Raw genomic sequence first — 55,705 nt, 5'->3', positions numbered from 1 at the left:
GTGCGGCCCGCCGTGCAGGGAACGTTGCGGGTCCTGCGCGCGGCGGCGGCCGATCCCGGCGTGCGCCGCGTGGTCCTGACCTCCTCGGTCGCCGCCGTCGCCTACGGCCACGACGTCGACGAGCCCAGGACCGAGGCGGATTGGTCGGTGGTCGACCGGGTTCCGGCCTACCAGAAGAGCAAGACCCTGGCCGAACGGGCCGCGTGGGAGTTCATCGAGAACCAACCCGCCGGGCGCGAACTGGAACTGGCGGTGGTGAATCCGGGTATGGTCCTCGGCCCGGTGCAGAGCGCGACGGTCACCAGCACCTCGCACGAACCGGTGCGCAGGCTGCTGGTCAGGGACGCGCCGGGTTCGCCACGCGTCGCGTGGGCTCCGGTGGACGTGCGTGATCTCGCGGTCGCGCACCGGCTCGCCATGGAGACCCCCGAGGCGGCGGGCAATCGCTACATCTGCGCGGGCGAACCGATGTGGATGGCCGATATGGCCCGGATACTGGCCGACGAATACAACCCGCGCGGATTCCGGGTGACCACCAGAGTGCTGCCGGACTGGCTGATCCGCACGGTCGCGTTGGCCGACAAAGGTATTCGCCTGGTCGTGCCGACCCTCGGCCGCGCCGAACACGTGCGTGCCGACAAGGCGCGAGCCGAACTCGGGTGGACGATGCGGCCGGTGCGGGATTCCCTGCTCGACACCGCCGAAAGCCTGATCGAATCGGGCGTGGTGCCGGTGCCCCGGGGCGCGGTCGTCGCGCGCGAGGTGAAACCGGCGAGCGTGTAGGGGGCGAGATGCTGATCGCGACACTGATCGTCACCGTCGTCGGGATCGTGCGCCGGGTCCGCGGGCGGGCCGCCGCGCCGGGAGACTCCGCGCGGACGCGGACATTGCGTTCCCGTCTGGTCCGCGTGACCGGGCGGGCTCGAAACGCCACGACGAAGGCCCTGCGCCGACCCGTTCCCGCGATGGCGACGGTGGCGGCATTGTTCTCGGTCGCTCTGGCCGCCGGAGCGTTGGCTCCGTGCTGAACCTCTCGGCGGGCGGACCGCGTGGCCGATGGCGGGATGGAGGCGGGCCCGGTAGACAGGAACCGTGACTGCGCAGCGTGGATTCCGATTCGGCGTCAATATGGTGGTCCCGAAATCCCGGGCCGCCTGGGTCGAGAAATGCAGGCGGGCGGAGGAACTCGGCTACGACGTGATCGGGATCGCCGATCATCTCGGCGTGCCTGCTCCCTTTCCGGCGATGATCCTGGCGGCCGAGGCCACCCAGCGGGTGCGGCTGAACACCTTCGTCCTGAACACGCCGTTCTACAACCCGACCCTGCTGGCCCGTGACGTCGCGACCGCGGACCTGTTCACCGACGGCCGGATCGAATTGGGCCTCGGGGCGGGCTATGTGAAGGCGGAATTCGAGGCGGCGGGCATCCCGTTCGAGAGTGGCGGCGCGCGGGTCGACCATCTGGAGCGGACGGTCACCACGTTGCGGAAACTGTTCGCCGACCCCGAGTACGTGCCCCGTCCCGTGCAGCGGCCCGGTCCGCCGCTGCTCGTGGCGGGCTGGGGTGATCGACTGCTGTCGGTGGCCGCCGAACACGCCGATATCGTGGCGTTCACCGGGGCGGCGACCACGGCCGCCGGAGCCCTGCGGGTCGCCGGTCCCGCCGAGATGGCCGATCGAGTGGCCTTCGCGCGCAACCGACTCGGGGCGCGCGTGGACGAGGTGGAATTCAATCTGCTGATCCAGTGGGTCCTGCCGAGCAGTGAGGTGCCCGCCTCGGTCGCCGAATTCGGTGCGATCCTGCCCGCCGACGTCGACGGACGGCCCGAGCGGCTACCCATCGTCCTCGTCGGTTCCCCGGAAGAGATCGCCGACCGTGTGGTCGACCTGCGGAAAACCTACGGATTCGGCTACTTCACCGTGCTCGAGCCCAGCATGGAAACCTTCGCTCCCGCCATGGAGATCCTGCGCTCACTCGACTGACATCTGTTCCTACTCCGAGCAGACCGTCGCCGCAGCCGATATCGAGTGCGGTTCGCGCGGTCGACGGAATCCGGTCGAGCAGCCAGCGGTGGTAGTGGGTGTTGTGGTTCCAGTACGGGTCGGCGCTCACGTCTCGATATTACGGAGCCGTGGCTGGTTCGAAATCGAAACCACTTGCTGAGCAACATGATTAGCGTGCGCCGCGCAGCATGCACATAGAGCATTATTGTGATTTACATCACATCACACGGGGCATTTTGTCGGTGTCGCCTGGCATGTTGTACGCATGCCTTCTTCCGCTTCCGTCGCTTCCGCCTATCCCGCACTTCTCGAGCGCGGTGACGAGACCATCCGGGTGATCGGTGCTCGCGAGCACAATCTGCGCAATGTGTCGCTGGAGATTCCGAAGAACAAGATCACGGTCTTCACCGGGGTTTCGGGGTCCGGGAAATCCTCGATCGTCTTCGACACCATCGCGGTGGAATCCCAGCGTCAGCTCTACGCCACGTTCCCCGCATTCATCCTGAACTTCCTGCCGCGCTACGAGCGCCCGCACGCCGAGGCGATCGAGGGCCTCAACGCGCCGGTCATCATCGATCAGCAGCCGGTCGGCGGCGGACCTCGCTCCACGGTGGGCACCATGACCGACATCTACTCGATGGTGCGCGCCATGTTCGCGCGTTTCGGCAGTCCCTCGGCCGGATTCGTCTACCACTACTCCTTCAATGTGCCCCAGGGCATGTGTCCCGATTGCGACGGACTCGGCTACACCGTGCGCGCCGATCCGGGCCGCATGCTCGACCGGAGTCGATCACTGAACGAGGGCGCGATCCTGTTGCCCGGCTACGCGGTCGGCAGCGGAGACTGGCAGCTCTACGGCAAATCGGGGCGTTTCGACCCGGACAAGAAATTGTCGGATTACAGCGAGGAGGAATTCCACGATTTCCTCTACGGCACGGGCGGCAAGGTCGAGGTGTCCTTCGCCAAGGGCACCTGGGAAGCGAATTACGAAGGGCTCGCGGCCAAATTCACCCGCACCCGGCTCCAGCGCGACACCTCGACGCTGAGCGAGCGGACCCGCGAACAGATGCAGAAATACCTCACAGACGGCGTCTGCCCGACCTGCCGCGGCGCCCGGCTCAACGCCGCCGCGCTGGCGACCGAGATCGACCGACGCAACATCGCCGACTGGTCGGCGATGCAGATCACCGACCTGATGACGGTGCTCGACGAGATCAGCGACCCCGCCGCGCTCGGCTTGGCCGACGCCATCCGCACCGCCCTACGCCGGGTCGCCGATATCGGACTCGGCTACCTCAGCCTCGATCGTGCGACCTCGACCCTGTCCGGCGGTGAGGGGCAGCGACTGAAGATGATCAAACACCTGTCGAGCACCCTGGTCGGCCTGACCTACATCTTCGACGAACCCAGTGTGGGCCTGCACCCGCGCGATGTCGGGCGACTGAACTCGCTGCTGTGCGCACTACGCGACAAGGGCAATACCGTGCTCGTCGTCGAACACGATCCCGATGTCATCCGGATCGCCGACCATATCGTCGACGTCGGTCCGCGCGCGGGCGTGCACGGCGGCAATGTGGTCTTCGAGGGCAGTTTCGAGCAGTTGCGCGTCGCCGACACCCCCACCGGCGCCGGTCTGCGACGGCAGTTCCGGGTCAAGCGGAGTTTCCGGAAGGCCGACGGCGCGTTGCGCATCGAACACGCCGACGTGCACAACCTCAAGGATGTCTCGGTCGATATCCCGACCGGGATCCTCACCGCGATCACCGGCGTGGCGGGCTCGGGCAAGAGCAGTCTCATCCGCGATGTCTTCGTGCGCACCCATCCCGACGCCATATTCGTCGACCAGTCGGCCATCGCGGCCTCCTCGCGATCCACCCCGGCGACCTATCTCGGCCTCATGGACCCGATTCGCAAACTGTTCGCCAAGGCGACGGGGGAGTCGCCGGGGCTGTTCAGTTTCAACTCCGACGGTGCCTGCGGGCAGTGCGAGGGGCGCGGGGTGATCATCACCGAGATCGCCTACATGGATCCGGTGACCACCCACTGCGACGCCTGCGACGGGCGTCGATTCTCCGACGCGGTACTCGTGCACACCCTTCGCGGCAAATCCATCGCCGACGTGTTGGCGATGTCGGCCGAGGAAGCGCTGGAATTCTTCACCGAGAAGGCATTGCACGCGAAGTTGCGCACGATGAACGAAGTGGGCCTGGACTATCTGAGTCTCGGGCAGGCCATGAGCACGCTGTCCGGCGGTGAGCGTCAGCGCATCAAACTCGCCACCCAATTGCAGAACACCGGAACCGTCTACGTTCTCGACGAGCCGACCACCGGCCTGCACATGTCCGACGTCGACACGCTGCTCGCGCTGATGGACGGCCTCGTCGACCGGGGCAACACGGTCATCGTCATCGAACACAATCTCGACGTGGTCGCCCACTGCGACTGGGTGATCGATCTGGGCCCCGACGGCGGCAAGGACGGCGGCGAGATCGTGTTCACCGGAACCCCGGCCGCGTTGCTCGACCATCCGCGCTCACTCACCGGGGAGTACCTGCGCCGGTATAAGGCGAGCTGACCGGATCGTGGCCGTGCGCCGACGCAGCGGTCGACGCACATCACGACCCGGCGCGCGAACTCAGCGGGCGCCGCCGTTGACATAGAGGGTCTGACCGCTGACGTAGGAGGCGTCGTCGCTGGTGAGGAAGGCGATCACCGCGGCGACCTCCTCGGGCCGCCCGACGCGCCCGAGCGGGGTTCGCGCGGCGGCGCTCTCGCGGTGCTCGTCGGCCGACATGCCGACCCGCTCCGCGGTGGCGGCGGTCATGGCGGTGGCGATATAGCCGGGGGCGACCGCGTTCACCGTGATGTCGTACGCGCCGAGTTCGAGCGCCAGGGTCGCGGTGAGTCCCTGTATTCCGGCCTTGGCCGCGGCGTAGTTCGCCTGGCCCCGATTGCCCAGTGCCGAGCGGCTGGACAGGGAGACGATCCTGCCGTAGCGCTGGGCGACCATGTATCTCTGCGCGGCCTGGGTGCAGTGGAAGACGCCGGTGAGGTTCACCGTGAGCACCGACTCCCAATCGTCCTCGGACAGCCGGAAGAACAGGTCGTCGCGGGTGATCCCGGCATTGTTGACCAGGATGTGCGGACCGCCCAGTTCCTGCGCGATCGTCGCGAACACCTCGCGCACCGTGGCACGGTCGGTGACATCGCAGACGTAGGCCGTCGCCTGCCCGCCCGCCGCGACGATCCGCTCGACCGTGTCCTCGGGCGGTTCACGATCCAGGACGGCGACCCGAGCGCCCTCGGCGGCCAGACGTACCGCGGTGGCCGCGCCGATGCCCTGGGCCGCGCCGGTGACCACGGCGGTGCGGGCGGTGAATCCGTTCATTCTCTTCACTCCTCGAGGGATTTCGGTGTGCACCGGTGTCAGAACGCGTTCACGCCGGTCAGCGCACGTCCGATCAACAGTTTCTGGATCTGGCTCGTGCCTTCGTAGAGGGTCGTCACCTTGGCGTCGCGCAGGTATTTGCCGACGGGGAATTCGTCGATGAATCCGTATCCGCCGAATACCTGGAGCGCCCGGTCGGCGGAACGGACGGCGGCTTCGCTGGCGAACAGTTTGGCCTTGGACGATTCGACGGCGAATTCCCGGCCGCGATCGATCAGGTCGGCCACGCGCCACACCAGCAGTCGGGCCGCGTCCACGTCGAGCGCGATATCGGCCAGCAATTCCTGCACGAGTTGGTGACCGGCGATGGGTTTGCCGAATTGTTCACGCTGCGTCGAGTATTCGACCGCCGCTTCGAGGCAGGCCCTGGCCAGTCCGACGCAGCCCGCTGCCACCGACATCCGGCCTTTGGCCAGCGCCGCCATCGCGACACCGAAACCCTTGCCGACACTGTGCAAGCGGGCGCTGTCGGGTACGCGCACGCCGTCGATGACCAGTTCGGCGGTGGCTTGGCCGCGCAGCCCGAGTTTGCCGTGGATCGGGCGGGCGGTGAAGCCGGGGGAGTCGGTGGGCACGAGGAACGCGGTGATTCCCCGGTGCCCTTCGCCGCCGGTGCGCGCGAAGACCAGGGCGACATCGGCCCAGGTGCCGTTGGTGATGAAGATCTTGGTGCCCGACAGCACCCAGTCGTCGCCGTCGCGGACGGCGGTGGTGCGCAACTGCGCGGCGTCGGAGCCGGTGCCCGGTTCGGTGAGCGCAAAACAGCCGAGAGCGGTTCCCGCGGTCAGTCGGGGGAGCCAGTCGTGTTTCTGCTCGTCGGTGCCGAAGGAGTGGATCGACTTGGCGACCAAACCGAGCGACACCGAGACGATGCCGCGTACCGCCGAGTCACCGCGTCCGAGTTCTTCCAGGACCAGACAGTAGGTCAGGTGATCACCGCCGCTGCCGCCGAATTCCTCGGGGATGGTCAAACCGAGGAATCCGACGTCGCCGAGTGCGCGCACGATCGCGGTGTCGACCGACTCCGCTCGATCCCACGCCGCGGCGTGCGGGACGATCTCCCGATCGACGAAATCGGACGCCAGCGCGCGGGCGGCGGACTGCTCGTCGGAGAGTTCGAGATTCATGCGACTCCCAAAACTAACGGTGCAAGTTAGCGTCGAGGCTAGCCGCCGTAAACTTACGGTGCAAGTTTCGATTAGATTGGGTATCCCGACGTCGTCGAGAGGTGAGAATGGGCCGTCCGCGCACCCCGCTGCTCAGTCGTGACCGCATTGTCGCGGCCGCGCTCGAGCTCGCGGATACCGAAGGGCTCGACGCGGTATCGATCCGCCGCCTCGCCACCGCGCTCGGCGTGCGCGGGCCCTCGCTGTACAACCACGTCGCCACCAAGGACGAACTGCTCGACGCCATGGTCGACACCGTCCTGGGCACCGTCGACCTGTCGATGTTCGACGGCGGGCCCGATTGGTACGGGGCGCTGCGCACCTGGGCCAGGTCCTATCGGACGGCACTGTCGCACCATCCGAATCTCGTTCCGGCTCTGAACCAGGGCATGGGCCGCCGCCCGAACGCGCTACGTCAGGCCGATGCTGTCTTCGGCGGACTGGTCGCGGCGGGATGGCCACGCCGCGAGGCCACCCAGGTCGGCGCGCTCATGCGGTTCTTCGTCACCGGATCGACCCTCGGATCGTTCGCGGGCGGCTTCCCCGACGACGCCTCGGTCTACCGGGGTTCGTATCCGCACCTGGGCGAGGCGCATCTGCTCGCCGGAAAACAGCGCGACATCGATGACGCCGCCTTCGAAACCGGACTGGCGGCGCTGCTCGACGGACTCACGCTGAGATTCGAAGTGCTGCGCGCCTCGACGCAGTGAACGCTCGGGCGCGAACAACGCGGCGGATGGTGGTTCAGGACGCGCGCGCGGTCAGCCAGTCCGGGAATTCGGTGAGGTCGCCCAGGATCACGTCGGCGCCCGCCTCGCGCAGTTCCTCGGCGTCACACGGGCCGGTGGTCACGCCGACCGCGAAAACCTCGGCGGTGCGCGCGCCGACCATATCGCCCGCGTGGTCGCCGACGAAAATGCTCGCACCGTAGGTGCGCAGCACCTCGGCCTTGCCCGCCGACCAGAGATCGCCCGCCAGATGATGGACGTCCCAGCCGAGTTCGTCCAGGTGCAGTTGCGCCAGCGGCTGATGCTTGCCGGTGACCACGAGAACACGCCCGCCACGCTCGCGCACCGCGGCCATCGCAGCCTCCGCGCCCGGCAGTGCCGGAACATGCGGCACGATCGAGGGATACAGCTCGCGATATCGGGTGACCAGCGCCGGAATCAGCGCTTCCGGCGCGCCCGCCTCTGCGAGCAACAGTGCCAACGGCGGACCGAGCCGGTTCGAGAATTCCTCCCCGTCCAAGGCCAGCTCGAATTCCGCGCCGACCCGGTCGATGGCCTTCGCGACGCCGGGGCGCGAATCGATCAACGTCATATCCAGGTCGAAGCCCACCGTGAACGTCACCGCACGACTCTATCGCCGATACGCGCCCGGTCCGGGTGAGCTTCGCTACTCATCGCGGCGGCGGCTCGGCCAGTGCCGCGTTGTCCTCGGGTGCGTCGACCGGATCGTCGGGTCGCCATGCCTGACGCACGCCGGGCACGCCCGCCTCGACCACGAATCCGGCGCGGGTGCTGATCGGCGCACCGGGCGTGCGAATGTAGGGAACGACCCGGAAATCGTTGCGCCACAATCGATGATCCAGTTCGACGCGGACGTAGCCGCGTTGCGCGTTGAAGAATTTTACGTCCGGGTTAGCGGCGAGCAACAGGCGCCCGGTGTCGTTCATATCGGCTCCGTCGCGGCCGGTGCTGATCGAAGTCCCGATGAATTCCGAGGCGACGACCGGTGATCGCGGATCGGAGTAGTCGTCGCGCAGATCGACCGCGCAGTTCTGATGGCGGTCACCGGTGATGACGACCATATTGTCCACCTCGCGCCGGGCGGCGGCGCCCAGGACGGCGTCGCGGTCGGCCACGTAGCCGTCCCATCCGTCGGTGCCGACGGCGATATCGGGTCCGGGGTCGTAATCGGACTGTCCCATCGCGACCTGATTCCCGATGATCTGCCATCGCGCGGTCGAACGGGTGAAACCGTCGAGCAGCCAATCCCGTTGCGCCGCACCGAGAATTGTGCGGTCGGTGGCGAAGCGGTCCTCGCAGTCCTCGACCAGGCCGCCGTCGCCGCATGCCTGCGCCGTGCGGTACTGGCGGGTGTCGAGCATGGTCAGGTCGGCGAGATCGCCGAAGGTGTAGCGGCGGTGCAGGCGCAGCGACGGGCCGGACGGCATCTGCGCGAGCCGTAGCGGTTGGTGTTCGTACATCGCCTGGAAGGCGGCGGCGCGGCGGCGACGGTACAGCCACCGCAACCGATGGATGTCGAGTCCGGTTCCCGGGGAATCGCCCGCCCAGTTGTTGTCGACCTCGTGATCGTCCATGGTGACGACCCAGGGGAACGCCGCGTGCGCGGCCCGCAGCGCGGGCTCGGACTTGCCCTGGGCGTAGAGCAGCCGGTATCCGGCAAGGTCGACCGCTTCTTCGCGGGGAAACGGTGCGAGCGGCGCGTCCGCGCGTCCCCTGGTGAAGGTCTTCTCGTAGATGTAGTCGCCGAGATGGACGACGAGATCGAGATCCTCGGCCGCCATGTGCTGGTAGGCGGTGAAATGCCCGGAACTCCAGGACTGACAGGACGCGAAGGCGAATCGCATCCGTTCGACGGCCTGTCCCGGCGCGGGCGCGGTGCGGGTCCGCCCGACCGGTGAGATCGCGGAACCCGCGCGGAATCGATAGAAGTACCAGCGGTCGGGCATGAGTCCGTGCACCTCCGGGTGCACGCTGTGGCCGAGTTCGCGAGTGGCCACGGCACTGCCGCGCGCGGCGATCAGACGGAAGTGCGCGTCGTGGGCGATCTCGTAATCGACGGTGACGGGCGCGTGCGCCATCCCGCCGAGCCCGTCGGGAGCCAACGGGTCGGGGGCGAGTCGCGTCCACAGCACCACCCCGTCCGGGGTGGGATCGCCCGAGGCGACACCGAGCGAGAAGGGGTCACCGAGCAGGCGCGGTGCGGCGAATCGCGCACTGGAGGCATTCGCCGCACCGGCCAGTAGCGCTGCCGAGCCGGCAGCGCCCATCTGTATCAATCGCCTGCGGGACAGGGCCATATCTCAGGGTAGATCAACTGGAGACGGCCCCTCCGATTCCGGAGCTGCCCCGTCGACGATGCGGTTGTGGTTCGGCGAGCGGGTCAGAAGCAGACTTCGACACTTCCCAGCGGGAAGCAGAAGACGACCGATCCGGCCTGGGTGACGCCGGGGGAGGTGGACGAGGGGGTCGCGGCCGATGCGATCGGAGCCGCGATGACGCCCAGAGACAATGTGATGGCGGTGGCAGCAAACACCCGTCTGGCTTTCGAAGACATATCGTGACTTCCTTTGCTCGTACCGGTTGAATTCCTCTAGCGGATCGCCTCTCAGTGTTCGCCGGGAACGCAAGAGTTACCAGACACGAAAACATCAAGATGAGCGCGGGAAAATACCGAGGCGAACACGGGTGAGCTATCGAGCAGTTACCCCGTAACAGTTCGCGAAATAAACCGACGGGCGGTCATTTCGCGCGTAAACCTGCCGTGACCATCATTTTCCCCCGCTTCGGTAACCGTGACGCTTCGGTGACCGGAGAACAATGCCCAGACGTGCCGGTTGTCGTGTCGCTGCGTGTAGGCGATCACGGCGAAGCGGATATCGCCGTGTGTCGTCTCGCGAGGCCGGTTCCCGGCCGGTCGCCGGTCGCCGATCGCCGACGAACACGCCGACGTCGACGCGGTGGTCGCCGGCTTCGGTGGCAGCCCCGCCGTGCGTGCCCGCCTCGAAGCGCTGGCCGTCGCGTCGTGCAGCCTCGTGCTGTTCTGCGAATACATCGCGCACCCGATCCTGGACCGGCTGCGCGAGGACCCGGTCGACGCGGCCCCCGTAATCGAGCGGGAGTTGTCGGAAATCGTCACTTTCCTCGACGATCGGGGACTGCTGCACATGGACGGCCACTTCGGCAATATGCGCAGCGACGGGCAGCGGATATATCTCACCGATTTCGGTCTGGCTACCTCCCCGCATTTCGACCTCTCGGCCGCCGAACGCGATTTCGCCGAACGTCACGTCACCCATGACGCCGATTACGCCGCCATGCGGTTGGTCAATTGGTTGGTGACCGATGTGTGCTGGATACCGATGCCGACCAGCGGCGTCCCGGTCGACCGCAACGAGTACGTGCTTCGATGCGCTTCCGGAGACATACCGGACGAGGTGCCGCCGGTCGTGGCCGCGATTCTGCTCCGGCACGCACCGGCCGCCGCCAGAACGAACGCCTTCTACCGGAAGGTGTTCGGCGGCGATATCCACGCGGAATACCCGCCGCGACATTAGTTGTCGCCGTGTTCCACCGAAAGGTTGGTCATGATGACTCGGTGGACAAACTCCTGGTGCTGGTCAACGGTCTTCCCGGTTCGGGCAAGTCGACGTTGGGCCGAGCGTTGGCTCGGACGTTGAACGCGCGGTTCCTGTCGAAGGATGTCGTCAAGGAAGCCCTCGCGGCCTGTCTCGATGATTCCGACGATCTGCACGCGCTCGGCGGAATCGCGATGGACACGGTCTGGGCTATGGCTCAGGCGATCCCGGGCACCGTGGTCATCGATTCGTGGTGGTTCACACCGCGCGACCTCCATTTCGCCGACTCCGGAATCCAGAGAACCGGCGCATCACACGCCGTCGAGATCTGGTGTGACGTGCCCGCCGATCTGGCCAAGGCCCGCTACGCGAACCGGAACCGCGCGGCCCTCCATCGAGACGAGCAGCGGCTGGCCGACGATTGGGACGCCTGGGCGGCACAGGCCGCACCCCTCGAACTGACACCGACGCTCGTCGTCGATACCACCGGCCCGGTCGATTGCGCGCGCCTGGCCGACCGTATCGGGATCGAGGCGGTGAAGGCCCGGAGGGCAGCGACGTTCGGGTAGCGATGGTCAGTGCTGGGTCGCGATCAGGCGTCGCAATGCGGCGTGGGCGGGTGGACCCCAGGTCGGCTTGCCACCCGCTCGGCCGTGGACTCCGGCGTCTCCGATGAAGATGCCGGCGAAGGCGCGCAGCACCGCGTAGCCGCGGGCACGGCGCAGGGTCGCGGCGTCCGGGGTCGGGCGGTAGGCGTCATGGAAGCGGTCGGTGGCACCGTCGGGCAGCAGAATCCACGCGGCGGCGAGATCGAACGCGGGGTCGCCCGCGAAGAGATCGCCGAAGTCGATCACGCCGCAGATCGTGCCGTTCGCCGTCAGGACATTGGCCGGATGCAGGTCGCCGTGCAGCCACATCGCCGGGCCGGTCCAGGCGGGCGCGGCGACCGCGTCGTCCCAGACCGCGCGGACGGCGTCCGGGTCGGGGATCAGTCCCAGTGCGGTAGCCGAGGCGAGTTGCTCGGCGAACAGTCCGGAACGGTCGCCCAGCGGCGCGCCACGGTCGCGTCCGGTGGGCGCGTGTTCGGGCGCGGGTCGGTGAAGGGCCGTCAAGAAGGCGGCCAAGGTGGTCGCGGCTTCCGTAGCGCGCGTGACGGGGGCGCGGTCGGCGGGCTCGCCCGGCACCCAGGTGGTGACGATCCACGGTCGTGGAAACCGTTCGGAGGGTTCACCGAAGCGCTGCGGCACCGGAACCGGCAGCGGAAGTCGCGGAGCGAGGGTAGGCAGCCAGCTGTACTCCTTGTGCAGTAACGCATCCGCCGATTCCGTTGCCCAGGGCAATCGAACGGCGAGGTCGTCGCCGAGGCGCCACAGCTGGTTGTCCCAGCCGCGCGCACCGAGCCGCACGGGATGATCGGCCAGGTCGGGATGCTGGTCACGCAGCAGTTCCCGCACCAACTCCGCTGTCATCTCGATCTCGTTGTGCGTCATGCGGATCGACGGTAGTCGGCGACCGAAACGGTGAGCGCGTCCGATACGCCAGGGCCGCCATCGGGGTTGCGGATAAACCCGTGGCGGTCCACGGCCCGCCACTGCTAACCTCCCGGAGACCGTGCGAGAGAACGAGGAGGTGGTACCCGTGAACGCTGTATCGACGTGGGTGCTCCTCTCCGGGGTCACGGTCGGGCGATAGGTCGTCCGGGAGCGCCGTTTCCAGTGCACTCCCGAAAGGCACGACCATGCAATTCATTTCTGAACAGCGCCTCGACGACGGCGTCCGCGAGCGCGAATTCACCCTCGGTGAGATCCCCGGCTTCCTGTGGACGCCCGGATCCGTCTCCGCACCGGCGCCGCTGATTCTGATGGGCCATCCCGGCGGACTCCGGATGATGCACCCCCGGCTGGTGGCCCGTGCACGGCACGCCGCGGCGGAGGGTTTCGCCGCCGCCACCATCGAACTCCCGGGAAGCGGTGACCGACCTCGTTCTGCCGCCGCCGAGCAGGCCCGCGTGGACCTGCGCCGGGCGATCGGCGCAGGTGAGCCGGTCGCCGACGAGATCGTCGACCGGCTGGTCCTGCCGTTGGTCGACCAAGCCGTCCCGGAATGGCGATCCGCGCTGGACGCCCTGCTGTCGCTGCCCGAGATCGGTGGTCCGGTCGGGTATTCGGGAGGGGTGATCTCCGTCGGCGTCCGGCTGGCGGTGGTCGAGCCGCGTATTTCGGCCGCGGTCCTGTTCGCCGGGAGTTTCGTGCCGCGCATCATGTTCGAGGAGGCCCGCCAGGTCACCATTCCGCTGCATGTCCTGTTGCAATGGGACGACGAAGGAAACGACCGGCGAATGGCACTGGACCTGTTCGACGCTTTGGGTTCCGAGGAGAAGACGCTGCACGCCAATATGGGCGGGCACACCGGTGTTCCGCAGTTCGCGGGCGAGGAGGCGAACCGGTTCTTCGCGCGGCACCTGAAGTGAGTCGGTCCGGCAGTACGCGATAGGAATCCTCGGTCCGACGCCGCCATCGAGGCCGGGACTTCCCTCGATGGCGGCGTCCGGCAGATGCGGCCCATTGACTTTCCGGCTCGGAAAGTGGACTCTTACTTTCCAAGTAGGAAAGTGAGTTCACCATGGAAAATGTCGCTCCGGATCAGGCACGCGCCGCGCTGGATGCTGTCGAGCACGCGCGCCGCCGAGTGGCCGAGGAGGTCGGGCTGCCGCGCGGATACTGGTGGGCGATGGCCGCGGGCTGGGTCGTGCTCGGCCTGATCGGGGATATCGGGCCGCTGTGGCTGATCATCGCCGCGACGGTGATCTTCGGCGCCGGGCACGCTTTCGTCGCCTCACGGCTGCTCGACGGGCGTCGCCGCACCGATCAGGTGCGGGTCAGCGCGGCCGTGGCCGGACGTCGCACCCCGATCGTGGTGGTGGGCATGCTGCTCGCGCTCGTCGCCGTCACCATCGGTGTGGGGATGGCCCTGGATGCGGATGGCGACCGCAACCCCGGAATCTGGGCGGGAGTGCTCGTCGCGGCGATCGTCGGTTTCGGTGGCCCGGAAATCCTTCGCGTCCTACGACGTTGGTTGCGCGCGTGACGCGGGCCCGCTTCGACGAACTCATCCATCCCAGCACCCGGCTCTCGCTGGTCGCGACGCTGGCAGCCGCCGACTGGGCGGAGTTCGCCTTCCTCAAAGACCGCCTGGGACTGTCGGATTCGGCCCTGTCCAAGCAACTCGCGACCCTGGAGAACGCCGACTACATCACCACCGAACGTCGCCTGGACGGCAACCGCCACAAGGTCCGCGCCCGCCTGACCGAGCGCGGGCGAGACGCCTTCACCGGCCATATCGCCGCCCTACAGGAAATCGTCGCCGCCGCGACCCCCACGGACCCGGCCACGTCACCGTCGTCACCCCGCGGCGCGGGATCTGCCGACGATCGCCTCGATCCGCCCGACCGAACAGGAGCTCGACATGGCAATCTTCCGTAAGACCACACGAGACCCCGAACATCGGCACCGATGACTTTCGGGCGGGTCCGCCGTCGATGCCTCTGGATGACCGAACGACAGGAGAGCAGACATGACGAGACCGTTTCGGTTCGGGGTCGTCGCCCCGCTCATGACAGACGTGGTGACGTGGCGCGATCGCACGCGCCGCATCGCCGACAGCGGCTACTCGACGCTGCTGGTGCCCGACTTCCCGCTGACGCAACCGGCGCCCGGTCCCATGCTGGCCACCGTCGCCGCTTCGACCGACCTGCGCGTGGGCACCTGGGTGTATGCCTCTCCGCTGCGCCCGGCCTGGATGACGGCGTGGGAAGCGCACTCGCTGTCGCTACTCACCGACGGCCGCTTCGAAATGGGCATCGGCACCGGCAGACCGGGAATCGAGGACGAACTCCGGGACAAGAAACTGCCCGTCGTTCCGCCCGGCGAGCGGCTGACACAGGTGCGCGAGACCGTCGAGGCGCTGCGCGACCTCGACGGCCCCCACCTTCGCACGCCGGTGGCGATGGCCGTGCTCGGTCCGAAGGCCCGCGCGCTGGCGGCCGAAGTCGCGGACACGGTCACCTTCGCGCTGGGGGATCAGCCCCGAGCCGAAGTCGAGCGGCTGGCACGTGATTTCCGTACCGTCGGGAACGTCGAGCTCGCGCTGGCCGTGCCGGTCATCGGTGACGCCGTCGCGCCGCATATGGCGCCTCCCGACACCGACCCCGCCGCGCTTCGCGCGGCGGACGCACTGACCGTGCTGCCGGACGACCCGGCGGCCGCCATCGAAGAGATCCAGCGGCGACGCGAGGAGATCGGCTTCTCCTACTTCGTCTTCGGCGCGGACTTCGCCGAGACGTTCGCTCCGGTCGTCGCCGAGCTCGCCGGACGCTAGTTCCGCCGTGCGGGACCGGGTTCGAAAAGATCCGGAATTCGTTGTACGGCGGATGTCGAGAACTCTCGACCGGCTCCGTCCCAGGGGTACGAAGAGCACGACGGGCTCGACGACACACCGAACGTCAGCGCGCCCGAACCGAATCCGGCCGGAATCGGCCGCAACGAACCGAAGGAGAAATTCCATGACGATCCGCCGGATGGATCATGTCGGCATCGTGGTCGAGGATCTCGCGGCCGCTGTCGCGTTCTTCCTCGAACTGGGTATGGAACCGGAGGGTGAAGCGACAGTCGGGGGACCGTGGGCCGACGACCTCCTCGGATTGGACGGGGTCCGAGCCGATATCGTCGTCGTGCGGACTCCGGACGGTCATACCCGGGTCGAGCTCTCGACCTTCCACTCGCCGGTCACCACCGACGCCGCGCCGAACGCGCCGGTGAACACCCCGGGCGTCCTCCGCCTGACCTTCGTCGTCGACGACGTCGAGGACGTCCTCGGCCGCCTCCGTGCCCACGGCGCCGAACTCGTGGGCACGGTCGCCCGATACGAGGACATCTACCGGTACTGCTACCTCCGCGGCCCCGACGGCATCCTGATCGGACTGGTCGAGGAACTCCGCTGAACGACACTCCTCCCGGGCGGAATGCGCTCACGCCGAGCTCCAGGTGTGCGCACGCGCGCGGAGACGATCTCGAACCGCACCGATGAATTCGGCGCGGACACGCCGTCGATACCGCTGGATACACCGACAGCGGTGCACCCGCGCCGGGACCGCTCCAGCGCGGGAGGAAACAGATGGAGGCAACGATGAGCGTCGACGACCCCGCGCACGAGCAAACGATCCGAGCAGGTAGCGCACCCAGGGTGTTGGTGGCGGGTGCGAGCATCGCCGGCCCCGCGCTGGCTCACTGGCTGCACCGGCGCGGGGCCGAGGTGACCGTGGTGGAGCGGGCCACCGAGTTGCGTCCCGGTGGGCAGGCGGTGGACGCGCGCGGGGTGACCAAGGAGGTCATCCGGCAGATGGGGCTGGACGCAGCGGTACGCGCGGCCTGTACCGACACAGCCGGCGCACACACCGTGGACGTGGACGGGAACGTGCTCGAGACTTTCCGCGCGGAAGACGACGGCGGCGACGGGTACATCTCCGACATCGAGATCCTGCGCGGAGACCTGTCCCGGGTGCTCTACGACGACACCCGCGACGGTGTCGAATACATCTTCGGCGACCGGATCGCCGAGCTCACCCAGGACGCGGACGGGGTGGACGTGGTCTTCGCCGGTGGTGACCGGCGGCGCTTCGACCTGGTGATCGGCGCGGACGGGCTGCACTCGGCGCTGCGCGCGATGGTCTTCGGCCCGCGCGAGCGGTTCATCCGCCATCTCGGGCTCGTGCTGGCTTTCTACAGTGTCCCCAACGAGTTCGGGATGGACCGTTGGCTGCTCGACTACCAGGAGTCCGGTCGCTCGGCCGGGCTGCGGCCCATCGGTGACGCCAACCGGGCGATGGCGATGTTCTCCTTCGCCTCGGAGGACTTCGACGTCGACTACCGCGACGTCGCGGCCCAGAAGCGCCTGCTGCGCGAGCGGATGGCCGGGATGGGGTGGTCGACCCCGCGCATCCTCGCGCACCTCGACGACACGCCGGACTTCTACCTCGACCAGGTCGCGCAGGTGGTGATGGATCGCTGGTCGAGCGGACGGGTGGGACTGCTGGGGGACGCGGCGTTCAGTTCGTCGCCGATGTCCGGGCAGGGCACCGGCCTCGCCCTGGTCGGCGCCTACCTGCTGGCCGGAGAACTGGCGGCCGCCGGATGGGACCCGGAGGTGGGATTCGCCGCCTACGAGGCGCGGATGCGCCCGTTCGTCGAGGCCAACCAGGAGATCGGCCGGTTGCACGCTCACAGCCTCACCGTTCCCGCGCCGGAGGTCGAGCCGAATACGCAGCCCGACATCGAATGGGACCTGGACCTGATCGACCGAGCGATCAACGGCATCGAGTTGCCCGACTACGCGGGGGTGCCGGACTCCGGGGCCGAATCGCTGACCAGCTCGTCAGTCGAGTCCTAGGCGGCGAGTCGGGCGCGGGACGCGAGGTATGATTCGAATGTATGTTCGAATCATACGGGGGTTTGTATGCGTCCACTACGCCCGGCGGAGATCGCGGAACTCTTGGCCGATGAGGTATCGGCGCACTTGGCGACCATCGACGAGTCCGGATACCCCCATGTGACACCCGTTCGCTTCGTGTGGGACGGCGACTGCTTCCGGTTGACCGATGTCGCCGATCGTCCACATCTGCGTCGTATGCGATCCGACCCGCGCGTGGGCTTCGTCGTTCATCGGGAGGCCGGAGCGCGCAACGGGGGCGGGCATGTCTCGCGTGAGATCCGGGTGACCGGGCAAGCGCGGCTGACCGACGATATCGGTGGTTCGTGGACCTCTCGGATTCGGGAGAAGTACGCCAGGGCGTCGGGTGGTGACGGGCGTTGCGAGGAAACGGCCGATCGGGTACTTGTCACCATCACGCCCTCGCGATTCTGCGCGGTGGCGGTCGGCTGAAAGACGTGTGCGCACGGCATCCGATCCGCACCCCCGTCTGCTGGCATTGTTCCGGCAGACCGCCGCCACCGTGCCCGCCTACCGGGACTTCCTGGACGAGCACGGCATCGCCGCGGCGAGTATCGCCGCCGCCGCCGAGCGCCGAACCCTGGCCGCGGTGTGCTTCCCGCTGGGAACCTGGGTGGGAGGTCTCTACATCGCGAACTGCTTGCAGGTGCTGGGCGCGCAATCGCCGCTGACCACGATCGCGCCCGGGAACAACAAAGCCGAGATCCTGCGCGTCGTCCCCGAACTCGGCGAATATTTCGACCAGGTGGTGCTTTTCGGATATCCGCCGTGTCTCGAGGACCTCGCCGACGACGGCGGCGTGCTCACCCGCGAGCGGCTGGAGCGGTTCTGCCTCGCGCGGGGATTCGACCCCGGCGAGATGCCCGATCTTCCTTTCGTGTACGTGGTCGGACGCGCGTTGCACGCGGTTGTGTGCGAGAAATTGGCTCGGCGCAACAGCGAATACGCGAATTATGTTCCGGCCGACCGTCGATCACCTCGGGTCGAATTGCGGGACGCGGGTGATCCGGAGTATTTCCCCGTCGAGGTGAAACATCGCTGTACGAGGTGAAATCCGGGCCGTGGAAACCCATTTCATCTCATGGGCGGGAACACCGGATAGTCGGAAATCACCGCCACCGCTCGTGGGCGGCGGTGATTCACGTGGAACCCCGGATGCATCGTGTGCCGACTCCGGGACACTTCTCAAAATACCGCGTGAACTGGCGTTTCGCGAGGCGTTGCAGTCGGTGCCGATGCGCGCTCGACGCGGTTCGTCAGTTCGTCTCGATCTCGAGGGGGAACGAGTGATGTTCGTGGGAGACCACCCAGCGCCCCTGTTGACGGCGCAGGCCGAGTGTCAGGCGTAGCCGTTTGGCCGGGTCTCGCGCGAAATCCTCCGCGGTGCCGCACAACAGCAACGCGTATGCGAAGGCGATATCGCCGCCGACTTCGATATCGAGTGAGACGATTTCGAAATTCGCCCCCTGCGCCTGCCAATCGAAAAAGGCGGGCCAGGACTCGCGATAGGCATCGATACCCCGCACACCCTCCTGGGGCGGCGGCACGTCGAACATCACGATGTCTTCGGCGTGGTCGGCGAGGGTTCCCGCGAGATCGCCCGCGTGCACCGCCGCCGCCCATCGCTCGATCAGGATTCGGATCTGCTTCTCGTCATCGGACATATCGATTCGTCGTCCCTTCCGCCCGGCCGCTGAGGATGCGCGCGCCGACGCCTTCCGCAAAGCGTGCCGAAAACCGCACGGCGGCGCAATGAATCACGCGTGACGAAACATGTTCGGAATACGGCAGGGGTAGACGGGTCGATCAGCTGGTGGCGGAAGCGGCGAACGGGGTCGACGCCGCGACGGTGGCACGCCCGTTCGGATGGCGCCACAAACCCTTGCGCTCGAGGATCGGCAGCACGCCTTCCCCGAACCAGTACGCCTCCTCGAGATGCGGATAACCGGACAGAATGAAATGGCTGATGCCGACCTCGGAGTATTCGATGAGCCGCTCGGCGACCTCCCCGTGGGAGCCGACGAGGGCGGTGCCCGCGCCGCCGCGGACCAGCCCGACACCCGCCCACAGGTTCGGGGCGATCTCCAGGCTGTCGGTCCTGCCGCCGTGCAGGTCGAGCATCCGGCGCTGACCTTCGGATTCGCTGCGTGCCAGACCTGCTTGGACGCGTTCGATATCGGCGGGATCGATACCGGCCAGCAGGCGGTCCGCCTCGGCCCACGCCTGTTCGGAGGTGTCGCGACTGATGACGTGGACGCGCAGTCCGTAGTCCAGGACCCGACCTTCCAGGTCCGCCTGATGGCGCACGGCCTCCAGTTTGCCGCCGACGGCGGCCAGCGGCTCGCCCCAGGTGAGATAGGTGTCGGCGTACCGCGCCGCGACCGGCAGCGCGGCCGCCGAGGAACCACCGAAGAAGACCGGCGGCAGCGGATCGGGACGGTTGCTCAGCAGCGCGTCGACGACCCGGATGTGTTCACCCTCGAAACTGATCGGCTCGTGGGATTGCCAGAGTTCGCGCACCACCCGGAGGAATTCGCCGGTGCGGGCGTAGCGCTGTCCCTTGTCGAGGAAATCGCCGTATGCCTGCTGTTCGTGCGGCTCGCCCCCGGTGACCACGTTCAGCAGCAGTCTGCCGCGCGAATGCCGCTGGAAGGTCGCCGACATCTGCGCGGCCAGGGTGGGGCTGACCAGGCCGGGCCGGAAGGCCACCAGGAATTTCAACGTCTCGGTGGAGTCGACCATCATGGCGGTGGTGAGCCAGGCGTCCTCGCACCACGCGCCGGTCGGGGTCAACACCGCCTCGAAACCGTTGTCCTCGGCGGCGGCGCCGATCTGGTTGAGGTAGCGCAGCGACGCGGGCCGGTCACCGGACATGAAGGTGCCGTGCCCGCCCGCGATCAGACCGCGGGAATCGCCGTAGGTGGGCAGGAACCAGTGGAACGACAGCATCGAAGCCACTCCCTTCGCGAAGCCGGAGGACAGGGTCGTTGCGATCGGCGGCACGCGGCACCGCGGCGGCGGTATCGCGGGTCGCTTCCGGATGGACCGCAATTGTCCATGGTGGGGGTGAGGTCGGAGGTTGTCACGGGTTCGAACCAGCGTGATCGGAATGCCGTGACGGGAGCGCCCGGTGTGGCGGGAGCGTCCCGGTCCGGGACGCTCAGCGATGGCGGCAACGGGACTGAGCTGCGAGATCAGGACCGCAGACCGAGCAGCGACTCGGCCACGGTCCCGATCTGTTCGCGATATTCGGAGCGGGCCGCCGCGGAGGCGTTCCCGCGATCGAGCGTGCCCCGGGTGAGGGTGTAACCGATGGTCTCGGCGATCACCCGCGGCGGCACGACCGGGGTCACCGTGCCCGCGTCGAATTGGCGCTCCAGGTAGCGGGTGAACCGCCGGATCGGGCGTTCGGCGATCTCCTCGGCCAGCGGCGCGAGCATCGGGTCCACCGCGCCGCGCTCGTCGATCAGGCGCAGCAGCGGTCCGGCGGCCTCGACGGCGGCGGCGAAGGTGTCGATGGTGGCGCGCAACATGACTCGCGGATCGTCGGATTCGAGATCGGGTTCCTGCGCGGCGAGGAAGCCGTCGCGGACCCGGATCGCCAGCGCGTGGAAGATCTCTTCCTTCGAGGCGAAATAGACGTACATGGTCGCGCGGGCGACACCCGCCTCGGCGGTGATGGCGGCGACGGTGGTGTGCGCGTATCCGCGTGCGGCGAAGACGCGCGCGGCGGCGTCGAGCAGTGCGCGATGCCGCTCGGTGTGCGAACGTTCGCGCGCCCCTCTGACCGCCCAGGTGGAGTGGGTCACGCCCCCATGGTGGTTGACGTTGACGTCAATGTCAACGAGACTTGCTGGTATGCGCGTCGCTGTGGTGAACCGAGGTGAGATCGCGGTCCGGGTGCTTCGAGCCGCCCGCGAGTACGGGTACGAGACCCTCGCGGTCTACACAGAGGACGAATCCGACGCCGCGCACCTACGGCTCGCCGATGACACCGTGCTGCTACCAGGCCGGGGCGCCGCCGCGTACCTCGACGTACAGGCGGTGGTCGGGGCCGCGCGTAAAGCGGGCCAGGGCGCCCTGGTCCACCCAGGATACGGATTCCTCAGCGAGAGCGCAGATCTCGCGGCGGCATGCACGGCCGCCGATCTCACCTTCGTCGGACCGACCCCCGATGTGCTGCGGATATTCGGTGACAAGGTCGCCGCGCGGGCCGCCGCCAAACTGGCGGGCGCCCCGGTGCTACCCGCGACGGCAGCGGGCGGCGGACTCCCCGAGATCACCGCGCTGCTACAACGCTACCCGGAGGGCGTCATGGTCAAGGCGGCCGCCGGTGGCGGGGGGCGCGGGATGCGCGTCGTCCGCGATCCGGCCCGGCTCGAGGCCGCCTACGAGCGGTGCCGTGCCGAGGCGCTGGCCGGATTCGGTGACGACACCGTCTACGCCGAGGCGCTGGTGCCCGCCGCCCGTCATATCGAGGTGCAGATCGTCGCCGACGGCAAGAACGCGGTGGCGGTGGGCGATCGCGATTGCAGTGTGCAGCGCCGTCAGCAGAAATTTCTCGAGATCGCGCCCGCACCCGGCCTGGGCGAGGCGCTGCGCACCCAGTTGCACCACGACGCGGTCGAGATCGCGGAATCGGTGCGCTGTCGCGGCGTGATCACCGTGGAATTCCTGGTCACCGGCGACAAGGCCTGGTTCCTCGAGGTCAACCCGCGACTACAGGTCGAGCACACCGTCACCGAGGAGGTCACCGGACTCGATCTGGTCGCCATCCAACTCGGGCTCGCGCAGGGGCGTGGCGTGGCAGAACTCGGGGTGCGTGTCCCCTACGAAGACCTCGGCGCGGAGACCTCGCCCCCGGCTGACATCGCCCCGACACGCTACGCCGTGCAGGCCCGGGTGAACGCCGAAATCCTCACCGCCGGTGGGGAAGTGCTGCCAGGAAGCGGCGTCATCGGCCGATTCACCACCCCGACCGGCGCGGGCGTGCGGGTCGACACCGCCGCGTATCCCGGGATGCGGCAGGGCACGCATTTCGATTCGCTGTTGGCCAAGATCGTCGTCCGCGGCGCGACCTATCCCGCCGCGTTGCGCCGTTGCGCCGACGCGCTGGCCGAAACCGTCATCGGGGGCGTGGACACCAATCTCACCCTGTTGCGCGCCGTCGTCGCCGAACTGTCGGAGCTCGCCGGTCGTTCCGACGAGGCGGTCACCACTTCGTGGTTCGAGTCGCGGTTGCACGACCTGCTGACCAGGGCCACCGAATTCGGCGACGAGTTCGAGATCTCCGATCCCGACGAGCTCGCCCCCGCGTCGGTGCAGGCCACGCTGGACGAGGACGAGCAGGCACTGCGCTCACCGATGGGCGGGACCGTGGTCGCGCTCGCCGAACCGGGAACGGTCGTCGCCGCCGGTGCGGAGATCGCGGTCATGGAGGCGATGAAGATGCAGCATGTGCTGCGCGCCGACGAACCGCTGCGGGTGCTGCGCCACCTCGTCGCTGCCGGCGACACCGTCGATCCGCGCACACCGCTGCTGGTGTGGGAGCAGGCCGACCACACCGGCGACGACGACATCGCGGTGGCGACCGACCTGGACGCGATCCGGTCCGATCTCGCCGAAGTGCACGAACGGCACCGCTACACCCTCGACGAGGCCAGGCCCGAAGCGGTCGCCAAACGACATCGTCTCGGGCGGCGCACGGCACGGGAGAACATCGCCGACCTCGTCGACGACGACAGTTTCGTCGAATACGGCGGACTCGCCGTCGCCGCGCAGCGGGCCCGACGCAGCCGCGAGGACCTGATCGCCAACACGCCCGCCGACGGCCTGATCATCGGCCTCGCCACGATCAACGCCGACCGATTCGGCGCCGACGCCGCACGCGCGGTGGTGCTGTCCTACGACTATTCGGTCCTCGCGGGCACCCAGGGCATGCGCAATCACGTCAAGACCGACCGCATGCTGGAAATGGCGCACGAGCGTCGACTTCCGGTCGTGTTCTTCACCGAGGGCGGCGGCGGCAGGCCGGGCGACACCGACTACGCGGGTATCTCCGGATTGGATGTCACGACATTCCGGGCAATGGGCACGCTGTCCGGGCGGGTGCCCCTGATCGGCATCGTGTCCGGGCGATGTTTCGCCGGGAATGCCGCGTTGCTCGGCATGTGCGATGTCGTCATCGCCACCCCCGACGCCAATATCGGCATGGGCGGTCCGGCGATGATCGAGGGCGGCGGGCTCGGCGTCTACCGACCGGAGGACATCGGCCCGATCGAGGTGCAGCGACGCAACGGCGTGGTGCATATCGTGGCCGCCGACGAAGCCGAAGCCGTCGATATCGCCCGCCGATACCTCACATATTTCCAGGGGACCAGCGAGACGTGGGACGCGCCCGATCCCCGCCTCGCACGCCATGTGGTTCCGGAGAACCGCCTGCGGGCCTTCGATATTCGCGAGGCGATCGCCTCGGTCGCCGATATCGGTTCGGTTCTCGAACTGCGCCGGGACTGGGGGATCGGCGTGGTGACCGCGCTGGTGCGGGTCGAGGGCAGGCCGTTCGGACTCGTCGCCAACAACTGCCACCACCTCGGCGGAGCCATCGACGCACCGGCGGCGGACAAACTCAGCATGTTCCTGCGACTGTGCGATGCCCACGGTCTGCCGATCGTCTCCTTGTGTGACACGCCGGGTTTCATGGTCGGTCCGGAAGCCGAGACCCACGCGACCGTCACCAAGTTCAGTCGCCTGTTCATCGACGCCGCCGCCCTGTCGGTGCCGTGGGGCACCGTCATCCTGCGCAAGGGTTACGGACTCGGCGCACAAGCCATGGCGGCCGGATCGTTCCGCGCACCGCGTTTCGTGATCGCCTGGCCCACCGGCGAAATCGGCGGAATGGGCCTCGAGGGCGCGGTCCGCCTCGGCTTCGCCAAGGAACTCGCCGCGATAGCGGACACCGACCAACGCCAGGAGGCATTCGACAATCTCGTACGCGCCGCCTACGACCACGGCAAGGCACTCACCGCCGCCACCGTCTTGGAATTGGACGACGTCATCGACCCCGCCGATACCCGACGCTGGCTGTCCACCCTGCGCTGAGATCGGCACCGGTCGATAAATCGAGTATCGCTCCGGTCGTGTCGCGGAGTAACGTGCCCGACATGCAGCGCGCTTGCTTCACCACGACGCCGGACGACGTCCCGGCGCGCTGACTCTTTCCTGATCCAAGCCCCGGGCGGATGCCCGGGGCTTTCGCGTGCGGTCATCTGCCCTCGACAACGAGGAGACCCACGTGTACGACCACCGAAAACTGGGCCGGGAACTCGGCCTGTTCGACACCGACCCACTGATCGGGTCCGGATTGCCCTATTGGCTGCCCGATGGCGCGATCGTGCGCCACAGTCTCGAGGAATACATCCGGACCGCGGAGCGAGCGGCGGGCTACCAGCACGTCTACTCACCGGTGCTCGGCAAACGAGAACTGTACGAAATCTCCGGCCACTGGGCACATTACACCGACGATATGTACCCGCCGATGGACATCGGTGGTGAGCAGATGGTGCTGCGTCCCAGCCTCTGCCCGCACCACGCGGTGATGTACCGGTCCCGCTCCCACAGCTACCGCGAACTACCCCTGCGCATAGCCGAAATCGGCGCGATGTACCGCTCGGAACTATCCGGTGTCCTGGGCGGTTTGACCCGGGTGCGAGCCATCCAACTCAACGACGCCCACATCTTCTGCACCCTCGACCAGGTCGCCGACGAAGTTGCCGCCGCGCTGGCACTGATCGGCTCCGCGTACCGCGCCATGGGGATCACCGGTGCGCGGTACCGGCTTTCCCTGCCGGGGGCGGGCAAGAAATACGTGGCGGCACCGGACATGTGGCAGCGGGCGACCGAGATTCTGCGGCAGGTACTCGACCGGTCCGGCACTCCGTACGACGCCGTCGAGGGCGAAGCCGCGTTCTACGGACCGAAGATCGACATCCAGGTCACCGACCACGCCGGCCGCGAATCGACCCTGTCCACCGTGCAGGTCGACTTCCATCAACCGGAGCGGTTCGACCTGCACTACATCGGACCCGACGGAGCCGAACATCGTCCGATCATGGTGCACCGCAGCATCATCGGTAGCGTCGAGCGCGCGGTCGCACACCTCGTCGAACACCACGGCGGAGCCTTCCCCGCCTGGCTGGCCCCGGTCCAGGTAGTGGTGCTACCGGTCTCCGGTGCACAGCAACCCGACGCCGATCAACTCCTCGGACGCTGCCAGGGTGCGGGCCTGCGCGCACGCGTGGACCACAGCGAGGCAGGAAGTCTCGGGGCTCGAGTGCGCGACAACCGGCTGGTTCCCTATCAGTTGATCGTCGGCGAGGCCGAAGCCGTCAGTGGGGAAGCGGCGGTGCGGTTGCGCGACGGCCGTCGCTTGCCGGCCCGATCGTCCGACGACGTCATAGCCCGAATCCGGGCCCTGATCGAGGCGCACGACACTCGTTTGTGGATCGATTGATCCTCGCCGGTGGTCCTCGGCCCCGCTATCTTCATTGCCCGGTCGGTGCCCTGCGTTGTTACCGTAGTTCCCATGGGCACCATCCCCCTCGAAGCCCTCCACCAGGCAATCCGCTCCGCCTGGTCGGCTGACACGAGCGCTGTTTCGGACTGGACGAACAGCAACAGTGCCAAGGGACAGTGTGCTGTCACCGCCTGCGTGGTTCACGATCATCTGGGTGGGGACATCTTCAATTGCACCGCCACGTTGCCGACCGGAGAAACTGTTTCCCACTACTTCAACGTCATCGACGGTGAGATCGTCGATCTCACCGTCGAGCAGTTCCCGGAACACACCCGCTTCTCCGAACCGGAACCGAAGGCCGAGGGCTTCCCGTCAACTCGTGACTACTGCCTCTCCTACGAGCGCACCAAGCAGCGCTACGAACTGTTGCAGGAAAGGGTTGCCGAACGCCTCGACAGATAGGCTCACCGAGCAGTCCGCAATCCGAAGAACTCACGTACTTCTGCGACTGCCGTGTGCCGACGCAACTGCTCCGCAATCTCGGTCAGTGTTGTTTGCAGTCGCGTCGAGGCCACCTTGCTGACGCCCTGGAAGTTCTCGATGAGTACTCCGCAACCCTCGGCGATCGCCCCCGCCTGAACGTAGGTCTGAGCCAGTCGGATCTGCCAGGCAATCTGCTCGCGTGGGTATGCCGCGGTACCGTCGATCGCGGATCGCAGATAGGTGGCAGCTTCACCATGGTCGCCCGACCGCATGAAGACCAGGCCGGTCAGCCCGCTCAGTTGCGCCTCCGGCAGGTGAGCAAGGTAGGCGGGATCATCACCCCTGGTCGATTCGTACGCCCGATGTGCCCGGTTCACCGCCCCGACCATCGCCGATCGATCCCCGATCACACTCAGTGCCTCGGCCTCGCGAATCGCCGCCAATGCCCGCAATTTCGGGCCGCCCTCTCTTCTGGCAGCGAGTTGGGCAGCTTGGGCGAGGTGCACACCTTCCTTCGGCCGTGAGCCCTCGCGGTACGACAGAAGGCAGGCGTTGATCCACGTGTGGGCGGCGGCGATCCCGTCGCCGCTCACGGTGGCGGCCTGAGCGGCATCGGCGTAGTAGCGCTTGGCATCTTTCCAACGGCCTGCGTCGTAGTGCACCCAGCCCGCCGCCGTCATCATCTCGGCACCGGCACCGGTCAACTCTTTGCCGATCTTGTCGCTGTAGCTGCCACTGTCGAGAAGCTGCTCCACATAGCGCACTTCGTTGGTGGCGATCTCGCACAGCCGATCACCGCCGGCCATCAGTTGCAGTTCGTGAATTCTGTCGATGCTCTTCGTAATTCGCTCGACGTCCGCAGCGCCGACCCTGACACCGGAAGCGACAGGCGCATGAACATCCTCGAGGTCGCGTCCGGCTACAGCCGCACCGACGCCGACCGCGCTCGTTGTGAGGAACCGGCGACGCCGCATGTCCGCCTCCTGGTCCGACTCCGCCACCAGCAGAGCGAGTGGCACCTGGAGTGCCCTTGCCACGCGGCGCAACACGCGCAGATCGTAGCTCGCCGGACCGTCACGCTCCAGTTGCGAGACGGCCGGTTGGGTGAAGTGGAGCAGCGCACCGAACTCGGCCTGAGTCATCCCGATGGACTTCCGAATTCGGCGGATGGTTCCGCCGGTTGTCATAGGCATTCGTCGATACCCCCGCTGTATGACTGAGCGTTCATGGGTTGTCGAGGTGAACCGCCGAACCCCAACCGGTTTCGCCTCGACCGCACCATATACCGATTTCTGTATAACACCGACGGAGGTAGGTATTTCGGGGCGGAATACCCGGGTTTCCCGGCCAAAGTCGAGAGCGGTACCCGGTACCGGGCAGACGCTTGGCCCCCGCTCGGCGCACCGGCCGCCAGAGTGGCAGACCGGTGGCGAAAGCCCCCGGTGCCGGGTACCACCGACCGTTTCCACCCGTCGAACTCGGAGGTTCCCGATCCAGTGGTCAGCACGCATTCCCTTGCTATGCATCAACTCATCGCCATGACCGGCCAAGAAGCCCACCAACCACCAGCGGTACCGTTCACGATCGAGCAGGCGCACACGGTCATGCAGTTTCACGTCGCCTGCCGGGCAAACCGCTGCCCACGCAAAGCTGCCGCCCTCGACACACTCGTCGATACCGGACGCGTGGTGCCGAATGATACGAAGCCGCGGTGATCGGTTGTGACCGCCATCCCGAATCGCCGACCGATCGAAGCCGGACACCACATCGCACCATTACATCTGCCACGTCGTATCCGGCACATCCACATCGAATCCGGCGCCCTGAGCTTGGATTTCACTGCTGGCGCCGAACAAGCCCAGAACGTGGCCGACGAACTGGCACAGGGCTTCCCGGAATTCACCGTAACTGTGGATGACGACGTTCACCCGGATCTACCACCCCTGCCCTGTGCGGGGTTGTGGGACTGACCGGAGCGCGCTCACACCTCAGAGACCTGTCCAGTTCCGCGCCCTCGGCAAATGCGAGGAAGCGATGGTGAAACCCGAAAGAAGGTGCCAGTTTTGATGCCCGAGCGTGATCGAAAGCCGATCGAGCGCGCCTACGTACACGCGGACGGACCCCTTGCGGAGGTGCTGTGCGACGCGTACTTGATGGAGCTGACGGTCGTCCGGGCGCGACAGCTACGCCAGAGCCATCGGAGGCATCGGCCGGATGACTGTTGGGTGCATTTGCAGGTGGCGGTGAAGCTGCTGCCGCCGGGGTGAATGTGGGCACCGAGAGCCAGCCGCTGCTTCCCGATGCAGGATCTCACACCGAAAGAATTGCGGTCGACGTTATACGGTCGCCGCCGGGTGCTGGCGAAGAAGGGCACAGCGGGAACAGGAATCAACAAATCTGAGTCCGCGATGCGGTTGAAGAGAGGTAATCATTGTGCTCCCAGTAGGAATCGAACCCACGACCCGCCGATTAAAAGTCGGCTGCTCTACCGATTGAGCTATAGGAGTGTCGTGACGCAGATCGGAATCGAACCGACGTAAGTCCTGAATGAAAGTCAGGCTGCCCATGCCATCAGAGCGACTGCGCCGAATCCACGGCGTGGTGGCCGAGGTTTGCGGGTAGCGGAACCGAGGCCCCGGCTGGATGTCAGGCCGGGGAGCGCCGCGAGTATCGGGGCGGGAACGGTTTCGCGCACACGATTTTCGTGACGGTCTCGATCTCGTGTGGTTCGCGTTTCGCGAATTCGGTCATCGTGTGCTCCTTCCTCGATCTCGTGAATTCGACGGTAGCATCGGCGTGCTGCGATTCGAAACCTATTTATTTCGAGGCGTACTCACTGATCGGCGGGCGCGTGCCGGGCACCTCGATAGCCGTTGCGGCGGGCTATGAATCCTCGGCAGGTGGCGGAGACATCGTCTTGCCTGCCGTCAGGAGTCGTTGCGCCAGTATGTGACAGCGCGTCACCAGTTCGGGCGGGTCGAGTACTTCGAAGCTGTGGCCGAGCAGCAGGACGTGGACGAGGACGAAGTCGAGTTCCGCCCCGCCGCTGAGTACCTCGCAGTGCCCGTTGTCACGTTGTTGTACGACCGCGGCCGATGCCGGGATCTGCGCCCGAACGGTTTCGGCGGGTGCGTGCACCAGGAAGCGTGCCCGGTGCGGGTAGACGCGGCTGGCCACGCCTTCCTGGACGTAGGTGGCCGCGTCGGGGGCTGGGCGAGGGTGGAAGCGCCAGGTCCGCGCGGCCACCTCGGTGATGCGGTCGACGCGGAAGCTGCGCCAGTCGTCGCGATCGAGGTCGTAGGCGAGTAGATACCAGCGTCGGTCGGAGGCGACCAGGCGGTAGGGCTCGACTCGGCGTCGTCGACGCACGTCGCCGGAGGGGTAGTCGAAACCGGCTTCGACTTCGTCGCGGCAGGCCCTGGCCAATGTCATGAGCGTTTCCGGATCGACCGGTGTGCGGCCGCCACCGAAGGATTCCACCGCGCCGGACAGGGCGCGCACCTCGTGGCGCAGTCGGGTGGGCAGCACCCGGTCGAGTTTGGTCAGGGCCCGCAGCGCGGCGTCGTCGGCGCCCGCGACCGCGCCGCCCGCACCCGCGAGCAAGGAGACCGCGGTGGCGATCGCTTCCTCGTCGTCGAACAGCAACGGCGGCAGATCCTGCCCGGGACCGAGCTGGTAGCCGCCGCCCACGCCTTGACCCGCGCGCACCTGGTAGCCGAGCGTGCGCAGCCGTTCGACGTCGCGCCGGACCGTGCGCGAGGTGACCCCGAGCCGGTCGGCGAGTTCCGGGCCCGACCACACCCGCCGCTGCTGCAAAAGGCCGAGCAGGGTGAGCACTCGCTCGGTGGTGCCCCGCTCGTCACCGCCCGCGATATCCATAACGACACACTGCCAGAGATAGCGGACCGATTCTGTCCTCCAGTGGTGTCATGGTGGCGATATGGACACAGACGAACTCGAGTGGAATCGGACGCTGCGCGAGCAGTGGGAATTCCATTGGAACCATCAGGTGCGTGCCAGGCTCGACGGTCTCACCGACGAGGAGTACTTCTGGTCGCCGGTGCCCGACGCCTGGAGTGTGCGCCCGCGTGGCACGTCGACCGCGCCCATCCAGGCCGGAACCGGTGACTTCACGATCGACTTCGCCTTCCCCGAACCCGTCCCGCCCGCGTTCACCACGATCGCGTGGCAACTCGGTCACGTCATCGTCGGCGTGCTTGCGGTCCGCAACGCCTCTCATTTCGGCGCGCCCGCAGCCTCCTACGAGACGTGGGAGTACGCGGGGGACGCGGCGACGGCGCTGGCACAGCTCGAATCCCAACTCGACACATGGCTGGCCGGACTGCGCGGGCTCGGGGAAGCCGGACTGCGGGCGAAGGTCGGCCCGAAGGAGCCCTATCCCGAGGCGTCCATGGCCGATCTGGTGCTACACATCCATCGTGAACTGATCCATCACCTGTCCGAAGTCTGCTTGCTGCGCGATCTCTACTCCCACACGCACGCCACGAACGGAGAAATTCGATGAGCCGCGACATACAGGTCACTTTCGACGCCCACGATCCACGGGCACTGTCCACCTTCTGGCGCGACGTACTCGGCTACGTCCACCCCGGCCCGCCCGGAGTCGACCTGCCCCCCGATGCCGACCCGCTGGCCGCCTGGGACGAGTTCCTCGCCGGAATCGGAGTGCCGCCCGAGCAGCGCAACTCCAGATCGGCGATCGAGGATCCGCGGGGGCGCGGTCCACGAGTGTTCTTCCAGCAGGTGCCCGAGGACAAGGTCGGCAAGAACCGCGTTCACCTCGACGTCCGTGCCGCTCCCGGACTGGAGGGGCAGGACAGGATGGCGGCGCTGGAGGCCGAATGCGATCGCCTCGTCGAACTCGGGGCGACACGTCTGCGTCGCCACGAACCCGCGCCTCCGATGGAAGCCGGTTTCATCGTGATGACCGATCCCGAGGGCAACGAGTTCTGTCTCGACTGAGGTCGAACATGTCAGTGATCCAAGGAGATTCGATTCCGCGCGGCCTGCCGGTTGTCGTCGTCCTCGGTCGGATCCTCGGCGTTCCGGCCGAAGCGTTCGCGCACCCCACGGATCGACAGGTCGGCGTGCGTGATCCCGCCGAGCCGTGTCCCGGATTCGCAATCGTCGAGACATTCGACCGCCCGTTCGCGCGAAGGCCGAGCTCAGCCTGCTCGTCGTCTTCGCGCATCGTTCGCGCAGATACGAGTAGACGGTGGAATCGAAGATCACCTCGACCGTCTCGACACAGGGGGTGTGGTCGAGCGCGGACACACTGCGACAGTAGTGTCACGACTTGACCTTGACGTCGACGTGAAGGTGCACGGTGGCGTCCATGACGAAGACCCACCACGAGATCCGCCTCGCCGCAACCGTTTCAGGCGCGACCCCACCCACCCGGGAGCATTTCCAGCTCATCGAAGCGCCGATGCCGACCGTCGGCGCCGGGCAGGTTCTGGTGCGCAACCGATGGATGACGGTCAGCGCGGCCATGCGCACCCTGATGGGTGATTCACCGGTGCCGATGCCGATGTATACGGTCGGAAATGCCCTGCACGGTCCGGCGATAGGCGAGGTCGTCGACTCCGACGACCCAGCTCACCCGATCGGGACCTGGGTAAGGCACAGATTCGGCTGGCGAGAATTCGCGGTAGTGGCACAGCCCGAGCAGATCTCGCCCGCGACAGGTGCCGAGGATGCCGCCGTGTGGCTCGGTCAGGGATTGACCGCTTACGTCGGTCTGCGCGTGGCAGCCGATGTGCGCCCCGGCGACACCGTGCTCGTCACCGGTGCCGCCGGAGCGGTCGGCGCTTCGGCCGGACAGATCGCGCGGCTGCTCGGGGCGGCGCATGTGGTCGGCACAAGCGGAAAGCCCGATCTGTTGCCGAGTCTGGGCTATGACGTCGCTGTCGCGCGGTCGGATCCGGAGAGGCTGCGTGCCGCCGCACCCGACGGATTCGACGTCGTGTTCGATACCGTGGGCGGTTCGCTTCTGGCGCACGCGCTCGAACTGACACGCCCCGGGGCTCGAGTCGCGCTGTGTGGCGCCCTGGCCCATCAGCTCGCGGGTGAACCCGCGACGGTCCCCATCGATGTGATGACGTTGATCGGCCGCCGTGTCACGGTGCGTGGATTCACCGCGAGCGACCACGACACAGCCCGCGATCAGTGGACCCGCCACTGTGCGCAGTGGCGGGAAGCCGGGAGATTACGCTTTCCCCACGTGTCGATCGACAGGCTCGCCGACGCGCCGCGCGCGCTGATCGACCTCATCGCCGGACGACATCACGGCACGGTGCTCGTAGGTCTGTCATGATCGGAGCATGCTCATCGCCGACGCTGCCCGCAGCACGGGTGCGACTCCGCGAGCGCTGCGCTGGTATGAGCAGTACGGCTTGATCTCCCCGCGGCGCACGGTCGGCGGCTATCGCGTCTACGACAGCTCCGACCTGCGTCGTGTTCGCCACATTCGCGAGCTGCTCGAACTCGGATTCACCCTCGAACAATTGCGTGACTATTCCGACCTGCTGGACCGGGACGTCCCTGCCGACTTCAGCGCGGCGGACAGCCCTCGCTGTCGAGTAGCACTGGAACAGGCCCGGCGCAGACTCGCCGAAATCGATGACCGCATGGCGCGTCTCGCCACCGATCGGGCACGGCTCGCGGCCCGCCTCGGCCGATAGCCCGGCGACTGCTCAGCACGACGCGGGATTTCCTCGATCGTTACGCGCCACCGCGTTGTCGGCGGCAAATCAGGAAACGACCCTATTGTTCTTTCGATCCATCGCCCGCCGATCGCGGCCGTGCTACCGTCCGCACGGCTATCCGGATGAGAACGTGTCCAGTTGTGCGAACAGTTGAACAGAACCGGCTCGACCGAGCGAGCCGGTGGGTCCGATGTCGTGACGAATCGGCCGTCGGTCCGCGCCGAGTCGGCGAAAGCAGAGGAACCGACGTGAAATCGAAGAATTCGAGCCGCCGGGCAAGGGCTTCCAGATCCCGACTAGTTGCGCCTGCCGTCGCCGCCGTGACCGCCTTGCTGGTCAGCGCGTGTGCTTCGGAGGCAATCGATGACGCCGCGGTGTACAGCGAGACGACGCTGCTTCCTGTCGCCGCCGCGACCGGAACTCCGGTCAAAATCGGATTCATCAGCGCCGAGGGCGGTCAGGTGGGCCAGCAGTTGCCCGACGCGCGCGCGGCCGCCGAAGCCGCCACCCAGTACGTGAACAACAATCTCGGCGGTGTCGCGGGACGTCCCATCGAACTGATCGTCTGCAAGGAGAAGGAAGACCCGGTCAGCGCGCGCGACTGCGCGAATCAGCTGGTCGCGGCCGGGGTCAGCGCGGTGATCACCCCCGCCAGCGGCCAGGGCGACGCGATCGTGCCGGTGGTGACCGCGGCGGGCATTCCCTACGTCACCTCGGTCGGACCGACCGCGAGCGAGATGACCACCGACAAGTCGTTCGTGCTCAGCGGCGGCATCCCCGCGACCTTCTCCGGGGCTGCCAAATTCGCGGCAAAGCGAGGCTACCGGCAGGTTCTCATGTTCGTGGTCGACGCGGGCACGGTCGTCACCGGCGTGAAGATCCTCGCCGATCCCGCCTTCCAGGGCGCGGGCGTCGGACTCACCATCGTCGGAATACCTGTCGCGACACCGGATACGGCATCGCGGGTCAGCGCGGCGCTCGGGCAGAATCCGGACGCGGTCTACATCGTCGGCGACTCCACCCTGTGCACCTCGGTCCTCGGCGCGATGGGCGCTCTCGACGCGACAGCCGACAAACTGGTCACCTCCACCTGCGTGGATCAGGATGTCATCGAGGCGGCGGGCCCGGCGGTCGAGGGCGCGTACATCTTCTCCACCAACGACGTGACATCCAACGATCCGGACACCGTCACATTCCGCACCGTGATGGCCCAGTACGCGCCGGGCACCGACATCTACGGATTCGCGTTCTCCGGCTACCAGCCCGTCCTCGGACTCGTCCGTGCGATGCAGAGCGTGCCGGGTGATTTCACACCCGATTCGGTACTGCACTCCCTGCGCGCGGCCAAGAACGTGCCGATTCCGCTCGGTTCCGGACTGACATTCACCTGCGACGGCACCCAGGTCTTCATCCTGCCCTCGGTCTGCGGCCGCGGCGTGATCGTGTCCACGGTGAAGAACGGCAAACCCTCCGACGCGCAGGTCATCGAATAGTTTCCGCGGAAACAATTCGAGCGTTCCGACCGACAGACGAACGGCGTCCCCGCACCGGACGCTCGGTGCGGGGACGCCGTTCAGGTGTCGGGCGCCGTAGGCCTCGCCCATGCCGCCTACGTCGAGAAGGTGCGCTCGGTCCGGCTGTTCGCCGAAACCGTTGCGCGACCGATGGTTACGGGCTGGGCTGCGGGGCGTCGACGTTGCAGTCCTCGACCTTCGGATTCAGGCCGAGGTAGTTGAGAGGACCGGCGATGATGGTGACCGCGATGGTTCCGGTGCTGGCGCAATTGGTCGGTGCGCTGTCGTAGTAGTCGCGTTGGGCTCCGGCGATGACGCCGATGATGAGCCACACGAGTACGACGACACCGACCAGGCTCGTCGTACGTGAGCCGCGACTTCGGGTGTTGCTGGCGTAGGTTCTCATTTCGGCTCCTGCGGTTCGTTCGGCTGGTGGGATTGTGGCGCCCACCGACGTAATGCCCGGTTCTGCCTGCGACAAACGGATCCGAACCAACTCGACACAGCAGCAGTGCAATCCACCTCGACGGGTGTTCGACCGGAACGGGACCTGCCCCGGCGTGGAAGATTTTTCGGCGGGCATGTCCGAGAATGGTCGACGGCTCCGACGTTCCCGATGAGCGACGCCACCGGGGCGTCGACGATCCCGAGGAGTTCGAGATGAAGTACATGTTCTGACACGCAAATCGCAGCGAATACGCGAGGAATGCGCGTTCATGGGGTCATAGCCTACCGTTCGGCGCCGGTGATCGGAGGTTTCGGCCCTCCCGACAGCGGGTGTAGATCGGTGGCCGCCTTCGGATGGGGCTCACCGGTCAGCGCCGACAGTGCGTGAGCTACCTCCGGGAGACCGGCCCGGACGTAGGTGAGCGTCGCTCCGGTGGCCGTGTTCGGCGCGGTGGAGTGTCCAGCGTAGGCGCGGGCGACGGCGTAGCTGTATTCGCGCTCGACCCAGGTGAGTGTGGTGTGGCGTAGCCAGTGGATGCTGAACTGCACGGACGCGGCCCAGGGCAGGTGCTGCCGGAGGCGGTCGCTGAGATAGGTGAAACGACGTCGTCCGATCGGGCGACCGTTTCGATAGCGTAGGAGCCCGGTGGTCTCGAGACCGCCGCGTGTTCGCACGTGGTCGAGAAGGTGGCGTGTCAGGGTTGGGGAGATGGGTTGCCAGCGTACGGTGCCGCCCTTCTCCCGCAGGTGGACCATGCAGTCGGTGCTGCTGAGGTCGTTGACGGTCAGGGCGAGGGTGCCGCCGGGACGGCAGGCGGTTTCCAGGTGCAGCCGGAACAGCAGCGCGTCGAGTTCGGGGTCGTCTCCGGTCGTGGCGGCGATATCGGCGAGTTCGGTGACCTGGGCCAGGGACAACGCGTGGCGTGCACTGGGGAGTCGGCGCGGGGGAGTGATCTTGGCGGCGGGGTTGTGGGCCGGGTGGATGAGTTGGTCGCGTTCGGCGTGGCGGTAGATGCAGCGCAACGCGGCGATGAGGTTGGTGGCGGCGCCGCGGCCGTCGCGTGAATTCGCGCGGACCACCACGCGGGTGAGGTGTTCGTTGACCAGTTGGTCGATCTCGAGTGTTGTGGGTTCGTCGAGTGTGCGCTCGCCCCAGGCGTCCTCGATGACGCGCCAGTAGGAGCGATAGTTGGTGACAGTGACGGCGGGCATCGACTTTCGTAGTTGGGTGAGGTAGTCGGCGAAGGTCGGGATGACCGTCGCCGTCGGGGAGGTGCACGCGGAGCTCGACAGATCCTCGACGGTGAGGTCGAGACGGGCGAGCATGTGGAGCGCGGCCGCGATGTCGTCTGATTTCATGGCTGCGGTCTCCAGATATCGGGGGTGGTGCCAGCGAGTGCGGTGGCTAGCAGCGCGATGTCGTAGACGACGAGCAGGTCACGTTCGGGGGAGGCGACCATGAGGACGTGCTCGGTCAGGGCGATGTTGGAGGCGCGTCGCATGCGAGCGGGCAGGTTCACGTAGCCCGCGCCGCTGACTCGCCATCGTCCGGTCGGTTGGGCTTGGATGGTGATGAGTCCGGGGCGGGCCGACATGGTGACCGGTTGGCGGGGTTGCCATTGTAGGGCTTTGATCGCGGAGCGAGCTCCCAACCGGCCGCCGATGTCGATCGTGGTGGTCGCGCAGTGGATCTCACCTATCGGGCTGTCGAGCTTGGGTGCCGGAAATCGTGTCGGTACGCCGGTGAACGACGACGGTCGTCTATTGGAGGTGAGGAGACCGGCGATGTCGACCGGTGCCGTGGCCGCCGGGGATCGATGGGGCGTCGGGTGTGCCGGTCCGCTCGGAGTCGAGGTCGGGCTGTGGGGTTGTGTCGGCATCGGTGCCCCTTGCGCGGTGTTTTGTCGGTGTGATCGAGTGGTGTGGAGTGTGAGACCAGGACGGTGCCGTGCTCGGCGCCCCGGTTCGTCGGCCGGTGGTCGAGTAGCGCTGAGGTCAGGTCGTCGCTCGCATCCTGCGAGTGGGTGCCGGGCAGCGCGATCCGACACCGTCGTGGGTGTCGGCGACTGCTTCGACCTGTTCTCATCGTCGCTTCTGCCGTTTGCCGGTCCGAGAGTGCAGCGAGTTCGCGTTAGAAATTGATACTGAGCAACATAAAGAGATTTTCCCGTTGACGCGCGACAGTCAACGCGTAAATTCCCCCAAATTGGGGGAATTGAAGTTATAGCAGTTCAAGAGGCATTTTTGGCGACTTGGAAGGCCCCCGCTGCGGGGTACTCTTGTGCAGTTCACACCCGCTACGGGTGCCTCTCGCATGTATTCCGAAAATTCCGAGAATTCGAATGTTGCATGCCCTATGCCGTGCTGAGTGTCGCGATCGGAGCACGGTCACGCAGGACGACCACGTGCTCTGTTTGTCGCTGCTGGTCAGCTGCGGTAGTTCCAGCGTGAGGGAGCGTTCGACGGCTGTCGCGTGCTCGACGGCTCGGCGGCAGTCCTGGCGCGGCTGATCGGGCGAGGCGTGCTGCCTTGGCATACCGATGGACTCTGTCCGTAGATCTGGATTCGCGCGGTGTGCCCGCACTGATCGGAATGGAGCAGTGCGCCACGATTGGACTCTTCGGTCAGCAAGGACTTGTGCAGGAAGATGAGCTGCGGCGCCGTTCCAGCGCAGAAGCGACCCCGAAACTGGCGCTCTGGTGCTGAGCCCGTTGAGATTCTCAGACCCTGGTGGCACACCGATCCCGTTACCGCTGGACCTCGACGCAGTCCTCGAGATGTGTTCCGCGTCGAGGTCGACGAAAGCCCCGACCCCGACACATTGCCGCCCTTCTCGACTGAAACCTGCCGCGGAGTCCCCGGGTCCTCCGGTGCCGGGGGACTCATGGACTCGCTTCGAGTCCGTGCCCGCCGGCGGCGTCACCTGTTCGGTCGGCCGTGCGGTGTTCGGCTGCGGGCGGACTGCCCGGGTCTCGGGTCTGTGGTGTACCGCAGTGGTCAGTGGGTGGCGGTGTAGAGGTCGGCGGCCTCGAGTAGGCGGCCTGCGAGTTTGCACGCCTCGGCGACGGTCAACGGGGTATGCGATCCAGGTAGCGCGAGATCCAGGAACACCCGTCGGGTGTCGGCGACGTCGAGCGCGAGGACTTGTACCGAGACGGCGGAGTCCAGTGGGAGGGGGCCGTCGGCGTGCACGATCCGGGGTGTGTCGGCATGCCGGGTCCCCTCGTCGAAGGTGTGGTCCTCGACGCACCATGTCGGACAGCCGATCCCGGAGGGGAACGTCGCGTCGTGCAGGTCGGTGGCGTGGAGCAGGGTCACCGCGGTGGCGCGGGCCTGCCAGGCGTTCAACCGGACCGCACCACGGCCGGGCTTGTCCAGATGGATCGCGGTGTCCCGGCACCCGTCGACGTCGAACGCGACCACCCGCGTCACGACCCGGTCGCCGCCCTCCGCGTCCCCTGATCGGGCTACCGGCACCGACATCGGTGGCCCGTAGTGCACACCGTCGCCGGATCGGTCCGGATCCAGGGCGGTGTGCTCGATGCACCATGCCGGACACGCCAGCACATCGGCCATCACGAATCCCTCCCCAACGCTGTCGACGCACCCTCGTCGACGACCTATCCCCGCCTCAAGCATAGCCACGCCACCCCCGCCGTGGCGTCCCGATTTCGCGACCGGCCTGCGCCCGCAACACTTTCCTGATCGACAGGTGCCGACGCTCGATCGACGCGGTGAACCTCTCGGGTGATGTCGGTGAGGCTGTCAGAATCGGGTACTTGAACGGGCTTGCTGCGAAGAGCGACTCGGGCTACAAGTGCCTATCGACGATCCAATGGGAACGGCTGCGTACCGCCGCGTTCAAGGAGCGCCGGGGCACGCAAGGCGAGCGCGAGATCCCGCCCGATCACGGACGTCGACCCGATCCTCGCGTCGAACTGATCACCTCGCTGCACGCAGAGCAGGTGCGTGAGTTCATCGCTCCGAGAGGCGGTCTGCAAGATCGGGACGGGAACTGGAGCTACTGACCGGTTTCTGTCACCGTGACGACCAGCCCTACCTGTGGGTGCAGGGCGAACCGTGGGCAGGTAAATCGGCGTTGCTGTCCACGTTCGCTCTGGACCCGCCGCCGACCCTGACAGTGGTGAGCTTCTTTGTCACCGACCGGCTCGCCACCGAGGACGACCACACCGCATTTACCGCGGCGGTCCTCGACCAACTCGCAACCCTGCTGCCGGACCACAAACCACGTATCCAGGCCGAGGTGGTCAACCGCGACGGCCTGCGACGCGAACTACTCACCATCGCCGCCCGTCGAGAAGCCAAGAAGCAACGGCGCCTGGTGTTGGTGGTCGACGGCCTAGACGAGGACACCGGCAAACCCTCGATCGTGAGCCTGCTACCAGCACTGCCAGATAAGAATCTGCGGGTCGCCTCCCGCTACGGTCCGCGTCTGCCCATCCCGCACGGCCATCCACTGACCACAGCTCGCCGATACCCGCTCACCGCCTCCGAGTTTGCCGCCGGAATCCGCGCCAGCGCCGTCGACGAACTCGACGCCCTGCTCGAAGGATCCGAACGAGAGCGTGAACTGCTGGCGTTGATCACCGTCGCCCACGGCCTGTCGGTCCCTGAACTCGAATCCCTCACCGGCACGGCACCGTTCGAAATCGACCGCCTACTGCGCGGGCGGGCGGGGCGCAGCTTCCGTGCCTCGATGTTTTCGACCGACACTGTCAGCGAGCCCGACCCAGTGTTTGCGCTGGCGCACGAAACATTGCAGCGCACCGCCGAAATCCGACTTGGCACCCGGATATTGACCGTGAGCCTGGAGCAACTCCACTTATGGGCCGAACAGCACCACGATCAGGGCTGGCCCAACTCCACACCGGACTTCCTACTACACCGCTACTTCACCGTGCTCGGACACCTCAATGACCTGCCGCGTATGTCGTCCTTGGCCATCGCTTCGACACGGCACGAGCTCATATACTTCCGCACCGGAAGCGACTGGACTGCCCTGACGGAGATCCGAATCGTGCAGCAACGCATCGGTGAGGAGCTCAAGCCCGACCTGCTGACCAGCGTCCGCCTTGCGCGACGCCGCGATTTTTTACACGATCGCAATCGAGACACCCCGCCGACTCTCGTAATCCTGCGGGCGTACCTTGGTCAAGTTCGTCGCGCTGACGATGGGTGGGGGTGTGTGCGTCGGTGCCGAACAACACTCGGTCCAAGCCCTGTCGTAGTGAGTCGAGGTCCTCGTGCCCGCCGGTCTCGGGTAGTTCGGCTACGACGGCGGCCGCGATGACGCGCAGCTTGATGTTGAGGGCTTGTGAGGTTTCGCGCAGGATCGCGAAGGCGTGATCGGCGTCGACGCTGTAGACGAGCATCACCGCGCCCTTGGCCTGTTCGATGGTCTCTCGCGCGGCGGCAACCACGGCGGGATCGGCCGGGATGCCCGCGGGCGGTGTCGTGTCGTCCATCCCCCGCACCTACCCACCGCCTCGCGGCTTGAACCCGGCTGACCAGGACTAGGTTTGAACTCGGTGATGACTCCTCGGGCAGCACGCCCGTGTGCACCCGCCACTGCGGCACCGGTGATCGAATCCTTGCCGCGCGGGTTCGGTACTCACTGCTCGACCCAGTGGCGCCACGGGTGTCGATACCGCAACCCCTCTTGTCGGCCGTAGACCGTACCGCCGGGCATCTCCGGAGCGGCGGTGGGCCGTCGATGACAGGGATATGGTGAGGAATCCACAGGGTACTCCCTTCTTGAAGCGATTTTTCAGCTATAGAGTTTCGTAGCTAGTTGCCCTACGAAATCTATTGGTAGGCAAGGTTTGTCAAAGAAGACTATAACGACTGAGTCGAACCTACTGGGTGGTAGCAACGATGTGATAACAGGTGAAACCGTGACCGGGATTCGCTGGCCGAACGCTGGTTTCGGGAGGTTAATGGAGGTACCGGAAACCGCTGAGCACACAGGCGCTTTCGGGTTCGGGGAGTCCAGTTCCACATCAACACAATCAATCAGGGGGAGGGCGTTATGCCTACCATCACATCCATTGCACCCGCGGCGGGGCCAGCAACCGGCGGCACGAGCGTGGTCATTACCGATACCGGGTTCGGGGGACCGACCACGGTCCGGTTCGGGTCCACCGCAACCACATTCACTCTCGATTCGGCCACCCAGATCACCGCGATCGCCCCGGGCGGGGCGGTGGGCACGGTTCAGGTAACCGTCACCGACGGCACCGGCGCGAGTAACGGGGTCGATTACGAGTATCTGGCGGTTCCCTCGCTCACCGGTATCACGCCGGGGCAGGGTTCCACCGCGGGCGGGACCACCGTGGTACTCACCGGCACCGGTCTATCCGATGTCACCGCGGTCTCCTTCGGGGGAGTGGCGGCGACCTCGTTCACCGTCGACTCCGACACCCAGATCACCGCCGTCTCCCCGGCGGGGGCGGGGATCGTCGTGGTCACCGTGACCACGCCGGGCGGCACCAGCTCCGGGGTGTCGTTCGTTTACGTGGTCGTGCCCGACGTCACTGCCCTCGCACCCGCATCGGGTCCGGTGGCGGGGTTCAACAGCGTCGTGATCACCGGCACGAACTTCACCGGTCCGCTGACGGTGCGCTTCGATGCCACGGCGACTTCGTTCACGGTCGATTCGGCCACCCAGATCACCGCGATCGCCCCGCCCGGAACGGGAACGGTCCAGGTGAGCGTCGAGGGTAATGGGGGTGCGGGCGCCGCCGTGGCCTACACCTACCTCTGATCCCCGGGGGAGGGGAGGCTCAGGTCGTCGGAGTGGCACCGACGGCCCGGGCCGGTCGCCGCAGCGGGTATTCCAGTCGTGCTGGAAGCGTCCGCTGCGGCGACACACCGGTACCCGCTCAACACCGCACTGATGCTGCCGGGTGCGGTAAACATGCAGCTTGTCGGCTGTTTTTCCGGGTTCGGCAGGAGGCGGGACGGTGAGAGTGGGATCGGTGGCGGCGATGCTGAGCCGGGAAGTACTGGATGCCTGCCGCGATGTGCAATCCGGGCAGCGGCACCGATATCTGCTGATGCGCCTGAGCGATGAGCACCGGATCGAGGTCGACCGCAGCGGTATAGGCAACGATCACGGCCAACTACTCCAAGAACTGCCCGAAACCCGCTGCCGGTGGGTGCTCTACGACTTCACCGACACCCCACGCGGGGGTCTGGCGTTGATCACGTGGCTGCCCGCGCAAGCCACGATCAAAGAACGCCTGCTCTACACCGCGGCGACCCGCGTCCTCCGTGCCGAGCTGCCCGGTATCGACCTCACCATCGACGTCGAGGACCGCACCGAACTCTCCTATGCCGCCCTGTTCACCCCCACCACCTGAAGCCAACACCCTGGCCTGTTTCGACACACCGGCACCACCGTTGCTGCGTGATGCCGTGTCTCGGCGTCGGTATCGTCTGGCCTGTGTCACGGTAAGGCTCTGCGTCGGAATCTGCTGTGGCACAGGGCTGGGAGCCCGAGCGCCCGCCCGGGGTGCCCGTCGACTCCACCCCGGGCGGGCCCGCCGCGTTTTCGCCCCGCCCCCGCCCTCAGCTTCTCGATGAAGTGCTCGGAAACCCTTGCTGGAATCAGGCTGAAACGATCGTGCCCGATCGATTTCTCATCCACCACGGGCGCGATTCCGAATCACCTGCGGGCGCGGCCCCGCACAGGAGAGATGCGGGGTTGTGCCTCGTCAGGGTGGTGAAACGGCGGGCCGTCGAGACCGGGCTGGGCGTCAGGTCCCGACGGCCCGCCTCGACCCGAGGAACGGGTGTATGGGATGTCCGCGGTTCGACCTCACCGCAGAACGCACCCTGCCCGCGGGTGTGGATGTGGCCGCGATCCTGACCGAGGGCGACGATCACGGCTTGTACGCGGTGTGGAACACCTTCCACCACACCCATTTCCTGCGCGAAACCCTCACCAGGCTCGACCGCGGCGAACTGGCCGGCGGTTACGGATTCGACCCCGCCACCGCCCGCGATGCCCTGCGCGAGAACCTGGCCCGCCACGCGCAGGTCACCGAGATCCAGGCGTTGGAGGCCGACCGGCGTTTGACCGAGGGTGTCACCGGGCAGCGTGGCTTCGTCGTTGACTACGCCCGCCAGGCCGGGCACCCCTGGAAAGCACTCGGTGCCGCGCTCGGCATCACCGGCCAGGACGCCTTGAACTGGTTCACCCGCAACATCGACCACACCACCGCACCCCTCGGACGCCGCACCGATCCCATCCACGCCCCGACCGTTCCCGACAGCGCGAACCCGACTCAGGATTGACCGCACAGGTTGCGGGTAGGACTCATCCGGGAGCGTGGTGGCGCCGCGAACAACGCCTCGCTCCCAGTTGCCCGGCGTCGGCTTGTCGCACGCCGGGCTCGCTCGTCCGGCTGGGTCGTTCAGTTTCGGGTCCGTCCAGCCGGACGAGCACCCGTTCGACTCTGCGGTCGACATGGCTGCCTGACGAATCGCCGCGCCGACCGGCCCCACGTTCATCACCAGGCTGGGGCACGGTGAAATGCCTGGTGGGCACCCCGAGCGAGCGAAACGCTGCGTCGCAACTGAGTTGCACGGTGGATCTGAGTTGGCCGCCCAGTCGCGCCTGCTGGTGGCGCACCCGCCACCGCGGCACCGGATTCCAGGTCGCCGCCGCGCTCGACGAACTCGCCCTACGCGTGAAAATCGACCCGCTGGTGCGGATCATGTCCCGTTTCGACAGCGCCCGCATCCACTACAGCCTGCAAGTCTGGACACCCCACGCCATGCTCCAGCACCGCAGCGAAACCATCGACCTCACCGACTTCACCGCCGTGATGCAGACCCACGCCCACGACATCCGCACCTACCAAACGCAATAACACCCCACCGGGTCAGTGCACCAACGCGCGATGCCCGCCCCGACACCGCGCACGCTCAGCAAACGAGGTACGGCGGCCCGATTTCTCGGAGTTAGACAGGTACGTCCAGTGGAAACAGAAATTCTCACAGATTATTGATTGCGCAAGACTCACTCTGGGTATCCAGCCAGCAAGTCGGGGAACAGAACAAGAAAATCCCTCTCGAAGGAGATGAGAACCATGGGTTCCTTCGGACTCGACTTCGGAACCGGCCTCAACGTCGTCACCCGCTGGCTACAGGTGATGTTCGGCATCAACCTCGGCATCGGCTGACCACCAGACCCCCGCCGGACCACATCCCCCTAACCCGTCCGACGGGGCCAAACCTCTCCCATCCCTGGACCCAATCCTGTTGGGTCCAGGAGTCATGGCCGGCGCCCGCCAACTACATCGCCGCCGACCGGTAGGAGACTCTGCGATCTGAGTCGGATGCCGGACCGCGCCAGGTAGAGGACGGGCCCGAATCAACATCGTGAACAACGACGATTCGCTGGATCGCCAAGCCCTGATCGACGCCGGGCGTGACCCCGACGACCCGCAGGTCTGGGCCGATCAACAGTGGGTGCAGGTGCTGTTGACCTGGCACGGTGTCCGCACCGGGTACCGGCGGATCGATCCGGACGACCCACTCCTGTCCCGCTGAGTGATCTCCGTCGGATCGACCGCGGCGTGTTACAGCAAGCGCGGAGCGGAAATAATTGGAGCGTGCACGAGAACAACATCAAGCCAGGGGCTGAGGCGCTTGCCGGGGTGACGGGAAGTTTCCGGTTCTGGTTCGCCGACCAGCGCTGGGAATGGTCCGACGAGGTCGCCGCCCTACACGGCTACGCACCTGATCAGGTCGAGCCGACCACGAAACTGCTGCTGTCGCACAAGCATCCCGAGGATCGTGACGAGGTCGCCGACACCATCGAGACCGTGCTACGGATCGGGCTGCCGTTCTCGAGCCGCCACCGCATCATCGACACCACCGGCCGCATCCACCACGTCCTGGTCGTCGGCGATCAACTCCACGACCCCGACGGCACCGTCGTCGGCTCCACCGGTTATTACGTCGATCTCACCGACACCATCGCCGCCGACCGCCGCAAAACCCTCGACGCGCAACTGCCCGAGATCCTGGCTTCACGCGAGGTCATCGACATCGCCAAAGGCGTGTTGATGGCGGTCTACGGCATCACCACCGAACAGGCATTCGCTGTGCTGCGGTGGCGGTCCCAGGAAACCAACACCAAGTTGCGGGTCTTGGCCGAGAGACTCATCGCCGGACTGTCGACCTTCGGCGGCGCCGACACCCACACCCGCACCCGGCTGGACCACCTCCTGCTCACCGCACACGAAACCCCCTGAACCGTCACCGCGGGCGGCCCGAATGCTGTCGCAGAGGCGGCCGTTTCAGCGGGCCGGACAGTTTCGCCGCCCCCGTGACCGTGACCTGCTTGGCACCGATCGACGCTGACTGCTGTAGCAAAAATGCTCTGACCAGCGATGAAGACTGTGCCCGGGGGTTCGCGATCCCGGAAGGAGGTGAGACCCATGGGTTCCTTCGGACTCGATTTCGGGGTCGACTTCGGCCTGTTCCTGAAGTGGCTGGCGGTGACGTTCGGACTGGGCTTCGGCCTCAGCTGACCGCCTCCCCGACAGACCTACTCGGTCCAGCACTGACACAGAAGTCGGCGGGCAACGCACACCACTGCGGCGCGCGCTACCCGCCGGCTTCCGGTCAACCGCCTCCAGATGTCCCGCTCGTTCCTTGTGCTCAGTAACTCCACCCCACCCACCGCAGCATCCGATCCTTCCACGGAGGAGAAGACCATGCCGAACCCCCGCAATACCCTCCCGAATACCCTGAGGAAAATCCCTGGCAGGGACAACAACCCGCAGGCCCGGGCCAATACCAGCAGGGAAATCAGCCACCACCGTCCTATGCGAGCGCTCCTGCGCCGGGCTACTATCCGCAGCCGCCGAAGAAGAAGGCGAAATGGCCGTGGATCCTCGGCGGCATCGTGGTGGCGTTCCTGCTGTTGTGTGGGGGATGTTTCGCCATCTTCGGCGGTATCGCCAATGAAATCGACAACGAGGCCAAAGAGGAAATCGCGATCACCTACGAGGTCACCAGCGACGCGCCACGCGCGGGCACCATCTCCTACAGCAGCGGCGGCGACGGAATCAACACCGAGCAGGCCAACGAGCAGCAGTTGCCCTGGACCAAACAGGTCACCGTCACCGGCTTCTTCAAAACCGTTTCTCTGACCGCTCAGGCAGACCAGGGAGCAACGACCATCAGCTGCAAGATCCGTGAAGGCGACAAGACGATCGCCGAGCAAACCTCCACCGGCCCCTACGCCATGGTCTCGTGCAGCGGAGCAGCAGGCGAGTAACGACCACCCCGCCGACGATCCGAATGATCTCTGACCGCCCAGAACGGAGGTCTTACCGGCGCTCAGAAACGGATTCGGCCGGTGGAAACCGGATCGCGCCGGGTGGTCGAGTAGCGGGATACCGTCCTGGGTATCGCATCGCCGCAGCCCGCACCAGCAGTCGGTCCCGCGCTGGTCGCACCGACCACCCCGGAGGCGATGCGTGACCCCTTGGTCGGGTCGGAGCGTGCCGAATTCTCTGATCGGCCTGCGTGCCGAGACCCCTGCCTCCCGCGGCAGGACGAGCAGCGGAAATCGTGCCGGTTCTGTGAACTGACCGTGGTTGTTCACGCTGCGCATGCTGAACCGCATAGCGGGTAAGCCTCCGGTGGATCAGCGCTCAGCGGGAGGTTCAGACATGGGCGATATGTGCTTCGGCCACTACCGCCTACAGCGCCTACTCGGCAGCGGCGCGACGGGCCGGGTCTGGCGCGCCTACGACACCCGTACCGAGCGGGAGGTAGCGCTGAAAGTGCTCGCCGTCGAGGCTGCCGCCGACCCGGCCTTTCGGCAACGTTTCACCAGAGAGGCCCGCCTGGCCGCGCAGCTGCGCGGTCCACACACTGTGCGGGTCCATAGTTTCGGCGAGTTGGACGGCCGGTTGTATCTGGACATGGAACTCATCGAGGGAATCGATGGGGCCGCGCTGTTGCGCCGCGAGATCCGGCTGGCTCCCGGACCGGCCGTTCGCGTCATCACCCAGGCCGCTGCGGCGCTGGATGCCGCGCATCGGATCGGTCTGGTGCACCGCGACGTCAAACCGTCGAACCTGATGGTGACACCGACCGGGGCGGTGTATCTGATCGATTTCGGTATCGCCAGCCGTGTCGGGCAGCCCCCGATCACCGCTACCGGCCACATGGTCGGCACCCTCGGATACGCGGCACCGGAGCGGTTCACCGGCACCGCCGACGCACGGTCGGATCAATACTCCCTGGCGTGTGTGCTCTACGAACTACTCACCGGGCAGCGCCCCTTCGGCGACGGGGACGCGCCCCAACAGGTACGCGCGCACTTGATGACAACGCCACCCGCGGTCAGCGACCTGGTCGCGGCCGCGCCCACGGAACTGGACGCGGTCATCGCCCGTGCCATGGCCAAAGACCCGAGCCGTCGCTGGTCCAGCGCCGGTGAGTTCGCGGCCGCTGCCTACGCCGCCGTAACGAGGCGGGACATGCCCACAGTCGACACCGCGCCCACGCCGATCCCGATCATCACTTCAGCGCTGATCGGTACGACGGTTCCGAACCAGGGAACTCACCACGCGTCGCTCGCGTACAGCGCACCGCCCACCACTCGCACCGATGATCACACGCGAACTCCGGTAGCACCGCTGGCCGAAACGACAGCAGGACACGTGCACTCAGTCCCTGCGCTGTCGCCGCGACAGTCCAGCCACCCGCGACCAGTCACCTCGATGAGGGTCGGACCACGGCTTGCGTTCGTGGCCGCGGCCGGGCTCTGCGCGGTGCTCGCTGGCGCGCTCTATCTCGACAGACCCAGCGCTGCGGAAACCGACGCGGCTATACCCGCAACCACCACGATCGCGCCTTCACTACCCCCTGCGCTGCCAGACCCTGTGGCGCCGAGGGGCACTGCCCCGGTGGCCGGGCAACAATGCGATCCGACCGTACAAGCTACCGGAATCGACAGTGAAGGCGTATCGCTGAACTGCACCCGATTCGGAGGCAACGCCCTCTGGACACAGGTGCCACCACCGGTTCCGGTCGATCCGACGACCGAGGAAACCGAAAGCGCGGACCACAGCTTCAACCCGGGGATCGCGAACGACGGCGGTCCCGGAAATTCTGGTCACGGCAACAAGCCCAAGTCCAAGGAAAAGGAAAAGCCGCGTAAGCCCGACAAGTAGCGCTCACGCCCAGCGGGCGTGAGCGCAGCCACACCGTAGTCACCACATCCACCGCTGAGGTAGCGATTCCCTTGGCCCGGAACCGGGCCGGGAGCTGGGCGCCGCCACTGGCCAGCAGTTCCGCCACATCCGTTGGTTGTTCGGCGGTCCGGAAACCCCGTTTCGCAGGGCATTGCCGGGCCGGAACGATGAAATCGACGAGGGGAAACCGCGTTACGGTCGATTGGGTTCGCCGTGGTGCGTCGGGTGTCTTGCTTCTGCGCGGTCGATCAATTCGGCGATCTCGTCGGCGAGACGCGACCACAATGCTCGGGGCAGGTTGTGTCCCATCCCGTCGATGGTGAGGAGTTTCGCTCCGGGGACGGCGGCGGCGGTAGCGAGTCCACCGCTGATATCGAAGGCGAGGTCGGCTGTGCCGTGGATGACCAGTGTGGGCAGACGCAACGTCATCAACCGGTCGGTTCGGTCTCCGGAGGCTATCACCGCGACCATCTGGCGCATCATGCCCTCGAAATCGAGTCCACGATCGAAGGCGCGCGCGGCGGTTTCGGCGACCGCGGCCGCGTCGAATTCGAAACCGGGCGAGGCCAGCGCTCGTGCTGCGCGTATCTGCCAGTCGATGAAGCCGTCACGGTCACGTGGCTGCGGTCCGGCCGCGCCGAAGGCCCCGGTGTCGGTCTTGCCGACCTCCGGATTGCCGGTGGTCGACGATATCGACGTCAGGGAGCGAACTCGGGTCGGATATTCGATGGCCATCGTCTGGGCGATCATGGCGCCCATCGAGATCCCGACCAGATGGGCGCTGTCGATACCGAGCGCGGTCAACAGTCCGACGGCGTCCGCCGCCATATCCGACAGGTCGTAGACAGCCAAGGAGTGGTCGCCTCCCATCGCCGCGGCTATGTCCACCGCTGCCGCGTCCGACAGATGCGAGGATCGTCCGACATCACGATTGTCGAAGATCACCAGTGACAGCTCCTGTGCGACCAGTTCGGCGAGGAACCCGTCGGGCCAGTTCACCATCTGTGCGCCGCCGCCCATGATGAGCAGGACCGGCGGATCGTGCGGATCTCCGAACCGTGCGTAGGCGATATCGATTCTTGAAGGGCCTATCCCGCAAGCAATTTCTTCGGGCAATTTCTTCCTCGTCTTCTCGATGCAACGATCGTGATCGATTCGCCACGATGGGAGCCGGGACCGTGGAGCGGGCACCAGCGAGTCGCGTCGGCGAACTCGCCGAGGCCATGCTCACCCGCCGACGACGTCGAGTGTTCGCGGCGTAGCTGCCGCGAACATCAAGGTAGAGGCTGGCAGTGCGCCGAACATCGGCCTGTGGACCGATGTTTTTCCGCACCCGACGAGCTACTGTCGCAGTGGGCAGCATCGCGGACCGACATTCTGTTGGGCAATCGCACGCGAGGAGCAACGCCGATGACGACCTCGATAGCGATCGTCGCGCTGAACGAGACCACTACTGTCCTCTATTCCTTCCCCGTCACCGCGGTCGTCTCGAACTCGTCCAGCCCCCCACCCTCGAGGGCTGTGCAGACGACTTCGGAGGGGTTCTGCCCCCACAAAGCTGGGAACATTCATTCGGCCGCCGATCGCTCGCCCGCACGCGATCGGTTCAGTGGTTCCCTGCTCTGGGTACCCAGATCACCGGCGGCGCCGCGCGGCAGGGTCGCTGTCTGCCTGGTAACGGCGCAACCCTTCATCGGAGACCTTCGCGTACTTCACGAGACTGCGCACCGAGGAGTGTCCGGACAGTTTCATCAGCACCGGGGTCGAGGCGCCGTCCTCGGCGGCGTGAGTCAGCCGGGAATGGCGCAACTGGTGCAGGGTGTACGGGCCATCATCGAAACGTTTGGTGTGCGCCTCGAACAGCTCTACGGCCCGCCGATACGACAACCTGGCCCGACCCGTCGCCGGGTCGACGTCGTTGCGCGCCACCGACGGCCGAGCCCTTCGGTCGGTGAGAAACACTGGTCCGCTCCGACGGCCCGCCACCATCCGCGGCAACAACCGCGCGGTGCCGGTCTGCCACGCGATCACCTCCCGCGCCCCGCCCTTGCGAGTCACCACCGCACACCGATTGACGGTGTCGAGCGGGCACATCCAGCATCAGCACTTCCTCGGCACGCGCGGAGGATTCATACAGCAGGTGCCACAGCACCCGATCGCGCAGCGGCGCGTCCGATCCCAGGATCTCGGTGATCCGATCCCTGCTCAACGCCCGACTGTGGTCCGGCGGCGCGGGCGTCGTCCCGATCACCCACCGATCAGGCTCTTCGATCCGCGGCGAATTCTCGTCTCGATCGGGGTAACCACAAGCTTGATCGGGCTCTGTTCCTGACAGCGTTTGCGGCCCTGCACGCCCACCAGCCGCGCCTACTATGACAGCAAGAGAGCCGAGGGTAAGAAACGCAATGCCGCTCTCATCTGCCTGGCACGGCGACGCTGCGATGTCCTCTCCGCGATGCTGAAAATCAAACAGCTCTGCCGATCTCCCGCACCGATTCCGGCTTGACACACACTGAGAACCCGATCCGTTCATGCTGGTAGGCATGGAAAATCGATGGGTCGGGATCACGATCGACTGCGCGAACCCCACGCGACTGGCATCGTTTTGGAGCGCGATCTGAGTATTCCCGCCACGGCCGAACATGGCGATGATCCGGGATGGGCAACCGTCGGCTCGCGCTTCGACGACAGACCGCGCTTGACCTTCCAACGAGTGCTTGAACCCAAGATCGGAAAGTCTAGAACGGTGGATGGTTCATTTCCAGCGTCTCGCGACTGCCCCAACCTACCAAGGGTTTTCGCGGTGAGCGCCACGTTAAGCGCGTCTGGGTCGATGCGAGGTTCGCGCCAGGTTCGTGAACCGCCGCCACCCGGCCACGCGGTTGCGGCGGGTGTTCTCCGCGACCGCCTGGGCACAGAACCATGCGACCGTGGCAGGGCCCGCCGGTCAGTCGATGCCTTCGATGATGCGGAAGTCGCGCTCGACGCCGTCGGGGAGGGCTACCAGCGCCTTCTGGTATGCCTCGCTCTCGTATGCCGCGAGGGCCTGGTCGAAGCTGTCGAACTCGATCAGAACGACGCGCTGCGTGATTCCGGCCTCGTGGGCGACGACTCGACCGCCACGGGACGGGATCCGGGACAGGGTGCGCCCGCCCCCAGCCTGGACAGCCGGACCGGCCAGCTTGTCGTAGGCAGTCAGCCTCTCAGGGTCGGAAATGGCGGGGTAGACACTGACCCAGTAGCCCTTAGCCATGGAAACCTGCTGTGTTGGGTCGGACACGTCCGACGTCGAATCGACACTCGGATCGATCGATCCCGGCGACGGGTACTGCGGTCAGTTGAATCGTCATATGCGCAGGTTAGGGCTTGATGTGCGGTCGAGGGAAAGACCGGTACGGGATAGACTCAGAACGGATCGTTATCAATCGGCAGGGAGGGCACGTGGCGCCGGATACGGTGAGCCTGCGGTACTTCCTGGTGCTGGCGCAGGAGTTGAACTTCACCCGCGCGGCCGCACGGATCGGTATCGCACAGCCCGCACTCAGCGCCCGGATGCGCCGATTGGAGGCGGAACTCGGTACGGCCCTGCTGGTCCGCAACACGCGTAGCGTCGTATTGACCACGGCCGGTGCGGCTCTGGCGGAGTCCGCGCCGCCCGCGCTGGCGGCGCTGGACCGGGCATGGGACACCGCCCGGAGCGCGGCGGCCGGTGAACTGGGCACGCTGCGCATCGGATACAGCCTCAGCGCCGGGGCCGAGACGGCACCGGCCCTGGTGGACAGGCTGATTCGCGGCGACAGCGGACTCGAGGTCGGCGCGGTCGCGATGGCGACCCCGGAGATCTCCCCCGCGGTCGCCGACGGCCGTATCGATGCCGGGATCACCCGCGGTGAACAGCCGGGCCGTGGCGTGCGCCGGTTCCTGCTGCGGCGTATGCGCGTCGGGGTCCAGCTGGCGCAGCACCATCCGCTGGCCGAATACCCGGAGATCGAGATCGCCGACGCGGCCGCGTATCCGCTGCGACTCCCGGACCGTGCGGCCAACCCCGTGATCCACGATCAGCTGTCCGCACTGTTCCGAGACACTCGACCACACCCCCGATTCCACACGCCCGCAGTCTCTTTCGACATGTCTCAGCGTGACCTGCGCGACGGGGTCACCCTCGCCCCGGCCGGAGAAGCCGCGGTCACGGCAGCACCGGCCGGTCTCACCTGGCGACCGCTGCGGGGCGCGCCCAGCCTGACGATCCACCTGGTCCTCCCACGCGAGCAGTCGCCGCTACACCGCCGCATCCGTGCCGTCGCCAAAACCCTGGCGCACGAGCTGCACTGGCGGCCGGACTGACGCGCAAGAGGTCAAGCGAGACGGACGCCTGCCGGCGAGGTCCGCGCCCACCCCGCACCGGTGACACTGTGAAAGGCTCTGCGATTCGGACCCATCCGATCCGACACCTTCAGCGCCCACAGTCGACGGCGGCGTCAGCAAGTGATGGGTACGACGCAAAAATTCCCGCAGTGCGCGGCAGCGTTGTGCGCGCGGGGGAGAGCGAGCTGGTGGCGCGATTCGAGTTCGGTCGGGTTCGTGGAAGACGGGATCCGGTGGACCATCGCTTCGAACCCGTCGGACAGGGCGACGGTGCCATGGGGGATAGGGATGAGCACAGCACTGCCCTGTGTGGCTCGTGCGGTGCCACCGTGGCCCGAGACAACACGACCGGGCGCTGTGGTCGCTGCACAGCGGTCGCCCGCGAACATCTCGTCGCCGGTCCGCCGTCGGTGCCGCCGACCTTCTGGGAAGCACCGGCGATCCGGGCCGCGCTGAACGAATGGCATATGGGCCATGTCATCGCCACCTACCGGCGTCACCCCGCTCACGGCACCCCCCTGCGGCAGATCGACGTCGCGCGCTGGGCCGGTCTCACCCAGGTCCGGCTCAGCCGCATCGAGAACGGCCCACCGATCAAACACCTCGACACCCTCACCTACTGGGCGAACCTGCTCGACATACCGCACCAACTGCTTGGCTCGGGCACGACACCAATTCAGCGTCCACGTCCAAGCCAGCCTCAGCCACCTCGAACTACACCGAGACCAGCCCGTAGCCGCGATCCGTCACGCTTACGACGCGGAAATGGCACTGTCCAAAGCCCCCGGCAATCCAGAACTCACCGCTCGAATCCTTGCCATGCAGGCCCGCAGCTTCGCCGCACAAGACCGCTCGCGCGAAACCTACAAACTGCTCGACCGCGCCGCCCAAGCCCTCGACACCACCGCCTCGGCGCCGCCCTCGCCGTGGGTGAGCCGCTTCGACTACGGCTCCCTTGCCAGCGAAGCCGCCCGCTGCGCACGACAACTCGGCGATCTGACCACCGCCGAGCAGCACGCCCGCCGCATCGTCGAACTACGCCCCACCGTCGGTACCCGCAGCCGAGCCTTCGGACTCCTGACCCTCGCTACGATCTTGGCCGCACAGGGCCACCCCGAACAAGCCTGCACCATTTCCGGTGATGTCATCGCCGAGACCCAAACCCTCGCCTCCCACCTGATCATTCGACATCTGCACGAGCTGCGCCAACAGTTGCTGGCCTAGCGAAACAGCCCACCAGTGGCTGCCTTCCTCGACCACCTGCGCCAAGCGATGCGCGAACGGACCTGGATCGTCGCGATGCTCGAAACCGACCCGGCCACCGAACACCCGACACGACGGTGATGTGATGGATTCCGTGGAACCGCCGCTGTATCAACGCGACCCCGACGCATGGCGTCGCCACCTCGAACACGGCAACGCGACCCAACCTCGCAAACGGGTCGGCGCAGACGCCCTGGTCTTCGACGACATCGGACGAATACTGCTGGTCGACCCCAACTACAAACCCGACTGGGACCTCCCCGGCGGTATGGCCGAAGTCAACGAACCCCCCGATAACGCCGTGCGCCGCGAACTCGCCGAAGAACTCGACCTGCACCTACTCGACACCGAGCTGACACTGCTGTGCGTGGACTGGGTCAGCCCCCATGGCCCATGGGACGACTCGTTGATGTTCATCTTCGACGCCGGCCACCTGCGCGCCGACCAAATCGCGGCACTCCGGATCGCCGACGACGAACTCGACCGATACGAATTCTGCCCGACCGCGCAAGTCGAGCAGCGGCTACGCCCCTACGTCTGGAATCGCGTAGCCGCAGCCCTGCGGGCACGCTCGGAGGGCAACGTCGCATATCTCCACGACGGCCGCCGCAAGCGCCGGTGAGCAACTACTCTCATCGAGCACGTCAACGGAGTTCTTTCCACCAGAAATCGAGATAGCCAGGCGCGTCGCACAGTTCAGCGACCCGTTCTCGGACCGCTCCCAGCAACTCCGAACCGCCCTCGCTGTAGATTCGGCGGCCGATCGCTCGCGCATCGGCATGATCGTCCATCCCCATGCTGTGGGTATCGGGAATGTCGCCAGGCGCGGCCAGTAACAAGGCTTCGCGTTTCTCGGCACGGCGATACGCGTCGTCGACGAGTCTGCCCAATTCCGCAGCGAGCTTTTCGAGGTCTCCGCTCAAGGCAATCGACATGGCAGATACCATACGGCACAACCGATTTCATTGGATTGCGGCTGACGACAGCAAGCCGTCAGCGGCTAGGCAGATACGCGCCACGAGCAATCCGTGAGACCGGGAAAAATCGTCGGTATCCACACCGGAAGCTACTCGGGGATGGCCGAAACAGGCACTCGGTTTGCGATTCACGCCAGATCGATGACTACGGTTTTGATTCGACGACAAACCAATGGTTACAACGGCCCGCTGCCGTCCTATTCGCAATGTGTCAGCAACCCCCTGCTGACGCCCTGCTACCCCCTAGCGGCCCGCGCCCCCTAATGAGATGTAGCGGGTCGTCGGATGCGGCAGACTCGCTACCGGTAGCGACTGGCGGGTGAGCACTTGGTGCCCCTGGACTCCGAGTCCTGAAAAAAAGACCGTGCCCCCGCCGGTCGACCGGGCGGATGGATCGCTGATGGGAGGTCTGAATTGGCGTTTCCGCGTCGCCGCGAGCTGGGACCTCGGGCGGTCGGAGAGGTAGTGCGGCGCGTTCGAGCTTGTATGGAGGCGCAACAGGTGCTTCCACGGCGTCGTCCGAGACGGAGTTCGGGCGACCCGAATCGTGGTCGCGCACGGTGGTCGCCGTCGTCGAACGACGCCCGAGGACGGTGACCGCGGTGTGTGTGGGAGGTGCGTTCGCAAGGTGTCAGGCCCGGGGTGGCGTGGGGTCGGGTTGTGTGGCGAGATCCCCTGTCGCCGAGGACAGTGCGTCCATGATCGCCGCAATGTTCTGGT

57 protein-coding genes, 2 tRNA genes and 1 pseudogene (1 of these 60 cut by a window edge) are annotated in these 55,705 nt (G+C 66.6%); 39 read left to right on the top strand and 21 right to left on the bottom strand.

From position 1 onward, the window contains the following. From DAT37_RS39955 to DAT37_RS39935, 4 genes are all read left to right on the top strand, one after another. Positions 1–783, top strand: the 3' portion of a protein-coding gene (locus DAT37_RS39955; protein ID WP_109530150.1) for an SDR family oxidoreductase. The gene continues 291 nt to the left of window position 1, outside the view; the window shows 783 of its 1,074 coding nt (coding positions 292–1,074); the start codon falls outside the window, past its left edge; the stop codon is at positions 781–783. Positions 784–791: 8 nt separating this feature from the next. Beyond that, on the top strand, positions 792–1,028 hold the full coding sequence (locus DAT37_RS39950) for a hypothetical protein (RefSeq protein WP_109530149.1): 237 nt from the start codon (positions 792–794) through the stop codon (positions 1,026–1,028). 64 nt (positions 1,029–1,092) lie between these two features. Further along, positions 1,093–1,983 (top strand): TIGR03621 family F420-dependent LLM class oxidoreductase, encoded by an 891-nt coding sequence (locus DAT37_RS39945; protein WP_109530148.1) that lies wholly within the window; start codon positions 1,093–1,095, stop codon positions 1,981–1,983. A gap of 286 nt (positions 1,984–2,269) precedes the next feature. Beyond that, entirely contained in the window at positions 2,270–4,579 is a 2,310-nt protein-coding gene (locus tag DAT37_RS39935) for an ATP-binding cassette domain-containing protein (protein ID WP_109530147.1), read from the top strand. 60 nt (positions 4,580–4,639) lie between these two features. On the opposite strand, the gene fabG is transcribed toward DAT37_RS39935, so the two are convergent. Together fabG and DAT37_RS39925 are read right to left on the bottom strand one after the other, a co-directional pair. Further along, the gene (fabG, locus tag DAT37_RS39930) at positions 4,640–5,392 is read right to left on the bottom strand and encodes a 3-oxoacyl-ACP reductase FabG (protein WP_109530146.1); all 753 of its coding nucleotides are present in this window, start codon (positions 5,390–5,392) and stop codon (positions 4,640–4,642) included. A 38-nt stretch (positions 5,393–5,430) separates the two neighbouring features. After that, positions 5,431–6,579: an acyl-CoA dehydrogenase family protein gene (locus tag DAT37_RS39925; protein ID WP_109530145.1), complete on the bottom strand. Its 1,149-nt coding sequence runs from the start codon at positions 6,577–6,579 to the stop codon at positions 5,431–5,433. A gap of 107 nt (positions 6,580–6,686) precedes the next feature. Here DAT37_RS39925 and DAT37_RS39920 point away from each other — a divergent pair, with 107 nt between their 5' ends. Beyond that, entirely contained in the window at positions 6,687–7,328 is a 642-nt protein-coding gene (locus DAT37_RS39920) for a TetR/AcrR family transcriptional regulator (RefSeq protein ID WP_109530144.1), read from the top strand. 34 nt (positions 7,329–7,362) lie between these two features. On the opposite strand, the gene DAT37_RS39915 is transcribed toward DAT37_RS39920, so the two are convergent. From DAT37_RS39915 to DAT37_RS45140, 3 genes are all read right to left on the bottom strand, one after another. Next, positions 7,363–7,968 carry an HAD family hydrolase gene (locus DAT37_RS39915; protein ID WP_109530143.1) on the bottom strand — a complete coding sequence of 202 codons (606 nt, stop codon included), beginning with the start codon at positions 7,966–7,968 and terminating at the stop codon, positions 7,363–7,365. A 49-nt stretch (positions 7,969–8,017) separates the two neighbouring features. After that, on the bottom strand, positions 8,018–9,664 hold the full coding sequence (locus DAT37_RS39910; protein ID WP_109530142.1) for an alkaline phosphatase D family protein: 1,647 nt from the start codon (positions 9,662–9,664) through the stop codon (positions 8,018–8,020). Between the two features lie 83 nt (positions 9,665–9,747). Then, complete coding sequence (locus DAT37_RS45140; protein ID WP_198654681.1) at positions 9,748–9,921, bottom strand: hypothetical protein; 174 nt, start codon at positions 9,919–9,921, stop codon at positions 9,748–9,750. Between the two features lie 403 nt (positions 9,922–10,324). Between DAT37_RS45140 and DAT37_RS39905 the strand changes: the two genes are divergently transcribed. Together DAT37_RS39905 and DAT37_RS39900 are read left to right on the top strand one after the other, a co-directional pair. Beyond that, positions 10,325–10,921, top strand: coding sequence for a serine/threonine protein kinase (locus tag DAT37_RS39905; RefSeq protein ID WP_198654680.1), 597 nt, complete (start codon positions 10,325–10,327; stop codon positions 10,919–10,921). Between the two features lie 41 nt (positions 10,922–10,962). Beyond that, positions 10,963–11,511 carry an AAA family ATPase gene (locus DAT37_RS39900; RefSeq protein WP_157978942.1) on the top strand — a complete coding sequence of 183 codons (549 nt, stop codon included), beginning with the start codon at positions 10,963–10,965 and terminating at the stop codon, positions 11,509–11,511. A gap of 6 nt (positions 11,512–11,517) precedes the next feature. Here the strand turns inward: DAT37_RS39900 and DAT37_RS39895 are convergent, their stop codons facing one another. Then, complete coding sequence (locus DAT37_RS39895) at positions 11,518–12,432, bottom strand: aminoglycoside phosphotransferase family protein (RefSeq protein WP_109530140.1); 915 nt, start codon at positions 12,430–12,432, stop codon at positions 11,518–11,520. A gap of 248 nt (positions 12,433–12,680) precedes the next feature. Here DAT37_RS39895 and DAT37_RS39890 point away from each other — a divergent pair, with 248 nt between their 5' ends. From DAT37_RS39890 to DAT37_RS39855, 8 genes are all read left to right on the top strand, one after another. Continuing rightward, positions 12,681–13,412, top strand: coding sequence for a dienelactone hydrolase family protein (locus DAT37_RS39890; protein ID WP_109530139.1), 732 nt, complete (start codon positions 12,681–12,683; stop codon positions 13,410–13,412). A 152-nt stretch (positions 13,413–13,564) separates the two neighbouring features. Further along, positions 13,565–14,029 (top strand): hypothetical protein, encoded by a 465-nt coding sequence (locus DAT37_RS39885; RefSeq protein ID WP_109530138.1) that lies wholly within the window; start codon positions 13,565–13,567, stop codon positions 14,027–14,029. Continuing rightward, positions 14,026–14,424, top strand: a complete 399-nt coding sequence (locus tag DAT37_RS39880) for a transcriptional regulator (RefSeq protein WP_109530137.1) — start codon at positions 14,026–14,028, stop codon at positions 14,422–14,424. The genes DAT37_RS39885 and DAT37_RS39880 overlap by 4 nt, the downstream gene beginning before the upstream one ends. 91 nt (positions 14,425–14,515) lie before the next feature. Then, entirely contained in the window at positions 14,516–15,319 is an 804-nt protein-coding gene (locus DAT37_RS39875; protein ID WP_109530136.1) for an LLM class flavin-dependent oxidoreductase, read from the top strand. Between the two features lie 184 nt (positions 15,320–15,503). Beyond that, positions 15,504–15,941 (top strand): VOC family protein, encoded by a 438-nt coding sequence (locus tag DAT37_RS39870; protein WP_109530135.1) that lies wholly within the window; start codon positions 15,504–15,506, stop codon positions 15,939–15,941. A 185-nt stretch (positions 15,942–16,126) separates the two neighbouring features. After that, positions 16,127–17,386, top strand: coding sequence for an FAD-dependent monooxygenase (locus tag DAT37_RS39865; RefSeq protein ID WP_198654679.1), 1,260 nt, complete (start codon positions 16,127–16,129; stop codon positions 17,384–17,386). Between the two features lie 66 nt (positions 17,387–17,452). Further along, positions 17,453–17,878, top strand: a complete 426-nt coding sequence (locus DAT37_RS39860) for a pyridoxamine 5'-phosphate oxidase family protein (RefSeq protein WP_109530134.1) — start codon at positions 17,453–17,455, stop codon at positions 17,876–17,878. 7 nt (positions 17,879–17,885) lie between these two features. Continuing rightward, positions 17,886–18,497 carry a hypothetical protein gene (locus tag DAT37_RS39855; RefSeq protein WP_198654678.1) on the top strand — a complete coding sequence of 204 codons (612 nt, stop codon included), beginning with the start codon at positions 17,886–17,888 and terminating at the stop codon, positions 18,495–18,497. A gap of 205 nt (positions 18,498–18,702) precedes the next feature. Here the strand turns inward: DAT37_RS39855 and DAT37_RS39850 are convergent, their stop codons facing one another. The 3 genes from DAT37_RS39850 to DAT37_RS39840 all read right to left on the bottom strand — a co-directional run bounded on the left by DAT37_RS39850 (position 18,703) and on the right by DAT37_RS39840 (position 21,255). Further along, positions 18,703–19,110 carry a YybH family protein gene (locus DAT37_RS39850; RefSeq protein ID WP_109530133.1) on the bottom strand — a complete coding sequence of 136 codons (408 nt, stop codon included), beginning with the start codon at positions 19,108–19,110 and terminating at the stop codon, positions 18,703–18,705. A gap of 142 nt (positions 19,111–19,252) precedes the next feature. Beyond that, positions 19,253–20,395, bottom strand: coding sequence for an LLM class flavin-dependent oxidoreductase (locus DAT37_RS39845; RefSeq protein WP_109530355.1), 1,143 nt, complete (start codon positions 20,393–20,395; stop codon positions 19,253–19,255). A gap of 245 nt (positions 20,396–20,640) precedes the next feature. After that, positions 20,641–21,255 carry a TetR/AcrR family transcriptional regulator gene (locus DAT37_RS39840; protein ID WP_157978941.1) on the bottom strand — a complete coding sequence of 205 codons (615 nt, stop codon included), beginning with the start codon at positions 21,253–21,255 and terminating at the stop codon, positions 20,641–20,643. Between the two features lie 49 nt (positions 21,256–21,304). On the opposite strand from DAT37_RS39840, the gene DAT37_RS39835 reads away from it, so the two are divergent. From DAT37_RS39835 to DAT37_RS39825, 3 genes are all read left to right on the top strand, one after another. Continuing rightward, complete coding sequence (locus tag DAT37_RS39835; RefSeq protein WP_109530131.1) at positions 21,305–24,547, top strand: acetyl-CoA carboxylase family protein; 3,243 nt, start codon at positions 21,305–21,307, stop codon at positions 24,545–24,547. 157 nt (positions 24,548–24,704) lie between these two features. Continuing rightward, positions 24,705–25,958 carry a threonine--tRNA ligase gene (gene thrS / locus DAT37_RS39830; protein WP_109530130.1) on the top strand — a complete coding sequence of 418 codons (1,254 nt, stop codon included), beginning with the start codon at positions 24,705–24,707 and terminating at the stop codon, positions 25,956–25,958. Positions 25,959–26,030: 72 nt separating this feature from the next. Further along, the gene (locus DAT37_RS39825) at positions 26,031–26,423 is read left to right on the top strand and encodes a YunG family protein (RefSeq protein WP_157978940.1); all 393 of its coding nucleotides are present in this window, start codon (positions 26,031–26,033) and stop codon (positions 26,421–26,423) included. Between the two features lie 2 nt (positions 26,424–26,425). Here DAT37_RS39825 and DAT37_RS39820 read toward each other — a convergent pair whose 3' ends face one another. Continuing rightward, positions 26,426–27,631 carry a helix-turn-helix domain-containing protein gene (locus DAT37_RS39820; RefSeq protein WP_157978939.1) on the bottom strand — a complete coding sequence of 402 codons (1,206 nt, stop codon included), beginning with the start codon at positions 27,629–27,631 and terminating at the stop codon, positions 26,426–26,428. A 333-nt stretch (positions 27,632–27,964) separates the two neighbouring features. On the opposite strand from DAT37_RS39820, the gene DAT37_RS39815 reads away from it, so the two are divergent. Then, positions 27,965–28,159, top strand: coding sequence for a hypothetical protein (locus DAT37_RS39815; protein ID WP_109530127.1), 195 nt, complete (start codon positions 27,965–27,967; stop codon positions 28,157–28,159). A 6-nt stretch (positions 28,160–28,165) separates the two neighbouring features. Further along, complete coding sequence (locus DAT37_RS44610) at positions 28,166–28,414, top strand: hypothetical protein (RefSeq protein ID WP_157978938.1); 249 nt, start codon at positions 28,166–28,168, stop codon at positions 28,412–28,414. A gap of 464 nt (positions 28,415–28,878) precedes the next feature. Here DAT37_RS44610 and DAT37_RS39805 read toward each other — a convergent pair. The 3 genes from DAT37_RS39805 to DAT37_RS39795 all read right to left on the bottom strand — a co-directional run bounded on the left by DAT37_RS39805 (position 28,879) and on the right by DAT37_RS39795 (position 30,323). Then, positions 28,879–28,950 (bottom strand) — tRNA-Lys (locus DAT37_RS39805). Between the two features lie 5 nt (positions 28,951–28,955). Further along, positions 28,956–29,031, bottom strand: a tRNA-Glu gene (locus tag DAT37_RS39800). A 296-nt stretch (positions 29,032–29,327) separates the two neighbouring features. Next, entirely contained in the window at positions 29,328–30,323 is a 996-nt protein-coding gene (locus tag DAT37_RS39795; protein ID WP_109530125.1) for a helix-turn-helix transcriptional regulator, read from the bottom strand. A gap of 61 nt (positions 30,324–30,384) precedes the next feature. Between DAT37_RS39795 and DAT37_RS39790 the strand changes: the two genes are divergently transcribed. The 5 genes from DAT37_RS39790 to DAT37_RS39770 all read left to right on the top strand — a co-directional run bounded on the left by DAT37_RS39790 (position 30,385) and on the right by DAT37_RS39770 (position 34,665). Then, positions 30,385–30,969 (top strand): DinB family protein, encoded by a 585-nt coding sequence (locus tag DAT37_RS39790; RefSeq protein WP_109530124.1) that lies wholly within the window; start codon positions 30,385–30,387, stop codon positions 30,967–30,969. After that, the gene (locus DAT37_RS39785) at positions 30,966–31,427 is read left to right on the top strand and encodes a VOC family protein (RefSeq protein WP_109530123.1); all 462 of its coding nucleotides are present in this window, start codon (positions 30,966–30,968) and stop codon (positions 31,425–31,427) included. Before DAT37_RS39790 ends, DAT37_RS39785 begins: the two co-directional genes overlap by 4 nt. A gap of 373 nt (positions 31,428–31,800) precedes the next feature. Next, positions 31,801–32,781 carry an MDR family NADP-dependent oxidoreductase gene (locus DAT37_RS39780; protein WP_109530122.1) on the top strand — a complete coding sequence of 327 codons (981 nt, stop codon included), beginning with the start codon at positions 31,801–31,803 and terminating at the stop codon, positions 32,779–32,781. 7 nt (positions 32,782–32,788) lie between these two features. Next, entirely contained in the window at positions 32,789–33,148 is a 360-nt protein-coding gene (locus DAT37_RS39775) for a MerR family transcriptional regulator (protein ID WP_109530121.1), read from the top strand. Positions 33,149–33,492: 344 nt separating this feature from the next. Further along, positions 33,493–34,665, top strand: a complete 1,173-nt coding sequence (locus DAT37_RS39770) for an ABC transporter substrate-binding protein (RefSeq protein ID WP_157978937.1) — start codon at positions 33,493–33,495, stop codon at positions 34,663–34,665. Between the two features lie 175 nt (positions 34,666–34,840). Here DAT37_RS39770 and DAT37_RS39765 read toward each other — a convergent pair whose 3' ends face one another. The 4 genes from DAT37_RS39765 to DAT37_RS39750 form a co-directional block, all read right to left on the bottom strand. After that, positions 34,841–35,092, bottom strand: a complete 252-nt coding sequence (locus DAT37_RS39765; protein ID WP_109530119.1) for a hypothetical protein — start codon at positions 35,090–35,092, stop codon at positions 34,841–34,843. 323 nt (positions 35,093–35,415) lie between these two features. Further along, complete coding sequence (locus tag DAT37_RS39760; protein WP_109530118.1) at positions 35,416–36,492, bottom strand: tyrosine-type recombinase/integrase; 1,077 nt, start codon at positions 36,490–36,492, stop codon at positions 35,416–35,418. Next, the gene (locus DAT37_RS45945) at positions 36,489–36,728 is read right to left on the bottom strand and encodes a hypothetical protein (protein ID WP_157978936.1); all 240 of its coding nucleotides are present in this window, start codon (positions 36,726–36,728) and stop codon (positions 36,489–36,491) included. Before DAT37_RS45945 ends, DAT37_RS39760 begins: the two co-directional genes overlap by 4 nt. A gap of 1,402 nt (positions 36,729–38,130) precedes the next feature. After that, entirely contained in the window at positions 38,131–38,709 is a 579-nt protein-coding gene (locus DAT37_RS39750; protein ID WP_109530116.1) for a DUF6907 domain-containing protein, read from the bottom strand. A gap of 203 nt (positions 38,710–38,912) precedes the next feature. Here DAT37_RS39750 and DAT37_RS39745 point away from each other — a divergent pair, with 203 nt between their 5' ends. The 10 genes from DAT37_RS39745 to DAT37_RS39700 all read left to right on the top strand — a co-directional run bounded on the left by DAT37_RS39745 (position 38,913) and on the right by DAT37_RS39700 (position 48,359). Continuing rightward, positions 38,913–39,161, top strand: coding sequence for a hypothetical protein (locus tag DAT37_RS39745; protein WP_157978935.1), 249 nt, complete (start codon positions 38,913–38,915; stop codon positions 39,159–39,161). 71 nt (positions 39,162–39,232) lie between these two features. Beyond that, entirely contained in the window at positions 39,233–40,444 is a 1,212-nt protein-coding gene (locus tag DAT37_RS45940; protein ID WP_232840284.1) for a P-loop domain-containing protein, read from the top strand. 738 nt (positions 40,445–41,182) lie between these two features. Then, positions 41,183–41,917 carry an IPT/TIG domain-containing protein gene (locus DAT37_RS39730; protein ID WP_109530112.1) on the top strand — a complete coding sequence of 245 codons (735 nt, stop codon included), beginning with the start codon at positions 41,183–41,185 and terminating at the stop codon, positions 41,915–41,917. A 199-nt stretch (positions 41,918–42,116) separates the two neighbouring features. Continuing rightward, positions 42,117–42,515, top strand: a complete 399-nt coding sequence (locus DAT37_RS39725; RefSeq protein ID WP_157978934.1) for a hypothetical protein — start codon at positions 42,117–42,119, stop codon at positions 42,513–42,515. A gap of 436 nt (positions 42,516–42,951) precedes the next feature. After that, entirely contained in the window at positions 42,952–43,452 is a 501-nt protein-coding gene (locus tag DAT37_RS39720) for a hypothetical protein (RefSeq protein ID WP_109530110.1), read from the top strand. 293 nt (positions 43,453–43,745) lie between these two features. Continuing rightward, entirely contained in the window at positions 43,746–44,030 is a 285-nt protein-coding gene (locus DAT37_RS39715) for a hypothetical protein (RefSeq protein ID WP_109530109.1), read from the top strand. 511 nt (positions 44,031–44,541) lie between these two features. After that, entirely contained in the window at positions 44,542–44,712 is a 171-nt protein-coding gene (locus tag DAT37_RS44600) for a hypothetical protein (RefSeq protein ID WP_157978933.1), read from the top strand. A 62-nt stretch (positions 44,713–44,774) separates the two neighbouring features. Continuing rightward, positions 44,775–45,419, top strand: a complete 645-nt coding sequence (locus DAT37_RS39710) for a PAS and ANTAR domain-containing protein (RefSeq protein ID WP_109530108.1) — start codon at positions 44,775–44,777, stop codon at positions 45,417–45,419. 656 nt (positions 45,420–46,075) lie between these two features. Continuing rightward, positions 46,076–46,450: an MmpS family transport accessory protein gene (locus DAT37_RS44595; RefSeq protein WP_157978932.1), complete on the top strand. Its 375-nt coding sequence runs from the start codon at positions 46,076–46,078 to the stop codon at positions 46,448–46,450. Positions 46,451–46,847: 397 nt separating this feature from the next. After that, entirely contained in the window at positions 46,848–48,359 is a 1,512-nt protein-coding gene (locus DAT37_RS39700; protein WP_157978931.1) for a serine/threonine-protein kinase, read from the top strand. 213 nt (positions 48,360–48,572) lie between these two features. Here DAT37_RS39700 and DAT37_RS39695 read toward each other — a convergent pair whose 3' ends face one another. Together DAT37_RS39695 and DAT37_RS39690 are read right to left on the bottom strand one after the other, a co-directional pair. Continuing rightward, the gene (locus DAT37_RS39695; protein WP_109530105.1) at positions 48,573–49,496 is read right to left on the bottom strand and encodes an alpha/beta fold hydrolase; all 924 of its coding nucleotides are present in this window, start codon (positions 49,494–49,496) and stop codon (positions 48,573–48,575) included. 519 nt (positions 49,497–50,015) lie between these two features. Further along, the gene (locus DAT37_RS39690; RefSeq protein WP_232840283.1) at positions 50,016–50,441 is read right to left on the bottom strand and encodes a tyrosine-type recombinase/integrase; all 426 of its coding nucleotides are present in this window, start codon (positions 50,439–50,441) and stop codon (positions 50,016–50,018) included. 170 nt (positions 50,442–50,611) lie between these two features. Between DAT37_RS39690 and DAT37_RS39685 the strand changes: the two are divergent. After that, positions 50,612–50,886: pseudogene (locus DAT37_RS39685) on the top strand (transposase); the annotation flags it as partial. Positions 50,887–51,327: 441 nt separating this feature from the next. On the opposite strand, the gene DAT37_RS39675 reads toward DAT37_RS39685, so the two are convergent. Then, positions 51,328–51,633 carry a DUF1330 domain-containing protein gene (locus DAT37_RS39675; protein ID WP_109530354.1) on the bottom strand — a complete coding sequence of 102 codons (306 nt, stop codon included), beginning with the start codon at positions 51,631–51,633 and terminating at the stop codon, positions 51,328–51,330. Between the two features lie 188 nt (positions 51,634–51,821). On the opposite strand from DAT37_RS39675, the gene DAT37_RS39670 reads away from it, so the two are divergent. The 3 genes from DAT37_RS39670 (at position 51,822) to DAT37_RS39660 (ending at position 54,630) form a co-directional block, all read left to right on the top strand. After that, entirely contained in the window at positions 51,822–52,724 is a 903-nt protein-coding gene (locus DAT37_RS39670; RefSeq protein ID WP_109530104.1) for a LysR family transcriptional regulator, read from the top strand. 786 nt (positions 52,725–53,510) lie between these two features. After that, positions 53,511–53,969 carry a hypothetical protein gene (locus DAT37_RS39665; protein WP_157978930.1) on the top strand — a complete coding sequence of 153 codons (459 nt, stop codon included), beginning with the start codon at positions 53,511–53,513 and terminating at the stop codon, positions 53,967–53,969. A gap of 124 nt (positions 53,970–54,093) precedes the next feature. Then, positions 54,094–54,630, top strand: coding sequence for an NUDIX domain-containing protein (locus DAT37_RS39660; protein WP_109530353.1), 537 nt, complete (start codon positions 54,094–54,096; stop codon positions 54,628–54,630). Between the two features lie 22 nt (positions 54,631–54,652). Here DAT37_RS39660 and DAT37_RS44590 read toward each other — a convergent pair whose 3' ends face one another. Further along, positions 54,653–54,943, bottom strand: coding sequence for a hypothetical protein (locus tag DAT37_RS44590; protein WP_157978929.1), 291 nt, complete (start codon positions 54,941–54,943; stop codon positions 54,653–54,655). Positions 54,944–55,705 lie beyond the last annotated feature (762 nt).

The sequence above is a fragment of the Nocardia aurea genome (genome assembly GCF_003123685.1).
GTDB lineage: Bacteria > Actinomycetota > Actinomycetes > Mycobacteriales > Mycobacteriaceae > Nocardia > Nocardia aurea.
Note: the sequence above shows the minus strand (reverse complement) of the source record. Positions and strands in the feature narration are given on the sequence as shown.

What these genes read in the sequence shown, in the direction of transcription:
- DAT37_RS39950 (WP_109530149.1), top strand. Translation starts at nt 792, where the DNA reads ATGCTGATCGCGACACTGATCGTCACCGTCGTCGGGATCGTGCGCCGG.
- DAT37_RS39935 (WP_109530147.1), top strand. Translation starts at nt 2,270, where the DNA reads ATGCCTTCTTCCGCTTCCGTCGCTTCCGCCTATCCCGCACTTCTCGAG.
- fabG (WP_109530146.1), bottom strand. Translation starts at nt 5,392, where the DNA reads ATGAACGGATTCACCGCCCGCACCGCCGTGGTCACCGGCGCGGCCCAG.
- DAT37_RS39925 (WP_109530145.1), bottom strand. Translation starts at nt 6,579, where the DNA reads ATGAATCTCGAACTCTCCGACGAGCAGTCCGCCGCCCGCGCGCTGGCG.
- DAT37_RS39920 (WP_109530144.1), top strand. Translation starts at nt 6,687, where the DNA reads ATGGGCCGTCCGCGCACCCCGCTGCTCAGTCGTGACCGCATTGTCGCG.
- DAT37_RS39910 (WP_109530142.1), bottom strand. Translation starts at nt 9,664, where the DNA reads ATGGCCCTGTCCCGCAGGCGATTGATACAGATGGGCGCTGCCGGCTCG.
- DAT37_RS45140 (WP_198654681.1), bottom strand. Translation starts at nt 9,921, where the DNA reads ATGTCTTCGAAAGCCAGACGGGTGTTTGCTGCCACCGCCATCACATTG.
- DAT37_RS39895 (WP_109530140.1), bottom strand. Translation starts at nt 12,432, where the DNA reads ATGACGCACAACGAGATCGAGATGACAGCGGAGTTGGTGCGGGAACTG.
- DAT37_RS39890 (WP_109530139.1), top strand. Translation starts at nt 12,681, where the DNA reads ATGCAATTCATTTCTGAACAGCGCCTCGACGACGGCGTCCGCGAGCGC.
- DAT37_RS39885 (WP_109530138.1), top strand. Translation starts at nt 13,565, where the DNA reads ATGGAAAATGTCGCTCCGGATCAGGCACGCGCCGCGCTGGATGCTGTC.
- DAT37_RS39875 (WP_109530136.1), top strand. Translation starts at nt 14,516, where the DNA reads ATGACGAGACCGTTTCGGTTCGGGGTCGTCGCCCCGCTCATGACAGAC.
- DAT37_RS39870 (WP_109530135.1), top strand. Translation starts at nt 15,504, where the DNA reads ATGACGATCCGCCGGATGGATCATGTCGGCATCGTGGTCGAGGATCTC.
- DAT37_RS39865 (WP_198654679.1), top strand. Translation starts at nt 16,127, where the DNA reads ATGAGCGTCGACGACCCCGCGCACGAGCAAACGATCCGAGCAGGTAGC.
- DAT37_RS39860 (WP_109530134.1), top strand. Translation starts at nt 17,453, where the DNA reads ATGCGTCCACTACGCCCGGCGGAGATCGCGGAACTCTTGGCCGATGAG.
- DAT37_RS39850 (WP_109530133.1), bottom strand. Translation starts at nt 19,110, where the DNA reads ATGTCCGATGACGAGAAGCAGATCCGAATCCTGATCGAGCGATGGGCG.
- DAT37_RS39845 (WP_109530355.1), bottom strand. Translation starts at nt 20,395, where the DNA reads ATGCTGTCGTTCCACTGGTTCCTGCCCACCTACGGCGATTCCCGCGGT.
- DAT37_RS39835 (WP_109530131.1), top strand. Translation starts at nt 21,305, where the DNA reads ATGCGCGTCGCTGTGGTGAACCGAGGTGAGATCGCGGTCCGGGTGCTT.
- DAT37_RS39825 (WP_157978940.1), top strand. Translation starts at nt 26,031, where the DNA reads ATGGGCACCATCCCCCTCGAAGCCCTCCACCAGGCAATCCGCTCCGCC.
- DAT37_RS39820 (WP_157978939.1), bottom strand. Translation starts at nt 27,631, where the DNA reads ATGACAACCGGCGGAACCATCCGCCGAATTCGGAAGTCCATCGGGATG.
- DAT37_RS39815 (WP_109530127.1), top strand. Translation starts at nt 27,965, where the DNA reads ATGCATCAACTCATCGCCATGACCGGCCAAGAAGCCCACCAACCACCA.
- DAT37_RS39795 (WP_109530125.1), bottom strand. Translation starts at nt 30,323, where the DNA reads ATGGATATCGCGGGCGGTGACGAGCGGGGCACCACCGAGCGAGTGCTC.
- DAT37_RS39790 (WP_109530124.1), top strand. Translation starts at nt 30,385, where the DNA reads ATGGACACAGACGAACTCGAGTGGAATCGGACGCTGCGCGAGCAGTGG.
- DAT37_RS39785 (WP_109530123.1), top strand. Translation starts at nt 30,966, where the DNA reads ATGAGCCGCGACATACAGGTCACTTTCGACGCCCACGATCCACGGGCA.
- DAT37_RS39780 (WP_109530122.1), top strand. Translation starts at nt 31,801, where the DNA reads ATGACGAAGACCCACCACGAGATCCGCCTCGCCGCAACCGTTTCAGGC.
- DAT37_RS39775 (WP_109530121.1), top strand. Translation starts at nt 32,789, where the DNA reads ATGCTCATCGCCGACGCTGCCCGCAGCACGGGTGCGACTCCGCGAGCG.
- DAT37_RS39765 (WP_109530119.1), bottom strand. Translation starts at nt 35,092, where the DNA reads ATGAGAACCTACGCCAGCAACACCCGAAGTCGCGGCTCACGTACGACG.
- DAT37_RS39760 (WP_109530118.1), bottom strand. Translation starts at nt 36,492, where the DNA reads ATGAAATCAGACGACATCGCGGCCGCGCTCCACATGCTCGCCCGTCTC.
- DAT37_RS45945 (WP_157978936.1), bottom strand. Translation starts at nt 36,728, where the DNA reads ATGTCGGCCCGCCCCGGACTCATCACCATCCAAGCCCAACCGACCGGA.
- DAT37_RS39750 (WP_109530116.1), bottom strand. Translation starts at nt 38,709, where the DNA reads ATGGCCGATGTGCTGGCGTGTCCGGCATGGTGCATCGAGCACACCGCC.
- DAT37_RS39730 (WP_109530112.1), top strand. Translation starts at nt 41,183, where the DNA reads ATGCCTACCATCACATCCATTGCACCCGCGGCGGGGCCAGCAACCGGC.
- DAT37_RS39720 (WP_109530110.1), top strand. Translation starts at nt 42,952, where the DNA reads ATGGGATGTCCGCGGTTCGACCTCACCGCAGAACGCACCCTGCCCGCG.
- DAT37_RS39700 (WP_157978931.1), top strand. Translation starts at nt 46,848, where the DNA reads ATGGGCGATATGTGCTTCGGCCACTACCGCCTACAGCGCCTACTCGGC.
- DAT37_RS39675 (WP_109530354.1), bottom strand. Translation starts at nt 51,633, where the DNA reads ATGGCTAAGGGCTACTGGGTCAGTGTCTACCCCGCCATTTCCGACCCT.
- DAT37_RS39665 (WP_157978930.1), top strand. Translation starts at nt 53,511, where the DNA reads ATGGCACTGTCCAAAGCCCCCGGCAATCCAGAACTCACCGCTCGAATC.
- DAT37_RS39660 (WP_109530353.1), top strand. Translation starts at nt 54,094, where the DNA reads ATGGATTCCGTGGAACCGCCGCTGTATCAACGCGACCCCGACGCATGG.
- DAT37_RS44590 (WP_157978929.1), bottom strand. Translation starts at nt 54,943, where the DNA reads ATGTCGATTGCCTTGAGCGGAGACCTCGAAAAGCTCGCTGCGGAATTG.